This window comes from Streptomyces sp. NPDC007863 (assembly GCF_040633895.1).
In the GTDB taxonomy this organism is placed as follows: Bacteria; Actinomycetota; Actinomycetes; order Streptomycetales; family Streptomycetaceae; genus Streptomyces.
Genome location: NZ_JBEYEI010000018.1, coordinates 1 through 56,112, shown reverse-complemented (window position 1 = coordinate 56,112; position 56,112 = coordinate 1). Strand labels below are relative to the sequence as shown.

Below are 56,112 nucleotides of genomic sequence, written 5' to 3'. Positions count from 1 at the left end.
CGTCAAGGACATCGAGCAGTGGGGGGCCTGGCAGCGCGGCGAGATACCGCTCGACTGGCCGCTGATCGGCCTCGCCAACCCGGGCAGGTCGATGCTGACGGTCGACGGCGAGGAGCACCGCCGGCTGCGCACGCTGGTCGCCCAGGCGCTCACCGCGCGCCGGGTGGAGCGGCTGCGCGCCGGCATCGAGACTCTGACGACGGGGCTGCTCGACCGGCTGGCGGAGCGCCCGGCGGGCGGGACGGTGGACCTGAAGGCCGAGTTCGCCTACCCGCTGCCGATGAACGTGGTCGGCGAGCTGATGGGCGTGGACGCGGCGGACCACCCGCGGATGAAGGCGCTGTTCGAGAAGTTCTTCTCGACGCAGACGCCCCCGGAGGAGGTGCCGCAGATGATGGCGGACCTCGGGGCGCTCTTCGCCGGGATCGTGGCGGGCAAGAAGGAGTCGCCCGGCGACGACCTGACGAGCGCGCTGATCGAGGCCTCGGAGGACGGCGACCGGCTCTCGACGGAGGAGATCACCAACACCCTCCAGCTGATGGTGGCCGCCGGTCACGAGACGACCATCAGCCTCATCGTGAACGCCGTGGTCGCCCTGGAGACCCACCCGGAGCAGCGCGCCCTGGTGCTCAAGGGCGAGGTGCCGTGGGAGAACGTGATCGAGGAGGCCCTGCGCTGGTCGACGCCCACCTCGCACGTCCTCATCCGCTTCGCGAGCGAGGACATCCAGGTCGGCGACCGGATCCTGCCGAAGGGCGAGGGCCTGATCGTGTCGCACGGCGCGATCGGCCGGGACGAGCTCCAGCACGGTCCGACGGCGGGCGACTTCGACGTCACCCGCGAGTCGGTCCGGCACATCGCCTTCGGCCACGGCCCGCACGTCTGCCCGGGCGCGGCGCTGTCCCGCCTGGAGGCCTCGGTGGCGCTCCCGGCGCTGTACGCCCGCTTCCCCGAGCTGCGGCTCGCCGTGCCGCGCGAGGAGCTGAGGAACAAGCCGGTCGTCACCCAGAACGACCTCTTCGAGCTGCCGGTCGTCCTCGCCTGACGCCCGAACGCCCGTGCCGCGGTGGCCCGTTCCCCTCGGGGAGCGGGCCACCGCGCGTTTCCCCCTCTCCTCGCTGCAAGTTTCCGCAAGATCTTGCGGAGCCGGTGGCGGGGCTGGTTGACTCGCCCGGAATCCACGCGCGGGACCTGGGATCCACGAACGATGAGGGGAAGCATGAACGAGAGGGGAAGCATGAGCCACGCGTACGACGTCCTCGTCCTGGGAGGGGCGGGTGTCGACACCATCGTGTACGTCCCCGAGCTCCCGCTCCCGTACGCGGACAGCTACATGATCCGCCCCGGAATCGAGGCCCGGGCGGGCCAGACCGGTGACTTCGTGGCGCTCGGCGTCAGCTCCCTGGGGCTGCGCACCCACCACATCGACCTGCTCGGCGACGACCACGCCGGCGACCTGGTCCGCGCCTTCCACCGCGACCGCGGCATCGAGTTCACGGAGGTCCCGCAGCCCGCCGGCACCCGGCGCGCCGTCAACCTCGTGAGCCCCGACGGCCGCCGGCTCTCCCTCTACGACGACAGCCGCACCCGGGAGTCGGACCGCCTCCCGGAGGACCTGGTCCGCAAGCTCGCCGCGGCCAGCCGGCACGCCCACGTCTCGATCACGTACCCCTGCGCCTTCACCCTGCCGCTGCTGCGGGAGGCGGGGATCGGCGTCTCGACGGACCTGCACAACTGGGACGGCGAGAACCCGTACCACGAGACGCTCGCGTACGGCGCCGACGTCGTCTTCGTCTCGGCGACGGCGCTGGCCGACCCGGTGGCGACCCTGCGGCGGATCCTGGAGCGCGGCCGGGCCGAGGTGGCCGTGGCCACGGCCGGCGCGGAGGGCTCGTACCTGCTGACGCGGGCGGGCGGCGAGCCGCTGCACGTCCCCGCGGTGGCGCCGCGCGGCCCGGTCGTCGACTCCAACGGCGCGGGCGACGCCTACGCGGCCGGCTTCCTCTTCGGCCGGCTCACCGGCGAACCTCCGGAGCGCTGCGCCCTGTACGGGGCGGTGGCCGGCGCCCACGCCTGCACGGTCCCCGCCACCGCGAGCGACGCGATCGACCGGGCGACGCTGCTCGCCGAGGTCGCCGCGCTCAGCTGAGGGCGGGCAGCGCGGCGCCGACGGCCGTGTGGACGGCCCGGGCGAGCCGCGCGCCCCAGAGCGAGCGGGGTCCCGCGAAGGGTTCGGCGGGGCCGCCGGGCCGGGGCGCGCGGGCGAGGACGCAGACCGCGTCGGTCGGGGTCCCCGAGCAGTCGTGACCGGCGTCGAGCAGCGCCTGCACCTTCGCCTCGGTGGCGGTCGCCACCGCGTTGACGAGGGCGGCGTCGGTGAGCGGCGCGGGCACGGTGACGACGATGTTGACGGTGCCGGGGGCCTGGGGTCCGGGGACCCCCGCTCCGGGGGCCGCCGCCCAGCCGCGCACCTCTATGCCGGCGGTGGCGACGGCGTCGACGCCGCCGTCGGCCGCGGTCCCGCGCCGGGTGACCTCGGCGGCGGTCATCAGGCCGACGCCGGGCCCCCGGAGTCCGGCGCGGCGGGCGAGCGCGGCGAGGTGCGCCTCGGGGTCGGTGCGGGTGTAGCCGTGGGCGACCTGGACGTTCATCACCCAGGCCCGTTCCCCGATGCCGCCGCCGAGGACCGCGCTGCTGACGGCCCGCCAGCCGGGTCCGTGGCGCCAGAGCAGGGCGCCGAGCCGCTGCCCGTCCTCATCCCGTTCGAGCAGCTCCGGAAGGGCCGCACGGTTCGGTTCCACCACGACGGTCACTGCACGCGCTCCTCGCTCACCCGGACGTCCCGGTGATCCTACGGGCCCGGTTCCGGCCCGCTCTTCCGCTCGGGCACGAGGGTGGCGCCGAGGACCAGTCCCACCGCGATGGCGGTGACGACCAGGACGAGCTCCAGGAGGTCCGAGAAGCCGTCCACCACGTGCCCGCCGGCCAGCGTCGTCAGCCCGCGCATGCCGAGCGAGCCGACCGTGAGGGTGAAGAAGCCCGGCAGGACGAGGAGGAGCCGGGGCGCCCGCTCCGGGCCCCGGGAGGCCAGCGTCGCCACCGCCGCGAGCACCACCGCCGCGACGAAGGTGCCGCCGGTCTCGCCGATCAGCTTGGTGGCCGCCGACTGGACCGCGACCGTCAGGTAGACCAGGGCGAGGAGGGGCCAGAAGAAGCGGCGCGGGATCGCGAAGGCGAGCAGGGTGCCGACGGTGAAGACGGTCCAGGAGGCGAAGAGCAGCCAGCGGGGCAGGTCGGTCGTCGCGGCCGTGTCGAAGAGCGCGGTGGTGGAGGTGCCGGTGACGTACGCCCCGAGCAGGACGCCGACGCAGAGCTGGACCAGCAGGAAGACCGCGTACACCAGCCGGACGGCGCCGGTGGTGATCAGCCCCGCGCCGAGCTCGGCGGCGGCCGCGCTGAGGTAGTCGCCGGGCACGAAGAAGAACAGCGCGGGCAGCATCAGCAGGACGGGCCCGCCGTGCGCCGGATCGCCGGCGAACAGCCCGAGCGTCACGACCGACACGGCGAGCGAGGCGACCAGCGGCAGCACCCTGGCGAGCCGCGGGACACGGTCGGAGGCCACCGCGAGGACCGCGGCGAGCGTCGCCAGGACGGCGGTGGTGCCGAGCTCGTACCAGGTGGGCTGCATCAGCGGGGCGAAACCCAGCGAGAAGAGCACGATCCCGACCAGCTTCAGCCACCAGGGGTACGGCGCCGGCGCCGCCTCGATCCGGGCCAGCCGGGCGTCCGCCTCCGCCGGCCCCGCGCGTCCGGCGACCACGTCGGCCACCAGCGGCTTCACCGCCGCGATCCGGTCCAGGCGGGCCACCTCGGGGGCGGCGTGCACGATGACGGTCCTGGCCCGCCCGTCCGGGGCGGTGACGGTCAGCGTGGCGGTGTCCATGACGAGGAGGACGGACACCTCGGCGCCGAGCGCCCGGCCGGCCGCCGTGACCTCACGCGCGATCAGCTCGGAGCCCTCGCCTGAGGTCCGCAGCAGCAGCCGGGTGAGCCGGGTCAGGAACCCGGCGACCCGGTCGAACCCGGCGTCGCCGTCCGCCGCCTGCGGATCGCCCACGGGTCGCGCCACGTCCGCCTCCTCGGTCAAGGGTGACGAGCGATCAGCATCTCCCGGCGAGCGCCGCCCGGCATCCGGCGTCACCCGAACGGCGCTCCCGCGCTGCGCGGCCCGCCCGCGGGGCGCAGCCTGGGGCGGATCACGCCGATTCCCCAGGGAGGGGCCCATGGCTTCGATGGACGTCCCGGCCGATCTGCCGAAATCCCGTGCCGAGGCACGCCCGACCGCGCCGCCCACCATCACCTGGGTGACCCTGGCGCTGATGACGACCGCGTCGGTGGCCAGCCTGCGCGCCGCGCCGACGATGGCCGTGTACGGCCTCGCCTGCGTCTTCCTCTACCTGGTGCCCGCGATCGTCTTCCTGCTGCCGACGGCCCTGGTCTCGGCCGAGCTGGCCTCGGGCTGGTCCGGCGGTGTCTACCGGTGGGTGGCCGAGGGGCTGTCGAAGCCGCTCGGCTTCCTCGCCGTGTGGTGCCAGTTCGCGATGACGATCTTCTACTATCCGAGCCTGCTGGCCTTCGTGGCCTCGACGATCGCGTTCGTCATCGATCCCTCGCTCGCGTCGAACGGCGTGTACACGGCGATCGTCATCATGGTCCTGTACTGGACCGGCGTGTGGGTCTCCTCGCGCGGCACGAAGGCGCTCGCCGGGCTCTCCAGCTGGGGCCTGATCATCGGCACGCTGGTGCCCGGCACCATCCTCGTCGTGCTCGGCATGGTCTTCCTCGGCCAGGGCAACCCCTCGGCGGCGCCGATGGACGCCGACCACCTGCTCCCCCAGTGGACCGGCCTGGCCAGCCTCGTGCTGATCGTCAACAACTTCCTGTCGTACTCGGGCATGGAGATGAACGCGGTGCACGTCTCCTCGCTGAAGAACCCGGCGAAGGAGTACCCGAAGTCGATGTTCCTGGCGATGGGCCTGGTGCTGCTGATCTTCATCCTCCCGGCCCTCGCGATCAGCTGGGTCGTCCCGGCGGACCAGCTCAGCCTCACCGCCGGCGTCATGCAGGCCTTCGACGCCTTCTTCTCGTACTTCGACGTCGGCTGGATGACCCCGATCGCGGCCGTCATGCTGATCTCCGCCTCCCTCGGCGGCATGCTGACCTGGCTGGCCGGCCCCTCCAAGGGCCTCCTGGAGATCTCCCGCAGCGAGGGCTACCTGCCGCCGTTCCTGCAGAAGCTCAACAAGTTCGGCATCCAGCAGAACATCCTCGTCACCCAGGGCGTCGTCACCTCGGTCATCGCCCTCGGCTACGCGCTGATCCCGAACGTCTCCAGCGTCTACTGGATCTTCTCGACCATCACCACGCAGGTCTACCTCATCGTCTACCTGCTGATGTTCGTCGCGGCGATGCGGCTGCGGAAGCTCCGGCCGGACCATCCGCGCGGCTACCGGGCGCCCGCCCTCGGGCTGATCTGCTCGGTCGGCCTGCTGGCCTCGCTCGCGGCGATGTTCATCGGCTTCGTCCCGCCCTCGCAGTTCGGCAGCGGCAGCGTCTGGTCGTACATCCTCATCGTGGGCGGCGGCCTGGTGATCCTCGGACTGCTCATCCCCTGGGCCTTCCTGAAGCTGCGCAAGCCGAGCTGGCGGACGGCCGAGGCCGCCGCCACCGACGAGGGAGACACCGCATGAGCCCGACCCGCTTCGCCTCCGAGCACAAGGTGATCTACTGGGGCGCCATCGTGGTCCTGGTCGGCCTGCTGATCGCCGGTCTCATCCGGTACAGCAGTTTCAAGCGGACCGCCGAGACCTCGCAGAAGGCCGAACAGCTCAGCGAGGAGCTGGTGAAGGCGGGCTACCCCGCCCCCGACCAGGAGACCGCCGAGCGGCTGCTCGGCACCGACGGCGGCCCGGTCTGCGAGGACCCCGGCAACGCCCTGAAGACGGCGCTGTACCGGCTCCAACAGCTCACCACCGGGGCCCCCGGCCCCGGCAACCGCCCGGTCATCGCCGACTCCAAGGCCGTCGAGGTCGAGCGGATCGTCCTCCAGGTGTACTGCCCCGACGAGGTGGACGAGTTCGACGAGGCCGTCGAGGACCTCAAGACCGACGACACCGTCAGGCGCTGACGGGCCGTGCGGCCCCGGCCCTCACGGGGTGTCCGGGGCCGTGCGCACCGGGAAGCTGAAGGTGCGGCCCTGCTCCTTCAGCCACGGCAGCACCTGCCGCAGCGCGGTCACGCTCTGCGAGCGGTCGCCGCCGCCGTCGTGGAAGAGGATCGTCGGTCCGTTGGACAGCTCGTTCTTCACGGTCGCCACGATGGCGGCGGCGCCCGGCCGCTCGAAGTCCTTGGTGTCGACGTTCCACCCGAGCGGCCGCATGCCCGCGGCCGCGGCTATCTTCCTGCTGTCGGGCGTGAACGCCCCGCCCGGCGCCCGGTAGTACTGCACCTCCACCCCGCCGGCGGCCTCCTCGATCAGCTTCCGCGCGTCGAGGATCTGCTGCTTCTGGTACGCGACGGACTTGCGGTCCATGGCCGTGTCGTGGGTCATGGTGTGGTCGCACAGCCGGTGTCCCTCGGCCACCACCCGCTTCACCAGGTCCGGGTGGCGCTTGGCCTGCGGGCCGATCATGCAGAAGACGGCCTTGACGTCGTTCTCCTTCAGGATGTCGAGCATCTTCGGCGTCCAGCGCGGGTCGGGACCGTCGTCGATGGTGATGTTGACGGCCCGTCCGCCCGCCTCGGCGGCGTGCGCGATCCCCTCCGGCACCCGGGTCGTCGGCTTCGCGGGCTTGTCCGGCCCTCCCGTCCGCTGCGCCGGGAGCTTCGGCGCGGCGGCGCCGCCCGCCCCCGGCACGGCCGCCTCGTCCTCCCCCACCAGTGCCGTCGCCCCCCACGCGGCCAGGCTGATGCCGACCGCCGACGCCAACACGGCCACGTGCGCGGTGTACTTGCCCATCCGGCGCATGCGCCCTCCGATCCTCGCGTTCCCGATGCGACCCCGCGCCTTCCGGCGCGTTCCCGGGGGAGAGGACGTACGACACCCCGAACAGGTTTCACCCGTTCGGCGGATGTGACAGAGCTACCGTTCGACTCCGATTCCGCTGCTGTTCGGATGGTGCGCCGGACGGGGTTCCGGTGCAGACTGTGCACCACACCTGGTCGAGTTCCCCCCTGGAGGCCGGAAGAGTGAGCGGCGGCAGCGGCGGACGGCGCCTGACCGGCAGGGTCTCGGCCGTGCGCACCTCGACCGTGTACCGGTCCGCGGCGCTCCGCGCCCGACGCCGCCGCGCCGACGGCGCGATTCCGCTCGACGCGCCCGGCGCCGAGGAACGCCTCGCCTGGCTCAACGCCGCGAGCACCCGCATCGGCACCACCCTGGACCTGGAGAGCACCGCCCGGGAGCTGGCCGACTTCACCGTCCCCGGCTTCGCCGACGGGGCCGCCGTCGACATCCTGGAGAGCGTCCTGCACGGCGAGGAGGGCTCCCGCTGGACCGGCACGGGCGTCCCCCCGATGCGGGCGGTCGCGCTCTCCGCCGTCGACACCATGAGCACGCTGGAGGCCGTGCCGGTCGGCGAGACCTATGTGCGCGACCAGAAACGGCACGAGACCCTGCTCCACCGGTACTGTCTGCGGCGCGGCGAGCCCGTCCTGGTGGCGCGGATGCGCGACGAGGACTTCGCCCGCGTCGCCCCGACCGCGAGCGGCGCGGCGAAGATGCGCGCCCTGGGGGTGCACAGCTACCTCGCGGTGCCGCTGATCGCCCGGGGGCTGCTCCTCGGCAGCGCCGACTTCGTCCGCGGCGCCGGCAGCCCGCCCTTCTCCCCCACCGACCTCGCCCTCGCCGAGCAGCTGGCCTCCCGCGCCGCCGTCTTCATCGACAACGCCCGGCTGTACGGCCGCGAGCGCGAGCGGGTCGTCTCGCTCCAGCGCAGCCTCCTCCCCCGTGCCACGCCCGTCACCCCCGGCCTCCGGGTGCACGCCGAGTACACGCCGTCGGCGGCCCGCCACCCGGTGGGCGGCGACTGGTACGACGTGATGTCCCTGCCCGGCGGGCGTACGGCCCTGATGGCCGGCGACGTCATGGGCCAGGGGCTGCCGGCCGCCGCCACCATGGGCCGGCTCCGGGCCGTCGCCCGCACCCTGATGACCCTCGACATGGCGCCCGAGCGGGTCCTCGCCCGGCTCGACCTCGCCACCCGCGACCTGGAGGACGACCAGGTCGCGACCTTCCTGTGCGCGGTCTACGACCCGGCGGACTCCCGCTGCACCCTGGCCGGTGCCGGACTGCTGCCGCCGCTGCTCCTCGACGGACGCGGCGGGGCCGAGTTCGTGCCGCTGCCCGCCGGGGCGCCGCTGGGCGCCGGGGTGATCCCGTACGACCCGGTGACGGTGACGATCCCCGAGGGCGGCGGGCTCGTGCTGTACACCGACGGTCTGGTGAAGGCGCGCGGGGCCGACCTGGAGGAGCAGCTGGAGCGGCTGCGCTCGGCGGCGCTCGCCCTGTCGCCCGGCGCCCTGGAGGAGGGCGGGCTGATCGCGGTGGCCCCGGCCGGGCCCGGCCGCTTCGACGAGGCGGTGCTGCTGACGGCGCGGGCGGTGCCGCTGGAGGCGGGGACCGGGCTGCGGGTCTGGCCGCTCTCCGGCGACGGCAGGGCCGCCTCCGAGGCGCGGCGCCTGGTCACCCGGCAGCTCGCCGAGTGGGGCCTGGACGACCTCGCGGACGTCTGCGAGCTGGTCGTCTCCGAGCTGGTCGGCAACGCCCTGCGGTACGGGAACGGGCCGGGCGAGCTGCGGCTGCTGCGCGGCGAGCGGCTGGTCGTGGAGGTCTCCGACACCGGCCCCGACCTGCCGCAGATCCAGCACGCGGACCTCAGCGACGAGGGCGGCCGCGGCCTCCAGCTCGTCAACATGCTGTGCCGCCGCTGGGGCTCCTGCCGCACCTCGGGCGGCAAGGTCGTCTGGGCGGAGCAGAACCTGCCGTCCTGAGCCCTCCGGGCACGACACCGACCGGCGCCCGCCCCGCTCACCCCCCGGCGGCCGTCCAGCCCCGCAGCACCCCGCCGTCGGCAAGCCGCCCGTCGAGGACGGTGGCGCCCGACCCGGGGGCCCGGGCGGCGAACACCCGGCCCCGCGCACGGGCCCTCACGGCGCCGTCGGCGGTGATCCCGACGACGTGACGGCTGCCCGCCGCGAGCAGGTAGCGGGCGCCGGACGGCGCCGTCCACGGGCCTCCGGCCAGGACGTCCTGGCCGAAGCGCCCGCAGGCGGCGGTGTCGGGCACCGAGAGCAGGGGACGCACGGCCTCCGGGGCGCGGGCCGGGGTCTCCAGGAGGACATCGGCCCGGCCGGTGCCCTCCCAGGTCTCGGCGCGGGCGCACACCCACAACGCCCTTCCGGCCCGCTCGGGCAGCTGCTGCTCGGCGAACTCCCAGCGGTTCACGGAGCGCACCCCCGCGTCGCGGAGCGGGCCGAGGAGGCAGGCGGACCGGGCCCATGCCGCGAGCCCGAGGGGTCCGGTGGCCTCGCGGGGCTGCCGGGAGGGCACGCCGGGGGCCGGGAGCGGGGTCCAGCCGAGGTGCGCGGGGCCGAGTCCCCCGAGGTCGGCGACGAGGAAGGCGTGGTCCTCGACGATGCGGGCGGAGGAGCGCAGCTGGAGCACGGTGGTCCCGCCGCAGCCGCCCGCCCCCGCCGGCGGGGGCGCGGGCACGGGCGGGGTGACCCCGTCCGGTGCCAGGGCCAGCTCCCGGGCGGCGACGGCCGGCGCGGCCAGGTCACGTACGCCCGCCTCGGCGATCCACGGGGCGAGGAGGTAGCGGGTGCCGGCGCCGGTGCGGGCCAGGACGACCGAGGCCGCGGTGGTGACGTCGGCGTCGTCCGCGCGGGCCAGGACGAGGACGGGCGCCCCGGCGGGCGGTTCGGTGTAGCGGGCGAGCCGCCCGCCGTCGTGGAGCAGCACCACGGCCGCCCCGTCGATCCCGCCCGCGTAGAGCAGGGCGGGGGGCCCGGCCGGTGGCGCGGCGGAGGTGCGGGGGGTGGTCTCCTTGCGGACGCCGTCTCCTGCCCAGGCGGTGAGCGCGCGGCCGAGGAGCGCCGTGTCGCCGGTGCGGGCGCCTCGGGCGGGCCAGGCGGTGAAGTCCACGCGGGAGGTGTCGGCCCAGCGCTCGGGGTCGGCCCTGAGCAGGGCGGCCGGATCGGCGGCCGGGGCCGGGGCGGAGGCCGTCGCGGGCGGGGCGGACGCGTCCGGGCGCAGCGCTCCGGCGGTGGGGAGGGCGGCGAGGAGGAGGACCGCCGCGAGCGCCGCGGCCCGGCTCCGGCGCCGGCGCCGGAGGAGGTCGGTGGGGCGGAGGTGGACGGTGCAGGGGTCGAACTCGGGTCCGCGCAGCAGGACGGCCGGGTCGCCGGGGACGGTCGCGCGCAGCCGCGCGGCGGAGGCGAGGGCCCGGTCGGGGGCGGTCACCCCGGCTCCGGCCAGCAGGGCGGTGGTCTCCTCGGGGCCGAGCCCTTCGAGGACGGTGAGCCCCAGGGCGGCGCGGACCTCCGGCGCGACGGCCGCGAGGGCCCGGTCGAGGGCGAGCTCGTCGCCGCCGCCGGCAGGGGGGAAGAGCCGCAGCCCGGTGACGCGGGGCAGGGCCGGCGCCGGAAGCCGGAGCTGCCGCGCGGTGAGGGCGCCGGTGACGACCCGGGCCCGGAGCCAGGCGTGGGCCTCCTCGCGGGGGCTGCGGGGGCTGGGCAGGACGCCGGTCCGGGCGGGTCCGCCGCGGGGCAGGGCCCGCTGGACCACGGCGTGCGCGGCGAGAACGCGGCGCTGCCGGCCGAGCGAGGGCGGCAGGACGAGATGGGCGAGGCGCGCCAGCGCGGGATAGTGCTCGACGAGCGCGGCCTCGGCGGCGTCCCGGGACGGACGCGGGGCGGATATGGCGGCGGACGGGCCCTTGCGGGGGATGCGGAGCTGCTGCACGCACCGAGAACGAGCGGGGCGGGCGGGGCGTCACTCCCCGGGCTCCGGGGCGCCGGCCGGGAGCGGGCCCGCGCGTCCGGACGATCTTCGCCGTGCTAAGAAGGCCGGATGACGCTCACACAGGGCCTGCGGGTGCGCCTCGCGGTCGATCTGAGGGTGACCGGGACGGTCACGGTGGCCGGCGACCCGGCCGAGGAGCCGGCCGCGGTCGCCGGGGCGCTGCTGGTCGGGGCGGGCGCGGAGGGGGTCGTCGAGCGGGTCGACGCTCCGGAGGAGTCGCGGCCGGACCCGGAGGCGGCGGAGTACGAGCGTCTCGTCTCGCTCCTGGAGTCGTTCGGTGCCCAGATGCCGCCGGCGAGCCGGGAGCGGGCGGAGGAGCGGGTGCGCGCGCTGGAACCGGCGTGGGACGCGTACCGGAACCGGCGGCCGGTCGTCACGGCGCGGGTCCGGCTCGACGGGGGCCTGGTCCTGGAGCGGGTCCGCGAGGACGTCCTGACCGCGCCGTGAGGCACCGGGGCCGGGCACCATACCAGGACGGACCGCCTTTCCCGGCGAGCTTCGAACACTCTCCACAGTCGGACGACTCCGTCCGGTAGTCATGGGGCCAGGGAGGAAACACCTTGGTCTTCAGTCTGATCCGTCGCCGCGCGGCCGCCCCCGCCGGTGCCGCGTGCCCGTACTCGGCCGCCGTCGCGGCCCCCGCCCCCGCCCCCGCCGCGGTGCCGGCCGCCCCGCGCGAGCCGGACCGCGTGGACCGGCGGCAGGCGGAGGAGTTCGTCCGGCAGTTCCACGACGAGGTTCCCGGCAGCGGGGACGCCGAAGCCCGGGTCCGCCGGGTGCGGGCCGAGATCGCCCGTACCGGCACCTACGAGCACACCCCGGAGGAGCTGTCCTTCGGCGCCCGGGTCGCCTGGCGCAACGCGGCCCGCTGCATCGGCCGGCTCTACTGGAACAGCCTCGTGGTGCGGGACCTGCGCGGGGTGTCGTCCGCCGACGGGATCGCGGCCGCCTGCGCCGAGCACCTGCGGGCGGCGGAGAACGGCGGGCGGATCCGCCCGGTCCTCACCGTCTTCGCCCCGGACCGGCCGGGCCGCCCCGCGCCCCGGATCGTCAACGACCAGCTGGTCCGGTACGCCGGTCATCGCGCCGCCGACGGCCGCTGGGTCGGCGACCCGCGGGCGCAGGCGGCCACGGCCCTCGCCCGCGAGCTGGGCTGGAAGCGGGAGGAGGAGCCCTTCCAGGTGCTGCCGCTGATGGTGCGGGAGCGGCCCGGAGCCCGCCCGGAGTGGTACGAACTGCCGGACGGGGCCGTGCGGGAGGTGGCGCTGCGCCATCCCGAGCACGCGTGGTTCGCCGAGCTGGGGCTGCGCTGGTACGCGGTGCCCGCGATCAGCGACATGGTCCTGGAGATCGGCGGGGTGCGGTATCCGGCGGCGCCGTTCAACGGCTGGTACATGGGCACCGAGATAGGCGCCCGCAACCTCGCCGACGCCGACCGGTACGACCTGCTGCCGCTGGTCGCGGAGAGGCTGGGCCTGGACCGCTCCTCGGAGCGGACGCTGTGGCGGGACCGGGCGCTGGTGGAGCTGAACGTGGCGGTGCTGCACTCCTTCCAGGAGGACGGGGTGACGATGGCGGACCACCACACCGAGTCCGAGCGCTTCCTGCGCCACATCGCGCGGGAGCGGCGGCACGGCCGGCCGACCCCGGCGGACTGGAGCTGGATCGTCCCGCCGCTGTCGGGCGCGGCCACGCCGGTCTTCCACCGCTACTACGACCCGGTCGACCCGGCCCTGCGCCCGGCGTTCCTGCCCCGGCAGGAGTAGCCGGGCCGCCCTCGGAGCCGTACCTCCGGGGTCAGTACCGGCCGCCGCCCGCACGGTTGCCGCGGCCGCCGCCCCGGCGGGGCCGTCTGCCCTGGCGGGGGCCGGCGGAGTCGGTGGCGCCGCCGGCCGCCTCCGGGGAGGAGAACAGGACGGGGACGCCCGGGCCGCCGGCGACGGCGGGGGCGGCCGGGGCCGAGCGCGGCTCCGGGACCCGCTCCGACGGCCGGGGCTCGGCGTGGCCCGCGGCGCGGGCCACGATCCGGGCGTGGGTGATCAGCGGGGCACACGCCTCGCAGATCTCGGCGAGGGTCCACACCTCGCCGACGGCCGGGTTGTGGATGAGGACGAGGAGGGTGCGGCCCGAGCAGAGCGCCCGGGCCTGGTGGTGGCGGCAGCCGGCCCCGCCGCAGGCGCACGCGGCGTTCGGGCGCGGGGTCGCGAGGCGGGCGTGCGCCCGCACGTGCTCGGCGGCGAAGGCGCGCAGCGCGCGGACGTCCTTGGAGCGGTCGGGCATGCGGCAGCCCGCGGTGGTGCAGCTGACCCGCGCCGAGTGGTCGTGGTGGCCGGTGAGGCGAATCGTCCAGGTCCTGCCTGGCACACGGGATCCGAGTGGCATGCTCAACGCGCACAAGTCCGTTCGGGAGAGGAGGCGTTCGGTCTCTGTTTACCCCGAAGCCGGGACCTCGACGCGTCCCCCGGGGCGTGTCCGCCGGAGTCGTCGCCCTTCTTGGTGCCCGGACGGAGCACGGCGCGCCACGCTGCGCGTTCCGTGCGCCCCCGCGGACCGAGGCCGCGGGCCCGCCCCGCGCCGCGGTGTCCTGGCGCTCTGTCACCATGGGCCGGTGAGCGAGACGGCGGGCGGGAACGGCACGGGGGCGGCGCGGCGCCGGAGGCGGGACCCGGAGTGGACGTACGGGGCGCTGGTGGACGCGCTGCTCCGGCTGGTCGCCGAGACCGGGCGGGAGCCGACGCGCAAGGCGATCGCGGAGCGGGCCGGGGTCTCCGAGCGGACCGTCTTCGTGCACTTCGCCGACCGCGAGGCCCTGTACGTGGCCGCCGCCCGCCGCCAGGCGGAGCGGTGGCGCGCCCACGCGGAGGCGGTGCCACCGGAGTGGGGGACGGCCCGCAAGGTGGCGGCGCTCCTCGACCAGCACGGGCGGATGTACGAGGTGATGACCCCGATCCGCCGGATCGGCCTCGGCCTGGAGCCGGACTCCCCCGGGCTGCGCGAGGTGATGGCGGCGGGCGACGCGTGGTTCCGCGCGGACCTCGCGGCGGCCTTCGCCCCCGAGCTGGCCCCCGTCCCGGCCGCCGACGCCCCCGGCGGGCTCCTGGACGCCCTCGACGCCGCCTCCTCCTGGGCGGCCTGGGATCACCTGCGCGCCCGCCGCGGCCTCGACGAGGCGGCCGCCCGCGCCGCGCTCGCCCGCACCCTGCGGGCCCTGCTCGGCGCGCGGGAGCCCGACGCCACGGAGTGATCATCCGCCGGGACGCCGGACGCCTCTCCGGGCGCCCGGACCTTCCGCGTGCCACCGACCCCTTGACGCGTATTGCAGTCCGACTGCAATAGCGGGCGCCCCGACCAGGAAGGGTGCGTACGGCATGACTCCGATCGACCGGCGCGGCTGCGTCGCGGCGACCATGGGCGCCGCCGCTGCCGCCGTCTCCCTCAACCCCCAGACCGCCCAGGCCGTCCCGGCCGCCCACGGCTCGCCGTCCCCCGCCACGCCCACGCCCACCCGGACCGACGGGCTGCCGTACGACGACGTGGCCGACTTCGCCGACGCCGACCGCGGCTTCGTCGCCGCTTCACCGGCGGCCCCGTCACCACCGCCGACGGCCGGATCGCCTGGGACCCGGCGGCGTACGACTTCGTGCGCGAGGCCGAGGCCGAGGGCCGCACGCCCGCCACCGTGGACCCCAGCCTGTGGCGCCAGGCCCGGCTCCTGTCACGCCAGGGGCTGTACCGGGTGACCGAGCGGATCTACCCGGTCAGGGGCCTGGACCTGTCCAACATGCCCCTCGTCGAGGGCGACACCGGCGTCATCGTCATCGACCCGCTGATCTCCGCCGAGACCGCCGCCGCCGCACTCGCGCTCTACCGCGAGCACCGCGGCGACCGCCCCGTCCGCGCCCTGATCTACACCCATCCGCACGTCGACCACTTCGGCGGCTGCCGGGGCGTCCTGCCGGACGGCGCCGACGGCGTCCCCGTCCTCGCCCCCAGGGCTTCATGGAGCACGCGGTCAGCGAGAACGTGTACGTCGGCACCGCCATGGCCCGCCGCGCCGCCTTCATGTATGGCTCCACCCTCCCCAGGGGCGCCGCCGCCCAGGTCGGCTGCGGGCTCGGACCGAGCGTCTCGCTCGGCACCGTCGGACTGATCCCGCCGACCCGGTCCATCACGGCGACCGGCGAGGAGGTCACCCTCGACGGGGTGCGGATCCGCTTCCAGATGACGCCCGGGACCGAGGCCCAGGAGGAGATGAACTTCCTCTTCCCCGACCTGCGCGCGGTCTGCACGGCCGAGAACGCCACCCACACGATGCACAACGTCCTCACCCTCCGCGGCGCCCAGGTCCGCGACGCGCACGCCTGGGCCGGCTACCTCACCGAGTCCATCGGCCTCTACGACGGCAAGGCCGACGTCGCCTTCGCCTCCCACCACTGGCCCACCTGGGGCAACGACGCCATCGTCGGGCGGGACCGGCGAAACCGGGCGGGACCGGGCGGGACCGCTCAGAGCGAGGCGAGGAGCCCGTCGAGCGGAGCCGGTACGCGGGCGAGGTCGAGGCCCTCGACGAGGATCCGGCCGTAGCGGATCTTCCGGCCCGAGGTCGTACCGAGGAAGCGGCGCATCCGCAGCAGGGGGCTGCGGTCGCGCTGGGCGGGCTGGTTCAGGAAGGTGCGCAGGGCCCGCCCCTCCCCCTCGGCCACGACCAGCTCGCCGACCCGGTCCACGCCGAGGGCGCGGATCAGCTCGTCCTCCAGGTCGGCGACGCAGACGAAGAAGGCGTCCGGGTCGGCCCCGGCGGCCGCCAGGCCCCGGGTGTAGTGGGCGCGTTCGGCGTCGTCGCAGAGGCCGGTGAGGCGCAGGCCGAGGCCGGGCGGGCCGAGGAGCCGGGCGTGCCGGGCGGCGTTGGTGACGCCGTTCATGGAGAGCGCGCAGACGCCCTCGGCGGCCAGGTCGCGGCCCCGCCGGGCGGCCAGCGTCTCGACGGCCGCGACGTCGCTGCGCCCTTCGAGGAGCACCACGGTGTGCACGGGCAGGCGCGCCGCGAGTGCGCGCGCGGCGTCGCCGGTCCCACCGGCCGCCCATGCGGCGACGGCGGACCGGAAGGCGTCCATGTCGGTCATGGGAGGAGTCTGCGCACCGGACGGCCGGGGCGGTACCGGTTTTCCGCAGCAGCCCCCGGCCGGGGCCGGTCAGTACCGCAGGGCGGAGGCGACGGACGGGGTCACGGTGCCGGAGAGCTTGTGCGTGCTGCGGGCGGTGCCGTCGCCGGGCTTTCCGGCGGGGACGTCCGAGATGGTCACGACGACCGCGTCGACCAGCTTGCCGTCGCCGTCCTTGAACTGCACCTGGACCGCGAAGGACCGCGTCGCGTCGTCGGTGTTCTTCACGGTGAGCGGGACGGTGGTGCGGCCGTCGGCGTCGGTGGCGGGGTCGCCGAGCGTCACCTCGTCCTTGGCGTCGACGCCGTCCTTGATCTCCGCCATCTGCTCCTCGGCCTGCTTCACCGCCCGGGATGCGGCCTCCGAGAGGCCCTCGGCTGCGGAGGCGACGGCGGAGGCGGCCTCGCTGACCGCCCCCGAGACGGGGTTGTCGCCGTCGTCGGAGCAGCCGGCCGTGCCCATCAGGACGGCTCCCGCCAGCAGGCCGCCGGCGGCGCCCCGTACCCAGCGTGCGGTCATGTCGTGGTCTCCCTCGGGTCACACGTGCGCGTCGGCCCCAGTCAACGGCAGCGCCGGGCGCGCCGCATCCCGGGACCGGCGTTCAGCGGCGGCCGAGGGCGACGACGGCGATGTCGTCGGTGAGGTGGTGGGTCCAGTCGCGGACGTCGTCGTCGAGGTGGCTGACCAGCTCGTCGGGCGTGTGGCGGCCGACGGCGGAGAGCCGGTCGGCCACGGGGTAGAACTCGCCGGTGGAGTTCCGCGCCTCGCTGAGGCCGTCGGTGTGGGTGAGCAGGGTGGCGCCGGGGTCGAGGGCGAGCCTGTGCGGCCGTACGGCTCCGGCGGCGTCGAGGAGCCCGAGGCCCAGGGGCAGCACGGCGGGGACGTCCAGCTCGCGGGCGTGGCCGGGGCCGACCTCCAGCGGGGCGAGGTGGCCGCAGTTCACGGCGTGCAGCTCCTGGGAGGGGCCGGAGTGCTGGAGCAGCAGGGCGGTGGCGAAGAGCTCCTCGTCGCACCGGGCCAGGGCGGCCCGCCGGACCTGCCGGTCCAGGGCGGCGGCGACCTCGCCGAGGTCCTCGGTCTCGTGTGCCTGGCTGCGGAAGCAGCCCAGCAGGTCGGTGACGGTCTGCACGGCCTGGAGGCCCTTGCCGCGCACGTCGCCGATGAGGATGCGGGTGCCGTAGGGGGTGTCGAGGGCTTCCAGGAAGTCGCCGCCGATGGCGGTGCCGGCGGTGGCGGGCCGGTAGAGCCCGGCGAGCCGGAGGTCGCCGAGGCGGGGCGGGATGGGGTGGAGGACGGCGCACTGGAGGGCGGTCGCGGTCTCCCGGGTCCGGGTCAGCCGCTCGGTCTGCTCGCGGCGCGACCAGGCGACGGCTCCGGCGGCGGCGCCGACGCCGAGCGCCACGATGACGCTCATGGGCTGGCTGGTGTCGGCGTCCACCATCACGTACTGGAGGACCGAGGCGGCCGCCACGGCGAGGGCGACGACGGGCCGGCCGAGGGCGAGCGCGGCGGCCGCGACGACGATCGTGCCGACCCACAGCAGTTCGCGGGCCTCGGCCGGCAGTGGCATCGGGCCGAGGGCCGAGGTGTAGGGCAGGGCCTGGGCGGCGGCGGTGCCGACGAGGATCGCCGAGGGCAGCAGGGCCGCGTTCACGCCCAGGTGGGGGCGGGGGACGGCGGCGAGGAAGCGGGCCATCTGCGGGGCGGTGGCCAGCATGGTGCCGAAGCCGATGAGGGTGACGACGGCGAAACCGCCGGCGAGGGCGTGCGAGGCGTGGTCGACGAGGGCGTGCAGCAGGGCGAGCCCGAGGGCGGCCAGCGGCAGGCCGAGGGAGGCGCCGGCCAGCGGGGAGACGGCCCGGTACCGGATCAGCAGGCAGGCGGCCGCGCCGCCGAGCCCGAAGGAGGAGAGCACCAGGGCCGCGGTCGCCGCGGGGAAGCCGACGGAGGTGACGAGCGCCGGCACGGCCATGGTGAGGACGACCTGGGTGAAGCCGAGGGCGAGACCGGCGACGAGCGCCCCGGTCCACACGGCGCCCGGCACCTGCTCGGCGCGGCGGCGCTCGGAGGTGCGGCGCAGGCCGCGCATCCGTGCGACGGCGCAGGCGAGCGCGGCGGCGGCGAGCAGGGCGCCGACGCGGTGGTCCTGCCAGCCCCAGAGCGGGGCGAGCTGGAGGGCGGCCGCCAGGGCGACGGCGCACAGGACGCGGGAGACCGTGCGGACGGGGTCGGGCAGCGCCTCGCGGGCGAGGGCCCCCGTCTCGGGGAGCAGTCGGCGGACGAGCACCAGGGCCGCGCCGGCGGCGACGGCCATGAGGGCGGCGGTGACGCGCCAGCCGGTGAGGACGGCGGCGTGCGGGGCGAGGTTGACCGCGAGGACGAAGCCGACGGACATGGCGGCGAGCCAGCCGCCCATGATCCGGCGGATGCGGCCGGGCATGGAGACGGTGGTCATGAAGGCGAGGCAGGAGACGAAGACGGCGGCGAGCGCGGCGGCCACCAGGATCCGCCCGAGCACGTACGTGGCGGGGTCGAAGGAGAGCGCGAGGACGAGCGAGCCGAGGCAGAGGGCCGTCAGCGCGGCGGAGAGGGTGGCCCGCCGCCCCTTGAGGTCGCCGGCGCGGCCGGTGGCCACCAGGACGCCGATGGCCAGGCAGGCGCCGGCGATCTGGGCGACGGCGTCGTCCTCGGCGCTGACACCGAGATCGGTGTGCACGAGCGGGGCGACGGCCGTGTTCATGGCGGGTGCGACCACGTACAGCGCGGCGACCAGGGCAAGAACGAGCCCGATCACCCGGGGGGAGACGGCGGTGCCGCTCCCCTGTGCCGGTGCGGCACCCGCCCCGTACGGCGTGGTGGTGCCGGTCATCGACAGGACCTCCTCGTGTTTCCCCCGTGGACTTCCCCTCACGATGGTCGCAACGAAGAGGTACGCCTTTACAGGGACAAAAGACCCTTAAGTCATATCAATCACCTCGGGCTGCGGGAGGGCGGCCGGGACCGGGCCCACGACGGTGAGGGGTATGCGGACGTTCTCGCAGAAGCGGCGGACGCGGGAGAGGACGCTCAGCGAGGCGGGCGAGGGGTCGGCGGTGGAGAGCTGGACCCGGACGAGCCGGGGCCGGTGCGCGTGGGCCAGGGCCTGGGCCTCCAGGTCGGCGGCGGATCGGCTGGTGAGGGCGAGGTCGCCCGGGAGCGACAGGTGCAGGACGCCCTCTTCGAAGGCGTGGCCGATGAGCATGACCGCCTCCTTCCGTCGTACGCCGTCCCACCGCCCGGAGGCGGTGGGACGGACGGTTTCCGTCAAGGCGTTGTGCTTGGCACGCTGGCACCAGGCTGGCAGACGCGGACCGTGTCCGCACCCGCACGGCCCGCAGCCCCCGGAGCCCGGCGGAGCGGACGAACCCGCTGGTGGGAGCCGCGCGAGGCGGCTCCTGGTTCAGTGGGACACGGTGGCCTCCGGGCCGGTGCGGTCGGCCTCGGCCTCGTCGAGGAAGCCGCCCGACTGGTGCCGCCAGAGCTTCGCGTACGCGCCCTCCGCGGCGAGCAGCTCGTGGTGGCCGCCCTGCTCGACGATCCGGCCGCGGTCGAGGACGACCAGCCGGTCCATCCCGGCGACCGTGGAGAGCCGGTGGGCGACGACGAGCGCCGTCCTGCCCTCCATCAGCCGCCACAGCGCGTCCTGGACGAGGAGCTCGCTCTCGGAGTCGAGGGCGCTGGTCGCCTCGTCGAGGAGGAGGACGGGCGCGTCGCGCAGGATCGCCCGGGCGAGCGCGACCCGCTGCCGCTGGCCGCCGGACAGCTTCACGCCGCGCTCCCCGACCAGGGTGTCGAAGCCCTCGGGCAGCGCGTCGGCGAACTCCGTGACGTGGGCCGCCTCGGCGGCCGCGCGGACCTCGGCCTCGGTGGCCCCGGGCCGGGCGAAGGCGATGTTCTCCCGGAGGGTGCGGTGGAACATCGCCGGGTCCTGCGGTACGGAGGCGATGAGGCTCCGCAGGTCCGACTGGCGCATCCGGCTGATGTCCTGACCGCCGATCAGGATCCGTCCCGTGTCGACGTCGGTCATCCGCAGCAGCAGCCGGGTGAGCGTGGTCTTGCCGCCGCCGGAGCGGCCGACGAAGCCGACCTTGGTGCCGTTCGGCACGTCCAGGTCGAGCCCTTCGAAGAGCGGCCCCGCGCCCTTGTGGGCGAAGTGCACCCCCTCGAAGCGGACCGCTCCCGACCGGCCCCGGAGGGGTTCGGGCGCGGGCGGGTCGACGACGGTCGGCGGCTCCAGGAGGAGTTCGGTGAACTGGGCGGCCTCCGTCATGGAGCTCTCCAGGCGCCGGTAGATCTGGTTGAACTCGAACATGATCCGGGTGGCGTTGGCGTAGTACGTGAAGGCCACGATGATCGCCTCCACGCCCCGCTCCCCCGCGCCCAGCATCAGCGCGAGCACCAGGCCGATCACGTTGGTGACGACGGAGAGGGGCGCGACGAGGGTGTCGATGCGCAGGTTGCCGTAGTCCCAGGAGCGCAGGGTGATCCGGCGCGACTCGGCGGCCCGGGCCCGGTGCTCGGCGGCCTCCCGGTCCTCGGCGGCGAAGGAGCGGACGCTGTCCATGTTGGTGAGCACGTCGGCGACGTGCCCGGACACCCGGGCGATGGCCTGCTCGCGGTCGGCGACGATCCGCTGGCGGCGGCGGACCAGCGGGAAGACGCAGACGCCGGTGAGGGCGATCATCACCAGGAGGCCGACGACGAGCAGCGGGTCGTACTGCCAGAGCACGACCGAGGCGAACAGCAGCGGCACGAGGCTGCCCATGACCTGGAAGGTCAGGGTGTCGACGAAGTCCTCGAAGCGGCCGGCGAAGCTGATGACCCGCTTGGTGAGGGAGCCGGCGAAGTTGTCGTGGAAGAACGCCGCGTCCTTGGCGAGGAGTTCGTCCATGCCGACGCCGTAGAGGTGCTCGATGCCCCGGGCGTCGAGCCGGTTGAGGCAGTGGAAACCGACCCGCCACAGCGCCTCGCCGAGCAGCAGGACGCCGGCGAAGCCGAGGGCGTAGGGCAGGACCGAGTCGAGGGTGACCGGGCCGCCTTCGGCGACCCGGCCGACGAGCTTGGCGACCACCAGGGGGGCGAGGTACAGGATCCCGATGTTGCCGAGCGCCGGCAGCAGCAGCGCGGGCACGGCCACCTTCCGGAGCCGCGTCATCTCTCCCCCGTAATGGCGGAGCGCGAGGCGGACGGCGCCCTTGCCCGGCCCGCCGTCGCGTTGTTCTGATGTTCCCATCACGACCTTCCGTCGCTGTTCCGACACGTACGGTGACGGAGTGTGGCGGAGGGCGGGCGCGGCGGTCCACGGGTTTTTCCGGGGGCAGGGCGGCACCGGGGCCGGGGGCGTACGGCTCAGCGGCGCAGCCCGGCGGCGAAGGCGGCGAGTTCGCGCACGACCCGTTCCGGGTCCTCCCAGTACACGACGTGCCCGGCGCCCTCGTGGACCGCGAGGCGGGAGTCGGGGATCGCGTCGAGGATCAGCTGCTGGTCCGAACGGGTGAGGACCGGGTCCTGGTCGCCCCAGACGACGAGGGTGGGGACGAGGATGCCGGTGAGCGTGGCCGCGAGGTCCGTCTCCAGGAGTCCGCGCAGGGTCTCGCGCCAGACGCGGGCGGGCGCCTTCAGGCTCTCGTCGACGACGGTCTCCAGGAAGCCGGGCGCCACCCGGCCCACGCCGAGCCCCCGCACGAAGTCGGCGGCGAACGCCCGGTCCACCGGGTCTTTCAGGCTCTGGACGGTCTCCCGGACCGCGGCGACCCCGGGTTTGTCGGCGAGCAGGGCCGGGGTGCCGAGCAGGACGAGTCCGGCGACCCGGTCGGGCCGCCGGCCGGCGACGATCCTGGCCTGGACGCCGCCGCTGGAGCCGCCGACGAGCACGGCCCGTTCGATGCCGAGGTGGTCGAGGAAGGCGACGAGGTCGTCGGCGAAGTCCTCCGGGAGGTAGCCCTCGTCCGGTTTGCCGGCGTCGCCGTGGCCACGCTGGGTGGGCGCGTAGGCGTGCATGACGGCCGGCATGGCCCGCAGCATCGGCTCGAAGGTCCACCAGGAGTCGGCGTACCCGTGGACGAGGACGAGCGGCGGTCCGCTCCCGGGCCGCCCGGTCTCCGCGTACGGGAGCGTGGGGCGCCCGCCGCCGAGGACGGCGCGGTGCACGGCGACGGTGGCCATCGGCGCCCTCCTGTCTCTCTCGCACCAGCGTAGGAACGGTTCCCGGGGCCCTCAACACGGGACCGGGCCCGGTACGCCGGGTATTCGGGCCGGCCCCCGGGCTCACGGCCCGAAGCCGCTCGGCCCTTCCCCGGGGAATTCCGTTACGCCGCCTTCCGGACCGCCGCGCCCTGCGTGTTCGCGTGGCCGGAAGGACGCGGGTGCGCGACCATACGGACGCGCCGTCGTGAGAATCCCGGCCGGCGGCGGAAAGGCACACGCACAGGAAGAAGGCCGTACGTGACCGGCAGCGACAGCGAGAACCCGGCAATTTCCGCCCCCACTCCCAAGGACACCCGCCCCCGCACCAATCGGGACTGGTGGCCGAACCAGCTGGACCTCTCCGTACTCCATCGGAACGATCCGCAGGCCGACCCCCTTGACCAGGGATTCGACTACGCCACGGAGTTCGCGGGCCTCGACGTCGAGGAGCTGAGGCGGGACGTCATCGCCCTGATGACGGATTCGCAGGAATGGTGGCCGGCGGACTACGGCCATTACGGCCCGCTTTTCATCCGGATGAGCTGGCACGCGGCCGGCACGTACCGGATCGCCGACGGCCGGGGCGGCGGCGGAAGCGGCGCACAGCGATTCGCCCCACTGAACAGCTGGCCGGACAACGCCAGCCTGGACAAGGCGCGCCGCCTGCTGTGGCCGGTCAAGCAGAAGTACGGACAGAAGATCTCCTGGGCCGATCTTCTGGTTTTCACCGGAAACTGCGCGATGGAATCCATGGGATTCAAGACCTTCGGTTTCGGATTCGGCCGCGAGGACATCTGGGAGCCGGAGGAGATCTTCTGGGGGCCGGAGGACACCTGGCTCGGCGACGAGCGCTACAGCGGCGACCGGGATCTGAAGGGCCCGCTCGGCGCCGTCCAGATGGGCCTCATCTACGTCAACCCCGAGGGCCCGAACGGCAACCCCGACCCGCTGGCCGCCGCCCGCGACATCCGCGAGACCTTCGCCCGGATGGCGATGAACGACGAGGAGACGGTCGCGCTCATCGTCGGCGGCCACACCTTCGGCAAGTGCCACGGCGCCGTGAACCCCGAGTACATCGGCCCGGAGCCGGAGGCCGCCCCGGTCGAACAGCAGGGCCTCGGCTGGAGGAACACGTACGGCACCGGCTCCGGCTCCGACGCCCTCACCAGCGGTCTGGAGGGCGCCTGGACCAACCACCCGACCACCTGGGACCACGGCTTCCTCGAAAACCTCTTCCGGTACGAGTGGGAGCTCACCACCAGCCCCGCCGGCGCCCAGCAGTGGAAGCCCACCGACCCGGCCGCCCAGGGCACCGTCCCGGACGCGCACGACCGGTCGAAGTCGCACGCGCCGATGATGCTGACGACCGACCTCTCGCTGCGCATGGACCCGGTGTACGGCCCGATCGCCCGCCGCTACCACGAGAGCCCGGAACTCCTGGCGGAGGCGTACGCCAAGGCCTGGTACAAGCTCCTCCACCGTGACATGGGCCCGGTCTCGCGCTACCTCGGCCCGTGGGTGCCCGAGCCGCAGCTCTGGCAGGACCCGGTGCCGCCGGTCGAGCACGGCCTCGTCTCGGACGAGGACATCGCCGCCCTCAAGGAGCGGATCCTCTCCTCCGGCCTGACCGTGCCCCAGCTGGTCACCACCGCGTGGGCGTCGGCGGCGAGCTTCCGCGGCACCGACAAGCGCGGCGGCGCCAACGGCGCGCGGATCCGGCTCGCGCCGCAGAAGGACTGGGCGGTCAACGACCTGCCCGAGATCACCGAGGCGCTGCGGACCCTGGACACCATCCGGGAGGAGTTCGCCGCCGGACGGAGCGACGACACCCGGATCTCGCTGGCCGACCTGATCGTGCTCGGCGGCTGCGCGGCCGTCGAGAAGGCCGCGAAGGACGCCGGCCACCCGGTGACCGTGCCGTTCGCGCCCGGCCGCACGGACGCCACGCAGGAGCAGACGGACGTGGAGTCCTTCGCCGTCCTCGAACCGCGCGCCGACGGCTTCCGCAACTACCTGGCCCCCGGCGAGAAGCTCTCCCCGGAGACGCTCCTCCTCGACCGGGCGAGCATGCTGACCCTGACCGCGCCGGAGATGACGGCGCTGCTCGGCGGCATGCGGGCGCTCGACACCGGGCACGGCGGGGCCCGCCACGGCGTCCTCACCGACCGCCCCGGCACCCTGACCAACGACTTCTTCGTCAACATCCTGGACATGGGGACGGAGTGGAAGGCCTCGGAGGGCGACGAGAACGTCTACGAGGGCCGGGACCGGGCCACCGGCGAACTGAAGTGGACGGGCACGGCCGTGGACCTCGTCTTCGGCTCGCACGCCCAGCTGCGGGCCCTGTCGGAGGTGTACGCGGCGCGGGACGCGGGCGCCAAGTTCGTCCGCGACTTCACCGCCGCCTGGTCGAAGGTGATGAAGCTGGACCGCTTCGACCTGCGCTGACGGGCCGCCCCACGGGCTGTGGGCGTTCCGCGCGGGAACGCGCCGGCGCCCGGACGGTCGTACCGCGGCCGTCCGGGCGCCGGAGTCGTGCCGGGGGCCGCGAGACGGCCCCGGGGGTGGTCAGGTGGAGATCGCCGGGAGCAGACCGGCGACGGGCGCGGCCTGGTCGGTGAGCTGGTGGAGCTGGTGGAGTTCGTTGACCCGGCTCAGGCCGCCGAGCTGCTCGCCGACGCCCGGGTAGGCGGCGCGGGCGTCCTCCGGCATGCCGGTGGTCGCGAGGGAGTCGAGTTCGGCGATCGGGCTGATCGGCGGTCCGAGCGGGCCGGCGGGCGCGGCGGCGGCCTGGGCGGCGGCGCCGCCGCCCAGGCAGGTGAACGCCGCGGCGACGGCGAGGACCGAGGAGATGCGTCGGGATGAGGTCACACCCTCACAACGGAACGCTCCGCCGGGGGACACGCGACCGCCCCCGAGCGTCCTCCGAACGGGCCACGCCCGCGCCGGGACGGGGCGCTGTAGGCTGATCGCGCGCGTTCGCGGATCATGCGCGCGCACCTGGCCGGACCTGCGTGGCGGAGGGCAAGTGACAGAGCTCGTCCGCGGGACACCGGGGCTCGTGCGGGCGGTGAACGACCGTGCCGCCCTCCATCTCCTGCTGCGTCAGGGGCCGCTCACCCGCCCCGAGGTCAGCCGGCTCACCGGCCTCTCCAAGCCGACCGCCTCCCAGGTCCTCGCCCGCCTGGAGGACGCCGGACTCGTGGTCGGCAACGGCCTGCGGACCGGCCTGCCGGGCCGGGTCCCCGAGACCTACCGGGTCAACCCCGCGGCGGCCTACGCGACCGCCGTGGACGTGTCGCCGGAGCACGTCGCCGTCCGGAGCGCGGACATCACCGGCGCGGTGCTGGGCGAGACCGAGGCGCCGGTGCCCGCGCGCCCGGACCGGGAGGCCCTGGTGGAGGCGCTGCGGACGGCCCTCGGCCGGGTGCCGACGCCGCGGCCGCCGCGGAGCGTCGTGGTCGGCGTGCAGGGCGCGGTGGACCCGACGACCGGCCGCCTCGCCTACGCCAGCGAGGAGGACATGGCGGCCTGGCTCTTCCCCGACGTCGAGCGGACGCTGGGCGAGGCGCTCGGCCTCCCCGTCCGCATCGAGAACGACGTCAACCTCGCCGCCGTCGCCGAACGCGCCCACGCCGCCGCCGACTGCCCGGACTTCGTCCTCCTGTGGGCCGACGAGGGCCTGGGCGCGGCGCTGATGATCGGCGGCCGCCTCCACCGCGGCCACTTCGGCGGCGCGGGCGAGGTCGGCTACCTGCCCCTGCCCGGCGCTCCGACCGCCCGCGAGGCCGGTGACCATTACGGCCGCCACGGCTACCAGGAGCTGGCGGGCGGCGACGCGGTCCGGGACCTGCTGGGCGCCCACGGGGTGCCGGGCGCCGACTTCGCGGAGGCGGTGACGGAGGCGGCACGCCGGGCGGGCACGTCCGAGGAGGACGCGGAGGCGGCCCGGGCGGGCCTCGCCGCGGTGGCGGCGCGGCTGGCCGCCGGGCTGGCCTCGATCGTGACCGTCGTCGACCCGGGCCTGGTCGTCCTCGCGGGCCGGCTCTGCGCGGCGGGCGGCGAGCCGCTGCGCGCCCTGGTCGAGCGCGAGCTCCGCGTCCTCGCCCATTCCCGGGCCCGGGTCCGCCTGTCGGCCGTCACGGGAAACCCGGTCCTCTCGGGCGCCCTCGCCCTGGCCCTGACGGAAGCCCGCGAAGAGGCCTTCGGCGGCCCGCCGCCGCTCCCCCGGTCCCTCTGACACCCTCCGCCGCGCGCGGTGGTGGCGGACAATGGGGGGTACGGGCGGCCCAGGAGGTGGCGACGTGGTGCAGGGGACGATCACGGTCGACGCGCCGGTGCGGCGGGTCTACGACCAGTGGACGCAGTTCGAGGAGTTTCCGCGTTTCATGCACGGCGTCGTGGCGGTCGAGCAGACCGACGCGCGCCACCTGCGGTGGCGCACCGGCATCGCCGGGTTCCGGCGCGCCTTCGAGACCGAGATCGTCGACCAGCTGCCGGACGAACGGATCGCCTGGCGCACGGTCGGCGGCGAGGTCCGTCAGCGCGGCGTCGTGACCTTCACGCCGATCGACGACCGCCACACCCGCGTGCGCCTGGCGATGGAGGTCGAGCCGGAGGGCACCACGGAGCGCGCGGCCGTGGCGCTGGGCATCGTGTCGAGCCGGGTCTCCGGCGACCTCCGGCGGTTCAAGGACTTCGTGGAGGACCGCCACGCCGCGACCGGCGCCTGGCGCGGCCGTCTCCGGCCGGGGGAAGCGCACCGGCCGGCGGCATCCGCGCGCGACGGCGGCCCCACCCAGTTCGACGACCCCGAGTAGCCCGACGCCAAGTAGTTTGATTTTCAACATTCTTTCGGGGGAAGATGGCTCTCACGCGCGGGACCACCGCCCGCGCGGGACCACCCCGAAGGAGCGGACAGTGAGCGACGGCGCCGTTGCGGCCTCGACCCACCAGCGGATCTTCATCGACAAGCAGACCCCGGACGCCTACAAGGCGTTCGCGCGGGCCGCGCAGACCGTGCGGACCGCAGCCGACGAGGCCGGGCTCGACCGGATCCTGGTCGAGCTGGTCAACCTCCGCGTGTCCCAGCTCAACGGCTGCGCCTACTGCCTCGACACCCACACCCGCGCCGCCCTCCTCGCCGGCGAGACGCCCCGCCGGCTCGGCCTGCTCGCCGCGTGGCGGGACACCCAGGTCTTCACCGCACGCGAACGCGCCGCCCTCGCGCTCGCCGAGGCCACCACCCACCCGGCGGAGGCCGACGCGCAGGACAGGGCCTACGCCGAGGCCCGCCTCGTCCTGGACGACGCCGAGCTCTCCGCCGTCGTCTGGGTGGCCATCACCATCAACGCCTTCAACCGCGTCTCCATCCTCAGCAAGCACCCGGTGCGCCCGAACTGATCACCGGCCGGGCGGACGCGGCCGCCGGCCGCCGAGCACGAGGCCGAGCAGCACCATCGCCGCGCCGAGGCCCAGGTGCAGCCAGTTGTCGGCGGTGTCGACCGGGACGAAGTTCGCGTCGCCGTCGAGGTCGACGAGCACGCCGTACAGCCACAGCAGGAGGTAGACGAGCCCGCCGCCGACGAGGAAGGCGCGGGCCGTCGCCGCCGTGCGGGACAGGACGACACCCGCGACGCCGAACAGCAGGTGCACGGCGTTGTGCAGCACGGAGACCTGGAAGACGCCGAAGAGTTCCGCGCCGGAGTCGTGCCCGGCGAAGGTCATCTCGTCGACGCCGGTCGTCACGCCGGGCACGAAGCCCAGCAGGGCGACGACGAGGAAGACCAGGCCCACCAGGCCCGCGGCCGACCGCACGGACCGCGCCGACCGCACCGGACGGGAGGGGGAGTGCCGGGAAGCCATCATGACGGTTCCTCCCTCACGCGGGACGGCCGGTCGCCCCGCCCCTTCCCCGGATGACGACGGGCAAGGCACGGGTCGAACAGGCGGGCGAGTACAGGCGGGTAAAGTCGATGGGTCGCCCCTCGCGCCGGGCCGTCACACCCGTCACGCCCCGTCGCACCGTCGCCACCCGCGACCGCGCCCGCCCCCTCCCTCGTACGACAGGTCCGCCCTCCTTGCCTACCGCCGCCTCGCCCGACTCTCCCGTCGCTCCCGGCTCTCCCGCCCCTCCCTCCGTCCCCTCGCCGTCCGCGACCCGGCTCCGCGCGCTGAAGCCCGACTGGCTGCGCGACCCCCGGGTCTGGCGCACCGAAGTGCTGGCGGGGCTCGTCGTCGCCCTGGCGCTGATCCCGGAGGCCATCGCCTTCTCGGTGATCGCCGGCGTCGATCCGGCGCTCGGGCTCTTCGCCTCGTTCACGATGGCCGTGACCACGGCGATCGTCGGCGGCCGGCGGGCGATGATCTCGGCCGCCACCGGGGCCGTCGCCCTCGTCATCGCTCCGGTCAGCCGGGAACACGGCGTGCAGTTCCTCATCGCCACCGTCGTCCTCGCGGGCGTCTTCCAGATCGGGCTGGGGATCATCGGGGTGGCGAAGCTGATGCGGTACGTCCCGCGTCCGGTCCTGGTCGGCTCGGTGAACTCGCTCGCCGCCCTGGTCTTCCTCGCCCAGCTCCCCGAGACCCGGAACGTGCCGATGAGCGTGTACGGGCTGATCGCGGCCGGGATCGTCCTGCTGGTGCTCTTCCCCAGGGTGACGACGCTCGTGCCGGCGCCGCTCGTCACGATCACCGTCCTGACCCTGGTCACCGTGGCCGCCGGGATCGCCGTGCCGACCGTCGGCGACCGGGGCGCGCTGCCGTCCGCGCTGCCCGTGCCGGGTCTGCCCGACGTGCCGTTCACGCTCGGCACCCTGGCGACGATCGCGCCGTACGCCCTCGCCGTCGCCCTCGTCGGGCTCGTCGAGTCGCTGCTCACCGCGAAGCTCGTCGACGACCTCACCGACACACCGTCGAGCAAGCGGCGCGAGTCGATCGGGCAGGGCGTCGCCAACGTCGTCACCGGCCTGTTCGGCGGGATGGGCGGCTGCGCCGTGATCGGCCAGACGATGATGAACGTCAAGGTGGCGGGCGCCAGGACCCGGCTCTCGACCTTCCTCTCCGGCGTGTTCCTGATGGTCCTGTGCGTGGTCCTCGGACCGCTCGTCTCGCGGATCCCCATGGCCGCGCTGGTGGCGGTCATGGTCATCGTGTCCGTCGCCGCCTTCGACTGGGAGTCGGTCGCCCCGCGCACCCTGCGGCGCGCCCCCGTCGGGGAGACCGTCGTCATGCTGGTCACGCTGGCGTGCGTCCTGGTCTCGCACAACCTCGCCCTCGGCGTGGTCGTCGGCTCGGTCACCGCGGCCCTCGTCTTCGCCCGGCGGGTGGCCCGGCGCACGGAGGTCACCTCGGTGACCGATCCCGACGGGACGACCGTCGTCCACCGGGTCTCCGGCGAGCTGTTCTTCGCCTCGGCCGAGGCGTTCACCGAGCGCTTCGACCCCGCCGGCGACCCGGACCGGGTGGTGATCGACCTGTCCGCCGCCCGCGTCTCCGACGCCTCGGCCGTGGCGGCGCTGGAGGCCGTGGAGGCGGCCTACGCCCGCCACGGCAAGACCGTCGAGCTCACCGGCCTCGCCCCGGCCGACGCGGCACTCCGCGACCGCCTCGGCTCCGGCGCAGTCCCCGCTCCTGCCCCCGCTCCCGACTCCGGAGCCGGCGCCGTCCCCGTCTCCACCTCCGCCTCGGTCTAGGAAGGCCGGGGCTTCAGGGAGGGCCGGGGCTCCAGGAAGTCCGGGGCTCTAGGAAGTCCGGGGCTCCGCCCCTTCCCCGGTCGGCAGCGACCGCGCCGCCACCCGGTCCAGGTGGCGGGCGAAGACGGCGGACGCGTCCGGGGTCAGGGTGCGCAGCGCGACCATGGCGGTGATGACGACGTCGCAGAGCTCCGCCTCGACGTCCTCCCAGGTGTGGCTGTTCCCCTTCCGGGGGTTCTGCCCGGTGGCCCCGATCACCGCCTGCGCCGCCTCCCCGACCTCCTCGGAGAGCTTGAGGACGCGCAGCACGATCTCCTGCCCCGGGGGCAGGGTCTGGTGGGCGGTGAGCCAGTCGTGGAGGCGGGTGACGGTCGTCCAGGTGTCTTCGTCGCTCATGCCCCGCAGCCTGCCAGGTCGCCCCGGCCGCGCCGCGCGCCGCATGGGCGCCGCCGGGGTCAGGAGGCGGGCCGGTCCTCGTCCGCCGGGACGTCCTGGGGGTACCAGCGGAGCTCGACGGTGTTGCCGTCCGGGTCCTTCACGTAGACGGACTGGGCCGAGCCGCGGGCGCCCCAGCGCGGGACGGGGCCCTCGACGACGTCGAGGGTGCCGGAGGCGATGACCTCCTGCCAGTCGAGGGGGTCGACGACGAGACAGATGTGGTCCACGTTCGACTCGCCCCGGGGCCGGGAGAACAGGTCGATGACGGCGCCCTCGTCGATCCGTACGGACGGGAACGGCACCTTGCCCGCCCGCCACTCCTCGACCCGCTCCGGCGCGAGGCCGAGGGTGCCGGTGTAGAAGGCGAGGGCCCGCTCGACGTCGGTGACGTTGAGGACGAGGTGGTCGAAGGCTTTCACGCGCATGCGGTGTCTCCCGTTGTTCCGTTCGATGGTGCCGGTCGTACGGGAGCGATGCCCGGTGCCGCCGCGACGCGCGCCCGCGCCCGCCGGTCACCCGTCCGCGCGAACGCGTTCCGCGGCCGTTCCGCACCTCCCCCGTGCAGGTAGTGCCTATCACGGCCGATCAGGTGTCACCCACCCCTTTTGACGGCGGCCGCCCGTCCTTGACCTGCCGGTTTCCGGCCCGCCGGAGGGACCGGCGGCACCCCTCACCCACGGGAGCGCTCCCACACCCCCGCCGGATCCGCACATCCCGACCGTGCGCGGAGTCTTGTCAGGTACTCGACGTCACCCCTATCGTCACCCGCCAGAAAGCGCTTTCTAGCGCTTCGGCCCAGGGACGGGACTCACGACGACAACGCCCCGCGCCGCCGTCGGGCGGCGCGGGCGCCAACGAAAGGGCAGGCGAGCATGGGACGACGCTCCCCCTCCACGCGACTCCAGGCGGGCTTGGCCGCCATGGCGGTCGCGGCCGCCACCGGCGTGATCCTGACCATGCCGGAGGCCTCCGCCGCCGTCGCCGCCGGGGCGACCGGCTACGCGAGCCAGAACGGCGGGACGACCGGCGGCGCCGGCGGGCAGACCGTCCGGGCGACCACCGGCACGCAGATCCACGCGGCCCTCTGCGGGCGCGCCTCCAGCAGCACCCCGATCGTCATCCAGGTCGAGGGCACCATCAACCACGCCAACACCGCCAAGGTGTCCGGCACCAGCTGCAACACCGCCGACGGCGTCATCGAGCTGAAGCAGATCAGCAACGTCACGCTCGTCGGCGTCGGCGCGGGCGCCGTCTTCGACCAGGTCGGCATCCACATCCGCGAGTCGAGCAACATCATCATCCAGAACGTCACCGTCAAGAACGTCAAGAAGTCCGGCTCGCCCGTCTCCAACGGCGGCGACGCCATCGGCATGGAGAGCGACGTCCGCAACGTCTGGGTGGACCACAGCACCCTGGAGGCCTCCGGCGGCGAGTCCGAGGGCTTCGACGGCCTCTTCGACATGAAGGACAACACGCAGTACGTGACGCTCTCCTACAGCGTGCTGCGCAACTCCGGCCGCGGCGGCCTCGTCGGCTCCAGCGAGACCGAGCTCAGCAACGGCTACATCACCTACCACCACAACCTGTACGAGAACATCGACTCGCGCGCCCCGCTGCTGCGCGGCGGCATCGCCCACATGTACAACAACCACTACCGGCAGCTGAACGAGTCGGGCATCAACTCCCGCGCCGGCGCGCGTGCAAAGGTGGAGAACAACTACTTCGAGGACTCCAAGGACGTCCTCGGCACCTTCTACACCGACGCCGCCGGGTACTGGCAGGTCGCCGGGAACGTCTTCGACAACGTGACCTGGTCGCCCGCCGGCACCGACTACCGGCCCGCCGGTCCGAACCCGACGTCCAACACGACCGTGTCCATCCCGTACGGCTACACCCCGGACAGCGCCTCCTGCGTCCCGGACGTGGTCGCCCGCACGGCCGGCGCGAACAAGGGCCTGCTGGTCTCGGACGGCTCCTGCACCCCGCAGACCCCGAGCCCGACGCCCACCCCGACCGCCACGGCGACGGCCACCCCGACGCCGACCCCGACGGCCACCGCCACCACCGCCCCGCCGTCCGGCACCAACCTCAGCCTCGGCGCCGGTTCGGACGGCTCCAGCAAGGCCGACGGGACCAGCTACGGCAACGTCCGGGACGGCAGCCTGAGCACCTACTGGTCGCCCGTCGGCACCACCGGGTCCGTCTCGGTCAAGTGGAGCGCCCCGACGACGATCTCGTCGGTCCGCGTCCGCGAGGCCTCCGGCGCGGGCACCGTCACCGGCTGGCGGCTGCTGAACGCCGACACCGGAGCCGTACTCTCCACCGGGAGCGCGGCCGGCACGGTCTCCTTCCCGGCGACCTCGCTGAGCAAGGTCACCTTCGAGATCACCGGCGCCACCGGCACCCCGCGCGTCGCCGAGTTCGAGACGTACGCGTAACGGCTCAGAAGTCCACCGGGTCGCGGACGAGGGGGCAGGTCATGCAGTGGCCGCCGCCTCGTCCGCGGCCCAGTTCCGCGCCCACGATGGTGATGACCTCGATGCCCGCCTTCCGCAGCAGGGTGTTGGTCTGGGTGTTGCGGTCGTAGGTGAAGACCACGCCCGGCTCCAGGGCGACGGCGTTGTTGCCGCTGTCCCACTGCTGGCGCTCGGAGGCGTAGACGTCGCCGCCGGTCTCGATGACCCGGAGCCCCGGCAGGCCGAGGGCCTTGGCGACGACCTCCGTGAAGGGGGTGTCGCCCTCGTCGGTGATCTCGACCCCCGGGGCGCGGTCGGAGGGGCGCAGCGAGAAGCTGTGGATCGCGTCCACGATCCTGGGGTAGAGGGTGACGACGTCCCGGTCGGCGAAGGTGAAGACGGTGTCGAGGTGCATGGCCGAGCGGAGCTTGGGCATGCCGGCGACGACGACGTGTTCGGCGGCGCCGCGCTCGAAGAGCGCCTGGGCCACCTGGGTGACGGCCTGCCGGGAGGTGCGCTCGCTCATGCCCATGAGGACGACGCCGTTGCCGACGGGCATGATGTCGCCGCCCTCGAAGGTGGCCTGCCCCCAGTCCCGTTCGGGGTCGCCCCACCAGACGGTGGCGTCCCGGTAGCCGGGGTGGAAGGTGTAGACCGCCTTCATCAGCAGGGTCTCGCCGTGCCGGGCGGGCCAGTAGAGCGGGTTCAGGGTGACGCCGCCGTACAGCCAGCAGGTGGTGTCGCGGGTGTAGAGGGTGTTGGGGAGCGGCGGCATCAGGTACTCGCGGACACCGGTGGCCTCGCGGGCGAGCGCCACGTACGGCGAGCGGAACTCGCCCGGGAGGTCGGCGGTGGAGAGGCCGCCGATGAGGTACTCGGCGAGCTCGCGGGGCGCGATCGAGTCCAGGAAGGCCCGGGTGTCGTCGATGAGTCCGAGGCCGACCTCGTCGGCGACGATCTTCCGGTCGAGCAGCCAGGCCCTGGCCTCGGGGATCGCCATGGTCTCGGAGAGCAGGTTGTGCAGCTCGACGACCTCGACACCGCGCTGGACCAGTTTGTTGACGAAGTCGGCGTGGTCGCGCTGGGCGTTCTCCACCCACATGACGTCGTCGAAGAGGAGGTCGTCGGAGTTGGTCGGGGTCAGCCGGCGGTGGGCGAGGCCGGGCGAACAGACGAGGACCTTGTGGAGCCGGCCGACCTCGGAGTGGACGCCGAGGGGCCGGGCGGCCTGGGGGGTTTCGCGGTTCATCGCCGGCCTTTCCTGAGGGGGCGGGGTGCGGGGGTGGTCACAGTTCGATCCAGCCGACGGCGAGGGCGATGACGCCGACGACGGCTCCGGCGACCGAGACGGCGCAGATGACCGCCTCCCGGGGCGAGAAGAGGCGCCGGCCCTGCTCGCGGCGGGCCTTCACGAAGAGCAGGGTGGCGGGGGCGTAGAGGATGAGGGAGACGAGGACGAACGTGAGCCCGGCGGCGTACAGCAGGAAGGCCGTGTAGAGGGTGGCGACGGCCGCGACGACGAGTTCGCGCCGGGTGCTCGTCCCGGTCACCCGGTGCTCCCGGGGCCGCAGCGCGATCTTGAAGGCGAAGGCGGCGGCGAGGAGGAAGGGGATGAGGCTGAGGGCGCTGGTCAGGTCGAGGGCGAAGTTGAAGGCGTCGTCGGAGAAGGCGGTGACGACGAGGACGACCTGGCTGAGCGCGGTGGTCATGAGCAGGGCGGGGACGGGCACGTCGTTCGCGGTGGAGCGGCCGAGGAAGCGGGGCATGTCGTCGTCCTGGGCGGCGACGAAGAGGACCTCGGCGGCCATCAGCGTCCAGGCGAGGTAGGCGCCGAGGACGGAGACGATGAGGCCGACGCTGACGAAGACCTTGCCCCAGGTGCCGACGGCGGCCTCCAGGACGCCGGCCATGGACGGCTGGCGCAACTCGGCGATCTCGCTCATGGGCAGGATGCCGTAGGACACGATGGTGACCGAGGCGAAGACGGCGAAGACGCTGAGGAAGCCCAGGATCGTGGCCCGGCCGACGTCCTCGCGCCGTCTGGCGTGCCGGGAGTAGACGCTGGCGCCCTCGACGCCGAGGAAGACGAAGACGGTGGCGAGCATGGTGCCGCGGACCTGGTCGAAGAGGGAGCCGGCGTAGTCGGCGCCGCCGAAGTTCTCGGCGAAGACGGAGGGCTTGAGGCAGAAGAGCGCGAGGAGGACGAAGACCAGGATGGGCACGACCTTGGCAACCGTGACGATCCGGTTGATCGCCGCGGCCTCCTTGACCCCGCGCCGGACGAGCAGGAAGAAGCCCCACAGGCCGACCGAGGAGAGGACGATCGCGAGGGCGGTGTCCCCGTCGCCGAGGGCGGGCGCCACGGCGCCGACCGTCGACATGATGAGGACCCAGTAGGTGACGTTGCCGACGCAGGCGCTGGCCCAGTACCCGAAGGCGGAGAAGAAGCCGAGGTACTCGCCGAAGCCCGCCTTGGCGTACGCGTACACGCCGGCGTCGAGGTCGGGGCGGCGGACGGCGAGCGTCTGGAAGACGAACGCGAGCATGAGCATGCCGACGCCGGCGACGGCCCAGGCGATGAGCGCGCCCGCGACGCCGGTCTCCTGGGCGAAGCGCCGGGGCAGCGAGAAGACGCCCGCTCCGACCATGGAGCCGACGACCATCGCGGTCAGGGTGAGGAGGCTGAGCTTGACCGCGGGGGGCGTGCCGGAGGCGGTCGGGGCGCTGGGTTCCGCTGCGGTCATGGTCGTACCTCGCCCGCGCTCGTGCGCCGCGGTTCGGCGTGGGAGCGAGGGGCGTCGGGGCGATCAGACTCTAGCCCGGAGTGCCGGACTTTGCCCCTTTTGTACGATCTTGCCCGTACGGATGGAGGGCGGCGCGCGGACGGAAGCGCCCGGCTCCCCGTGGAGGGGTGCCGGGCGCTCGCGGGGGTGTACGGGTCAGCGGCCCGGGGTCGCGTGCGCCGACTCGAAGGCGGCGAAGGCGGCCTCCTGGCGCCATTCGAGGGACGCCTTGGGGCTGCCCTCGACGAGGCGCCGGCAGGCGGCGGAGCGGACCGGGGTGCCGGGGCGCTCGCCGCGGCAGGCCGGGACCGTTCGGTAGCCCTCGGCGGTCGGGTTGCCGCGCCACAGGCTCGGGCCGGGCAGGAAGGCGTACTCCAGGGAGGCGCGGGCGAGGTCCTTCAGCTCCGGGTACGAGAGGCCGTAGGTGCGGGCCGCGTACCGGTACTCGTGGCTGATGTCGATGCGGGACACGCCGGGGTCGTCGGTGGCGAGCACCACCGGCACGCCGTGGGCGCGGTACGTCTCGAAGGGGTGGTCGGCGCCGCGGACGCCGAGGATCTGCGCGTTGCTGGTGAAGGGCACCTCGACGGCGATCTCACGGGCGGCCATGGTCCGGGCCGTGGACCGCCAGTCGTTCTCGTGGACCAGGTCCACGCCGTGGCCGACGCGCTCGGTGCGGGCCACGTCGACGGCCTCGGCGATGTGGAACGTGAGGTCCTCGGGCTTGACCAGACCCGGCCACAGCTCGCCGGCGTGCAGGGTCACATGGGCCTCGGGGTGGACGCCGCGCAGGTGGGCGAGCATCCGCATCTGGAGCCGGTAGTTCTTGAGCGAGCTGTCCCAGTCCTCCGGCTGGACCAGGTTGACGGCGACGAAGCGCTCGTCCCGCTCGGCCAGCGCCATGCCGAGCGCCATCTGGGTGAAGACCCGCTCGGGCGTCGAGCCGCGCGAGACCTGCGAGATCCAGCGGACGGTGAGCCCGCAGGCGGGCCGCTCGCGCTCGGTGCCGCAGCGGGCCGCCGCGCGGAACTCGGCGTCGCCGGCGTCGGCCTCCTTCACCGCCTCGTCGACGAGGGCGGCGAGCCGGCCGCCCGCGGTGAGCTTCCTGTACAGGGCGGCGAGGTCCGGGTCCCAGCCGACGTCCTGCGCGAGCTTCTTCGCGCCCTCGGAGGCCGGGCTGACCATGGTCTCCAGATACCACTGGTTCTGCGCGGCGACGTCGTCGGCGAACTCCGCGAGCATCTTGCCCCGGTGCCGCCACGTCACCTCGCCGAACTTCCCGAAGGTGTCGAAGAAGTGGTCGTGGCCGTTGCCGCCGGGCGGGAAGTCCTCCATGGACCAGGCGCGCACGAGGGCGTCGTGGAAGGCGCGGTCGGTGCGGGCGTCGGCGGCCGGGCGGGTGCCGGTGCCGCAGGGCGGGACGACCGCGGTCATGGTGGCCGTGTCGACGCAGAGCCCGTCCTCGGCGGCGAGGGTGATCAGGTACTCGGTGGAGACGGCTCCGGAGAGGTGGTTGTGAAGCTCACCGCCCTTGGGCAGCGACCGGAAGAACTCCCCGAGGCGGGCGGGCTGTTCCCGTACGGCCTCCAGGTAGGCGTCGGTCAGCGCCTCGCCGGGGGTCACCACGCGGGACGCGGCGACGGGGGCCCCGGACGCGGCGAGGGGAGCGGCCGAGGGGGGAGCGGTGGGGAGGGCGGCGGCGGGGAGGGCGGCGGCGCTCAGCGGCAGCAGGCCGAGCACGGCCACGGCGGCCGGGAGGAGCCGGCGGCGCGCGGCGGATCGCCGGGGCGTCACGGATCGGTGGGGGGTAGTCACCCGGGCATGATCGTGAAGGTCGGTGGCCCGCCGCGTCCATCGAAACGCGGCGACGGGCGCGACCACCCGACCGGGTGACGCGCCCACCCCTCGAACGAGTGATCCCGGGCCCCACGTTCGAGTGTCCGGAGGGGCAGGGGGCTTGGGCCGGCGGGCAGGGGCCGGGGGTCACAAGCGGCGGAGGGCTCCCGGCTCCCGGAGGGAGTCGAGGGTCGGGTAGCCGTCCACGGCCATGATCAGGTCGGCTTCGGCGAGGAGGGAGCGCAGGACGTGGACGATGCCGTCCTCGCCGCCCGCCGCGAGCCCGTACGCGTACGGGCGGCCGACGCCCACGGCGGTGGCGCCCAGCGCCAGGGCCTTGACGACGTCCGCGCCGGTGCGGACGCCCGAGTCGAAGAGGACGGGGAGACCGTCGGCGGCCTCGACGACGTCGGGCAGGGCGTCGAGTGCGGGCAGACCGCCGTTGGCCTGCCGGCCGCCGTGGTTGGAGCAGTACACCGCGTCCACGCCGCCGTCGCGGGCGCGGCGCACGTCCTCGGGGTGGCAGAGGCCCTTGAGGATCAGCGGGAGGTCGGTGAGGGAGCGCAGCCAGGGCAGGTCGGCCCAGGTGAGGGGGTTTCCGAAGACTCCGGCCCATTCGAGGATCGCCGCGCCGGGGTCCTCCTCGGGGGCCTTGGCGAGGCGGGCCCGGAAGACGGGGTCGGAGGTGTAGTTGGCGAGGCAGTGGCCGCGGAGCTGCGGGAAGTTGCTCGCGGCGAGGTCGCGCGGGCGCCAGCCGGTGACCCAGGTGTCGAGGGTGACGACGATCCCCTTGAACCCGGCGGCCTCGGCGCGCCGCACCAGGCTCTCCGCGAGCTCCCGGTCGGTGGGGGTGTACAGCTGGAAGAAGCCGGGGGTGTCGCCGAACTCGGCGGCGACCTCCTCCATCGGGTCCACCGTCAGGGTGGAGGCGACCATCGGCACGCCGGTGCGGCGGGCCGCGCGGGCGGTGGCCAGGTCGCCGTGACCGTCCTGGGCGCAGAGCCCGACGACGCCGACCGGTGCCATGAAGAGCGGGGAGGGCAGCCGGAGGCCGAAGAGGTCGACGCCCAGGTCGCGCTGGGCGGCTCCGACCATCATGCGGGGCACCAGGCCCCACCGTTCGAAGGCGGTCACGTTCGCCCGCTGGGTGAACTCGTCGCCGGCGCCGCCCGCCACGTACGACACGACCGACGGCGGCAGCGCGGCGGTCGCCCGTTCCTCCAGTCCGGCGTAGGTCATGGGGAGGGCGGGGAGCACTCCGCCGAGACCGGCGAGGTAGATCTCGTTCTGGTAGTCGCCGTACCGCCCGCCGAACGCGCCGCTCATCGTGACCCCGCCCTTTCCTCGCCCCGGGCCGGGCCCGCCCCGGCCGCCGGTGGCGCCCACGGTGCCAGCCGCCGCGCCGAAGCGCCATGGTCAGGCCCCGTCAGGCGTGACCCGCGAGCGGTGCGGGGCCGTAGCCGGACAGGTGGAGGCACATGCGGAGTTCGTCCTCCGGCGTGGCCGTGACCGGCTGCCCCCAGTGGTCGGTCAGCCGGCGGGCGACGTCCAGGAGCCTGCGGCGGTCCTCGGGCGTGTGGGCGGGGAAGCTCGCGCGGCCCCGGGCCGCGATCTCCTCGCCGAGCTCGGCGAGGAGCACCGCCCGGAAGCGTCGTTCCTCCTCGTCCGTCAGCGGGGAGAGGACCGGTCCTCCGTCGGCCACCGATTCTCCGCCGGACACCGGCCGGACGTTGTACAGGTCGCGGGGCTCCATGCGGCCGAGCGTAGCGGCCCGGTGGCGGGCGGGCGGCGGGCGGCGGGCGGCATATTCCGGTGCGCCCGGGTGCGGGCCGGTGGTGGAATCGCCCGATGCGCGGGAACGAAGGACGGACGGGCGGCGCCGAGCGGGCCGCGGTGGTGGACCGGGGCCGGTTCGCCGGCTCGGTGACCCCCTGGGACGACGCGGGGTGGCGGCGCGAGGTGTTCGGCTGGGCCGAGCGGGTGCTGGCCTCACGCGGGCTGGTGGAGGCGGGCGTACGCGAGGTGAGGGTGCGGCCCTGGTCGGTCCTCGTCCGGTTCCGCACCGGCGGCGGCGCGCGCGACGCCGTCTGGCTGAAGGCGGGCGCCCCCTCCAACGCCTTCGAGGCCGGACTGGCCGGCGCGCTCGCCGCGTGGACGCCCGAGCACGTGATGACCCCGCTGGCGGTGGACGCCGCCCGCGGCTGGGCGCTCCTGCCCGACGGCGGCCCGCTCTTCCGCGACGTCCTCGACACGGGCGCGGCCGGCCCGGAGGCCTGGACGACGGCGCTGGGCCGGTACGGCGAGATGCAGCGGCGCCTGGTCCCGTACGCGAACGGGGACGGGGACGGGGCGCCCGGCGTGCCGGACGCGGGGGCGAAGGGCGCGGGCGCGCCCGAAGCGGGCCGCGGGCTCGGCGGGCTGGGGGTGCCGGGGGCGCGGACAAGGGAGTTGCCGGAGGCGTTCGACGCGCTCGTCGCCAAGAACCCGCTCTTCGACGCCGACGAGCGGGCCGTGCTGCTGCGGCGACGGCCCCGGCTCGTCGAGCTGTGCGCCGAGCTCGACGCGTACGGCGTGCCCGACTCGCTCGACCACTGCGACCTGCACGACGGGCAGATCCTCGCCCCGTCCCCCGGCCGCTTCACCTTCTTCGACTGGGGCGACGCCTGCGTCGCGCACCCCTTCGGCAGCCTCCTGGTCCCGGTCCGGGAGGTGCGGGAGCGGTACGGCCCCGAGCACGTGGCCCCGATGGTGGACGCGTATCTGGAGCACTGGACCGGCCTCGGCCCGTCGCGGGCGGAGCTGCGGCGGGCGGCCGTCCTGGCGGTGCGGCTCGCGGCGCTCGGCCGGGCGGGCTCCTGGTTCCGGCTCTTCCCCGGCACCCCGACCGGCGACAGCGAGGAGGCGAGCGCGTACTGGGTGCGGCAGCTCTTCGCCGCCACCGACGAAGAGCTCTGACACCACGGGCCGCGCCGCTCCCGCGGCTACAGGCCGACGTCCCGGGCCCGAAGGTCCTCCAGGGTCTCCCGCCTGACGAGCAGCCGGGCCGCGCCGTCGCGGACGGCGACGACCGGCGGGCGGCCGACGAGGTTGTACGAGGAGGCCATCGAGAGGTGGTACGCGCCGGCCACCGGCACCGCGAGCAGGTCGCCCGGCCGGAGGTCGGCGGGCAGGTCGACGTCCTCCGCGAGGAGGTCGCCCGCCTCGCAGTGGCGGCCCGCGACGGTGGTGCGGACGGCCGGGGCGGTGGACCGGCGGCCGATCAGGCGGGGCGCGTACCGGACGCCGTAGAGGGCGGGACGCGGGTTGTCGCTCATGCCGCCGTCGACGGCGACGAAGGCGCGCCCGCCGGTCGTCTTGACGGCGAGGACCCGGTAGACGGCGACGCCGGCCGGCCCGACGACGGCCCTGCCCGGTTCGACGAGCAGCCGGGGCACGGGCAGTCCGGCGGCGGCGCAGCTCTCGGCGAGGGCGGCGCGGAGCCTGCGGGCCAGGGCGGTCGGGTCGAGGACCGGGTCGCCGGGCCGGTAGGCGATGCCGTGGCCGCCGCCGAGGTCGAGCTCCGGCAGGACGACGCCGTGGGCGTCCCTGATCCGCGCCATCAGGCCGACGAGCCGCCGCAGGGCGGTGAGGTAGGGCTTGGTCTCGGTGATCTGGGAGCCGAGGTGGCAGTGCAGGCCGGTGAGTTCGAGCCGCGGCTGGTCGAGGATCCGGGCGACGGCGTGCTGGGCGTGCCCGTCGCGCAGGGAGAGCCCGAACTTCTGGTCGTCGGTCCCGGTACGGACCTTGGCGTGCCCGCCGGCGCCGACGCCGGGCGTGACGCGCAGCATCACCTTCTGGTGGCCGTGCGGACCGAGGGCGGCGGCCAGCCGGGCGATCTCGGCGGCGCTGTCGATGACGATCCGGCCGACGCCGAGGCGCAGCGCGGCGGCGAGGTCGGCCGGGGACTTGGCGTTCCCGTGGAGGAGGATCCGCTCGGGCGGGAAGCCCGCGGTGACCGCCAGTTCGAGCTCGCCCGCGGAGCAGACGTCGAGGCCGAGCCCCTCCTCGTCGACGAGACGGACGAGACCGCGGCAGAGGAACGCCTTGGCCGCGTAGTGCACTTCGGCGTCGGCCGCCTGGAAGGCGGCCCGGTAGGTGCGGCAGCGGTCGCGGATCTCGGCCTCGTCGAGCACGTACACCGGCGTGCCGTACGCGTCCGCGATGTCGGCGAGCGGCACCCCGGCGAGCAGGACGCGGCCGTGGGGCTCCTCGGTGGCGGTGGCGGGCCAGACGGAGAACGCGGGGACGGGGCCGGTACGGGTGGGCGGGACGGCGGCGGCCGTCAGGTCGGTGGTGGTCATGCGGCGGTCCCCCTCGCGGCCGGGTCGAAGCGACGGGCGCACGGGGTACCGGGGCGGGCGTGCGCGGGGGTGGGCGCGGGTGCGGGGGAAGCAGGGGCGGGAGCGGGCGCCGGGGCGGGAGCCGCGGAGGGCCGTGCACCTGGCGTGGGTTCCGGCAGCGGTACCGGAGCCCGTTCGGGTTCGGGATCGGGATCGGGTGCGGGTGCGGGTACGGGTACGGCCTCCGGCACCGAGTCCGGCGCGGGGGTGAAGGGGGCCGTGAGGACCGGGTCGACGGTGAGGGCGCGGACGCCGAGCGGGCGGGTGAGGGCGCGCAGGGCGGCCTCGGCGAGCGGGATCCAGGGCTGTGCGGTCCCGAGGGTGGCGTGGAGCCGTTCGGGGGTGGTGAAGGCGACGGCGGTGCGGGCGCCGACGGGCGTGCGGTAGAGGCGGGTCGTGACGCCGTGTCCACCCGGCCGGACGGGCACGCAGAGGCGTCCGGCCGGGGCGGGTTCGACGGGGTCCGGGTCGGAGGGCTCGGGCGCCGGGGCCGGGGCCGCGGCCGTGCGGTCGCCGGCGTGCGGGGTGCGGGGCATGGGGTCCTCCCGGGAGGGTTCGGCCCGGCGGCGGTCCGCCGGGGCGCGTCCTCGCAGCCTTGCCCGCCGGGGGTCCCGTAGTCCCCTTCCCTGACGCGGTCCTGACGCCGGACCGGGCGACTCTTGACGCGTTGGTCACGCCCGGAGCCCCGGCGCGGTACCCGGGCGGAGGCGGAGGCCGCGCCTCCGGTGGGCCGCTCACGCCGGGCCCGTACTGGCACTTGGTGTCTCCGCTCCGCGCGGTGCTGCGGCCACGCCCGCCGGGACTGCATACCCGGCCGGGGTATGAGATGCCCGCAGGCACGGGGCCTTCGCGGTCCGCCGCCGCCCGGAGGTTCGTATGGCACGGAGTGCCTGGTGGGAGGGGACCGGAACGTCGGCTGGACGGAGGGCCCGGGGAGCTGGAAACCTCGGCGATTGAGGACCCGATCACCGGTCCCGTACGTGCGCCGCCGCGAGGGGAGCGTGGCGCGGGCCCGTGATCGTCGCGTCCTCGCAGGCGCGTCCGCCGCACCCGTACGCGCCGGTACCGCGAGGAGGAGGACCACCGATGACCGCCGCCCGGGAAGAACGGCTCCGGCTCGACACCGCGAGTGTCGACAACGCGAGGACGACGCTGCTCCAGCTCCTCGCGCGGGCGGGGGTGTACTCCGGCGACGCCGAGGAACTGATCGGACTCGTCGAGGCGGGCGCGCTCGCCGTCGCCCACGAGGAACTGGCCGGCACCGGCCGGCAGGCCCCGCCCGGGAGCGGCGAACCGTACGCGGCGGGCTGGCGCGACGGTTCACGGGCCGTCACCGAGGGGCTCGCGGGCCTCGCCGACCGGGCGCTGGGCGCGGCCGTCGCCGAGGACGCCGAGGCGGAGGCGGAGGCCCGGCCCCGGGTCGGCCGGATGGAGGTCGAGCGGGCCAAGGTGGCGGTCGTCCCGCTGTACCTCACCTTCTCCGAGGAGTCCGACCTCGACCCCGAGGTCACCGAGCAGGTGCTCGCGTCGGCGCTCGCCACCATGGGCGCGCGGCAGCGGGCGGCCTATCCGGGGCGGCTGACGTCGTTCGCCGCGGACAACCGGACGCATCTGGAGCGGCTGTACGCCACCTACGGCCCGGGCAGCGCGATCGCCATCCACGGCCGCTACACCCTGGTCCACTCCCCCACGAGCCTCGCCGTCCTCGAACGGCTCGCCGCCCGGCCGGCGGAGCTGCGGGAGGAGTGGGACGCGGCCGAACTGCCGCCCGCCTGGCTGGACGGCTTGACGCGCGCGTGGGACGCGACGGTCTGAGACCGCCTCCGGGGTGAGACGGCCCGGACCGGGCCGCCCGCGCGCAGAGGGTCGTGGGGCCCGACGCGCCACTGGTGGCAGCGCGGAGTCGCGGGACGGACGCGCCGCCGAGAGGAACACCGCGCGGGATCGGGGAACCGGCGGTCGGCGGTCGGCGGTCGGCGGTCGGCGGCAGAGGGTTCCCGATGGGGTGCAATGCGTCACACGAGGGCTCGACGGGGGCCGATCCAGTGGCGCGGCGGCCGGGGGGCACGCATAGGGTGGCGGCATGCCCAGAACTTCCCCGGCCCTTGCCCTCGACGCCCTGCTCGACGGCAACCGTCGCTTCGTCTCGGGCACGCCCGAGCACCCCAACCAGGACGCCGCCCGCCGCACGGAGCTGGCGCCCGGCCAGGACCCGTTCGCCGTCATCCTCGGCTGCTCCGACTCCCGGCTCGCGGCCGAGATCATCTTCGACCGGGGGCTCGGCGACCTCTTCGTCGTCCGCACCGCCGGGCACGTCCTCGGCCCGGAGGTCCTCGGCAGCGTCGAGTACGCGACGAGCGTCCTCGGCGCGCGGCTCGTGGTCGTCCTGGGCCACGACTCCTGCGGCGCGGTCGCCGCGGCCCGCGCGGCCGTGGAGGACGGCTTCGCGGCGCGCGGCTTCGTGCGGGACGTCGTGGAGCGGGTGACGCCGAGCATCCTGGCGGCCAGGACCGCGGGTCTGACCGCCGACAGCGACATCATCGACGAGCACATCCGGCACACCGTGGACCTGCTCCTGGACCGGTCCCGGCTGCTGTCCGAGCAGGTGGCGGACGGCGAGATCGCCGTCGTCGGCCTCGGCTACGAGCTGGCCGGCGGCAGCGCCCGCCTCGTGACCACGCGCGGGGCCGTCGTGGAGGAGGGCACCCCGGCGTGACCTCCCGCTTCGACTGCTCCGATCCGGCGGCCCGCGCGGCCGGCCTCGGCGAGGCCGCGGCCGCGGTGCGCCGCGGGGACCTCGTCGTCCTGCCCACGGACACCGTGTACGGGGTCGGGGCGGACGCCTTCGACCCGAAGGCGGTCGCCTCGCTGCTCGCGGCGAAGGGCCGCGGCCGCCACAAGCCCTCCCCCGTCCTGGTCGACTCGGCCGCCGCGCTCGGCGAGCTGACCGACGAACTCCCCGACGCCGCACGGGCGTTGATCGAGGCGTTCTGGCCGGGCGGGCTGACCCTGGTGGTCCGCCACCGCGCGTCCCTCGACTGGGACCTGGGCGAGACGGGCGGCACGGTGGCGGTCCGGATGCCGGACCACCCCCTCGCCCTCGAACTGCTCGCGGCGACGGGCCCGTTGGCGGTCTCCAGCGCCAACCTCACGGACCACCCGTCCCCCCAGGACTGCGACGCCGCGCAGGCGATGCTCGGCGAGTCCGTGGCGGTGTACCTCGACGGCGGACGCACCGCCGGCGCGGTCTCCTCGTCGATCGTCGACCTCAGCGGCGGGACGCCGGTCCTCGTCCGCGACGGCGTCCTGCCGGTGGCGGAACTCCGCGCGCTCGTACCGGACCTGATCGTCCCCTGACCCCTCGCTCCGACCCCACCCGCTCGTGCCCACGGCCCCGGGCAACGGAAATCTCCGTTGCCCGGGGCCGTGGGCGGTCACTAGGGTCACGTCCCATCGACGTGTAGCTCAGCAGCAGAGCGCCGGGCTTCGGTCCCGGAGGGCGCGGGGGCGGAACCCGCCACGTCGGCTCATGAACACGCACGCTGATCAGCAGCCCCCGACGTCCGCATCTCCCACGGTGCCCGCCGCCCCCCTCGCCGCCTCTCCCGGCTACGCCCGGACGCAGTGGGCGCGGGCCTTCACCACCGCCCTCGGCCACACGGACCCCGCGACCCGGCAGCGGGCCGGGGAACGGGCGCGCGGCTGGCGGGACGTCATGGCGGGGATGGCCTCCGGCGCGCTGCGGGTCGGATCGCGTACGCCGGTGACCGGGCTGCCCGCCTGGGTGACGCCCGACGTGCTGCACGGCGGCTTCGCGACCGGTTCCGCGCGGGCCGGCGGTCCGCTCCGGGAGTTCGAGCGGGAGGCGGCGCACCACGCCGGAGTGCCCGCCGAGCGGGCGGCGATCTTCGCGTACCACCTCACCGAGCCGGGTCTCGCCGACCTGTGGGAGCTGCTCGACTCGGGCCGCTACGAGGTGAGCCTGCCGGAGGAGGCCGCCCTCCTGACGGTGGCCTGGCTGGTGCGGGCGGGCGAGACGGACGCGGCGGTCGAACTGGTCGAGGTCCTGCGGCCGTTCGCGGACCGGCTGCGCTTCCTCCCCCGGCCGACGGAGCACCGCTCGGCCAGGCGCGCGGCGAGGCGCGAGGCGGAGGACGGCGGAGAGGCTTCCGCGGGGCTTGCGGCGCCGGAAGCGGGAGCGGTGCACCGCTCCACCGTGGAGCAGGCGCGCGCCGCGCTGGCCGCCAGGAGGCCGAAGCGGGCCGTGGAGGCGCAGCGCGAGGCGCTGCGCGTCTGGCGTCCGTTCGCCGACGAACTCCTCGCCCACTGGCTGGAGTTCACCGGACCCGAGGGCGCGGTGCGGCCGGGTGCCGTGCCGGAGGAGGCGTGGCGGGTCCGGGGACGGGCCCTGCTCGACCGGTACGAACGGCTGCTCGCCGCCCATCCGCTCACCGGCCGGCACCGGAAGCCGGGGAGCAACGAGGGAATCCTGCGGGGCGCGTTGGCGGAGCTGGTGTGCGGACGTGAGCTGGACGCCCGGCGGGCCGGCCTCGTGCGGGTGGCGGTCACGGGGATGGTGCGGAAGCGGGGCCTGCCGGGTTCCGGGCGGCACGCGGCGCTGCGGGACGGGCAGGCCGCGCAGGCGGCGCTGCCCGCGCATCACGCGGTGGCGCACCTGGTCGCGGAGCGCCTCGCCCGCCTGCCGCAGGAGTCGGGCCTCGTCGACGTGGCGCCGTTCGTGGTGCCGGTGACGGCGGCCGAGGAGGGACGCACCGGGCTGGCCGAGGGAGTCGAAGTGCCGCCCTCGGTACGGCGGGTGGTCGACGGGACGCTCAGCGCGCCGCTCGGCACGCTGGTGGCGTCCGGGATCGTCCCCTCGGCGGAGGCGATGGCCGAGCTGGTGCCCCAGCTGGTCGCCGCCGAGCGGGCCGCGGTCTACCGGGACCCCGCGCTGCGCGTCCTGATGGCGGCGAACTACCGCGCCTTCCGCAACCGCCGCTCGCTCCTCCTGTTCCACCTCGCACGCCAGGTGGCTCCGGAGGAGTTGCCGTGGGTGCGGGCGGTGCGCGGACACGCGGACGGCGACGCCACCACCCGCGGCTCGGCGGTCGCCGCGGCACGCACCCTGGCGGAGACGGCGGTGGAGCACTTCCCCGGCACCCTCCTTCCGAACCCGCTGGTGCGCGAACTCGGCTCCCTGCTCGACCCGTCGGAGCCGGCCGCGCCGCTGACGGAGGAGCTGGCCGCGGACATCTTCATGGGCCGGTTCAGCGGCAAGTTCCTCGCCTCGGCGGGGATCGCGGCCGAACTCCTGGGCGGGGGCTCCCTGTACGAGCGGTACTACGGCATCGACTACGCGGCACTGGGCGCCCTCGCCGCCCGTGCGCACGGAGGCGATCGCGAGGCGCTCGCCGCATTCGCCCGGCTGTGCCACGCCCGGGCCGGCCGGACAGCGGACCATGACTCCGTCGCCGGGAACGGCATGGTGATCGAGCAGGCGCAGATCCTCACCACGCACAACCTGGCCACGCTGGTCCGTCGCGTCGGGATCGCGCCGGAACGGGGCTGGGCCGAGGCGGCACGCCGCTGCTTCGGAACGGTCTGCCGGCTGACGGAGCGCGCGGGGCGGGGCCCGTACCCCCTGACGGCCCTCAAGGACGCCGCGTACGCCTGGCGCCAGATGCTCTTCCACCTGTCTCTGTGCGAGGAGTCCGAACGGGCCGAGGTGCTCGCCTGGCTGCCCACGGAAGCGGCACGCCGCCCACTCGTGGCCTCCCGGCTCGCGCCCGCGCTGCTGGGCCTGCGGCACGTGACCGAGGGCGGCCTCTTCGACGCGGACGGAACGGCCCGGTCGGGACGGGCGCGCCGGCTGACCGGCTGGTCGGTCACGGAGCACTGGCTGCGGCCCGACCCCTGGAAGTGAGGGGACTGCGCCCCGGCGCCCCTGGGGTGGGGGTGCCGGGGCGCAGTCGGCCCGCTGGATCCAAAATCCAACATCCAAAATCCGGGATCCAGTAGGCGATATCCGGATCCGGTCCCTCGGATATCGGATCCGGGATCCAACATCTCGGATCCAATATCCGGAGATTGGATCCCGGAGGTTGGATCCGGGACATCTGATCCGGGACATCGGATCCGGGACATCGGATCCGGGACATCGGATCCGGGACATCGGATCCGGGAGAGCGCTTACGGGACGAGGCGCAGGAGGCGGTTGGGGGAGCCGGTGCCCGGGCTGGTCACCTTGTCGGGGGTGGCGCCGTTCACCAGGGCGGTGGCGACCTGGGCGGGGGCGGCGGAGGGGTGGCCGGCGAGGTAGACGGCGGCGGCTCCGGCGACGTGCGGGGTGGCCATGGAGGTGCCGGAGATGGTGTTGGTGGCGGTGTCGCTGGTGTGCCAGCCGGCCTTGATGGAGACGCCCGGGGCGAAGAGGTCGAGGACGGCACCGTAGTTGGACCAGCTCGCCTTGGCGTCGGCACTGTCGGTGGCGCCGACGGTGATGGCCTCGGTCACGCGGGCGGGCGAGGAGTTGCGGGCGTTGACGCCGGAGTTGCCGGCGGCGACGGCGTAGGTGACGCCGTCGGCGATGGAGCGCTTGACCGCGTTGTCGAGGGTGGTGGAGGCGCCGCCGCCGAGGGAGAGGTTGGCGACGGCGGGGGCTCCGGCGGGGTGGTGGGCGGTCACCCAGTCGATGCCGGCGACCACGCCGGCGGTGGTGCCGGACCCGTTGGCGTCGAGGACGCGGACGGCGACGACCTTGGCCGCCTTCGCGACGCCGTAGGTGGAGCCGGCGATGGTGGTGGCGACGTGGGTGCCGTGGCCGTTGCCGTCCTGCGCGACGGTGTCGCCCTCGACGGCGTCGTAGCCGTCGACCGCCCGGCCGGCGAGCTCGCTGTGGCTGACGCGCACGCCGGTGTCGATGACGTACGCGGTCACTCCGGCGCCGGCGCTGTCGGGGTAGGTGTAGGTGCCCGAGAGCGGCAGGGCGGCCTGGTCGATGCGGTCGAGGCCCCAGGGGGCGTTGGTCTGGGTGGCGTCGGCGTGGACGACGCGGTTCTGTTCGACGGTGGCCACGGCGGGGTCGGCGGCGAGCCGGCGGGCGGCCGCGGCGTCGAGGCTGACGGTGTAGCCGTTGAGCGCGGCGCCGAAGGTCTTGCCGACCTTGCCGCCGTAACCGGCTATGAGCCCGCGCCCCTTGGCGGACCCGGCGGCGAAGCCGGCGGCCGGCTTGAGCGTGACGAGGTAGCTGCCCTCGACGGCGTCGGGGGAGCCCGCGGCGACGACGACGCCCTCGGCGGGGACCGGTACCGGCACGGCCTGCGCGGGGGCCACGGCGAGGCCGGTGACGAGCGCGGCGACGACGGCGGCGGAGGCCGCGGTGGTGGTGGCGATCAGGTTCCGGCGCGAGGTGCGGTGCGTGGGGAGTGCCATGGTGAGGGGTTCCTCCTCTTGGCGGCGCGCCCTGGGTCAGGCGGGCACGGTACGTGGGGGTGGGTCGCGTGCGGTCGCACGCTCCGCCGGGGAGAGGTCTCCTCCGATCGGCGTGGGCAGAAGCCTGTGCCGCACCGCCCGGGAGGATCAAGGAAGTTGAGTCCTTGTCATGGATCCGACATGCGGCGGACACAAGGACTCCCCCGATCCCCGGCCGAACCCCCACGAACCGCCTCCCCCTCCACCACCGTCGCGTTCCGGCCGCCACCCACGGGTACCGGCCAGGGAGGCGACCCGACCCCGGGGCCCGGTCGCGCGCGAGCGGTCCGTCATCATCGGGGCATGCGAAGCAACACCGGTCCGACCCCCTCGGAGCACGCCGCCCAGGGCGCCCCCCGGAACACCGCCGCGGACTCGTCCATGGACTCCCCGGCGGACTCCCCCACGGCCGCCTCCACCCTGACCCCCTACCAGGAGAAGCTGCGCGAACGCCTGCTGGCCGCGCCGGTCGTCCCGGCGCCCGCGCCGTGGCGGAACGTGTTCGGCGGCCGCGCGGCCGTCGGCGGGCTCACCGGCATCGGCTTCGGGGTGGACCCCGCCACCGGCCACGACCTGGTCATGGTCGTCTCGACCCAGGGGTACGGCGTCTTCGACGCGGTGACGGGCGAGCGGATCGCGCGGGACCGGGCCCCGGAGGACGACGGGCCGGACGGCACGCCCGACCTGTCGTGTCCCTGGATCGGTCCGCTCGACGGCGGACGGGTGCGGGTCGCCGGGCTGTACGGCGGCGGGCTGCACAGCACCAGCGGCGACGGCTGGTCGGTGGACGTCGAGGCCCCCGACTGGCCGCACCACCGGATCCTGCTCTCGGCCAACGGCGGCGACTGGCACCGTCCGCCGCACACCGAGGGCTGGTGGCACGTCCTCCACTCCACCTGGTCGACGCTGCGCGCCGCCGGTTTCTCCCCGTCCGGGCAGACCCTCGCCGTCGCCACGTCCAGCGATCTGACGCTGTGGACGCGCCGCCCCGCGTGAGGGGCGGTCAGGCGTCGACCACGGCGGCGACGGCCTCGATCTCGACGAGCTGGTCGGCGTATCCCAGCACGGTGACGCCCATCAGGGTGCTGGGCACGTCGTGGTCGCCGAAGGCGTCCCGTACGACCTGCCAGGCGGCCACCAGGTCCTTCTGGTGTGTCGTCGCGACGAGCACCCGGGTGCTGATGACGTCCTCGATCGCGGCGCCGGCGCCCTTCAGGGCCGTCCGCAGGTTCGCGACGCAGGCGGCGGCCTGCCCGGGGACGTCCCCGACGGCGACGGTGGCCCCGTCGGCGTCGAGCGGGCAGGCACCGGCGAGGAAGATCAGCCGGGCCTCGGCGGGCGCGGTGGCCGCGTACGCGTACTCGGCGACGTCGGACAGGGAGGCGGAACGGATGAGGCGGACGGCGCGGGGCACGGAGGTTCCTCTCGGCGACTGCGGCTGACCCGCGCCACTCTCGCAGGCGTTCCCCGTCGGCTCGACCGGATTTCCCTCACCCCACGGCGGTGGGCCAGTGGCGGTGGAGGGCGTCGATGCGGAAGGCGTGGACGTGCACGCGTACGGGTCCGGCGCCGGCCGCGTCGGCCATGTGGGGGTGCCCGGCGGGGAGTTCGGGATGGGTGTGCGCGAGCTCCTCGGGGTCGCGGCGCGGCCAGAGGCGGGCGGCGGCGAGCGCGGCGGTCAGGGCCACGGCACCGAGGGCGGCGGCGGAGGCGGCGAGTCCCGCGCGGGCGGCGAGCCAGCCGGCCAGCGGATAGGTGAGCAGCCAGCAGCCGTGCGAGAGGGAGAAGTGGGCGGCGAAGAGCCCGGGCAGGTCGGCAGCGGCGGCGGACCTGCGCAGCAGCCGCCCGCCGGGGGTGAGAACGGCGGAGGTGGCGGCGCCCAGCCAGAGCCAGAGGAGCAGCAGCGCGGGCCAGGCGGCCGCCGGGTGGGCGTCGGCCCAGCCGGAGGCGAGTCCGGCGGTCAGCAGGCCGAGGGCGGCGGCGAGGGCGCCGGCGGCGGGGAGCATGAGGGCGCGGTCGCCGGTACGGCCCAGGACGCGCGGGAGCAGCAGGGCGACGGTCATCGAGCCGGCGCCGTACGCGGCGAGGGCGAGGGACACGTCTCCGGCCGGCCGCCCGAGGCCGTCCTGGACGAGGACGACCGTGTCGACGAGCACCAGCGCTCCGGCGGCGGCGACCGCCAGGTCGAGCGCGAGCAGGGCCCGCAGCCGGGGGGTCGCGAGGAAGACCCGCGCGCCGAGGACCCGGGAGGACCCCGGACCACGCGCCTTCCCGCGACCGGTGCCGGAGCCGGCGCCGGCACCAGTGTCGGTGCCGGAGCCGGTTCCGGCGCCGGGGGTGCGGTCGTGCCCGGAAGCGTCCGCGTCCGCGGGGAGTCGCAGGGGCAGGACGAGGAGTGCGGAGAGGAGGAACCCGGCGGCGGTGCCGGCGAACAGCCACCCGTACGGCACGAGCGCGAGGAGGGCGGCGGCGAGGACCGGGCTGACGAGGCTCTCCAGGTCGTAGGCGAGCCGGGAGAGTGTGAGTGCCCGGGTGTAGTCGCCCTCCTGGGGCAGGACGCGCGGGATCGTGGCCTGGAAGGCGGGGGTGAAGACCGCCGAGGCGGCCTGGAGCAGGAGCACGAGCGCGTACACCTGCCACACCCGGTCCACGAACGGCAGGACCAGCGCGGCGAGCAGCCGTACGAGGTCGGCCCCGACGAGCAGCGTCCGGCGCGGCACCCGGCGGGCCAGGGCCCCGGCGAGCGGCGCCAGACCGACGTACGCCGTCATCTTGAGGGCGAGCGCGGTGCCGAGCACGGCGGCGGCCTGTCCCCCGGCGAGGTCGTACGCGAGGAGCGCGAGCGCGACGGTGGCCAGGCCGGTGCCGGTGAGGGCGACGACCTGGGCGAGGAAGAGGTGCAGGTAGGTGCGGTCGCGCAGGACGGACAGCATGGGGTCGCCCTCGTTCGGCAGCGGGTGCGGTCCCCTTCACGGTAGCCGACGCGTGCATGAGTGCGCACATGTATGCGGGATGAGAGGACGCAATGCGCGAGGGGGCGGCGGTTTCAGCCGCGCCCGGTCGCACCCGGTCGCGCTTAGTCGTGCTCAGTCGTGCCAGGGTTCGCCCGTCACCACGTGATCGGCCCGGTTCAGCGCCTCGACGACCAGCCGCTTCAGATGCCCGTCCGGCAGCGCGTACACCACCCGCCGCCCGTCCTTCCGCGCCTGTACGAGGCCGCCGAGCCGCAGCTTCGCGAGATGCTGACTGACCGCGGGCCGCGCCGCCCCGCACGCCTCGGTCAGCGCGGTGACGTCGGCTTCCCCGCGCGTCAGCACCCACAGCAACTGCAGCCGCGTCGGGTCGCTGAGCAGCCCGAAGACCTCCGCCGCCGCCGCGAGCTCCGGTGCCCCCGGGGTCCGTGGATGGACGGGGGACACGGCCTCTGCGCGCCCTTCCCGCACCTCGCGTCCTTCACGCGCTTCACGCGCGTCACGTGCGTCACGTGCATCACGGAGTGGATCCACCATGCACCCATCGTAGGGAGCGGGGAGCAGGGGCGTGGCAGGGCGTTCCAGGACGGGTGACCGATCCGTGGACCGTCGTGCGGGCGAACGGACCTTCGGGTGAGGATGCTGCGGACGGCCGGGACCTGGCCGGGAGCGAGGAGAGACGACGATGACCATCGAGTGGCGCTACACCATCCACCCCGGCCTCGGTGTGCTCTCCCTGGCGGGATTCCTGGGTCAGGAGGCCGTGGGACGGTTCCAGGGAGCCGTCGGCTGGGCGCTCGCCCGGGGCACCGGGCCGGTCGTGCTGGACCTGACCGGGCTGCGCGGCTGGTCCGACGGAGGCCGTCTGGCCGTGTCGGAGGCCGCGCTGCGGCTCGCCGCGGAGGGCCGCGGACTCGAACTCGCCGCCGTGCCGGAGAGCGGGGCGCCCGGGGACGGGGGCGACTTCGGCGACGGGAAGGTGGCCGTCACGGTCCACGGAGACCTCGCCGCCGCGCTCTCCGCGCACCGGGACCGGGGCGTGGAGGAACGCGAATGGCGCAGCGACGCCTGGCCGGAAGACGCCTGAGACCGGTACGGGTACTACGTACGGGTACTGGTTATGGGCGTGACCGCTTTACGGGCCCTGAGCCCCGCCCCGTCCGTCCTCAGAACCAGCTCGGGCAGTGCGGCGGGCGCTCCGGGTGGAAGAGCGCGTCCGCCTGGCGGGTCGCGGCGGGATGGTGGGCGCGGATGTGGCCGGCTCGGACCAGGGTGCTCGGGGTCGTACCGCCGAGGTAGAGGGAGCCGAGGTCGCTCACGTCCAGGGAGAGGTCGGGGCGGCGGTCCGTGGTGGTGCAGTCGGCCTTGCCGTCCCGGACGGTGAGGAGGTAGCCGGTCCGCTCGCCGAGGAAGGGGTCGTCGACGTCCAGGACGAGCTCACCGTCCGTGGCCCACGCGCGCGTGGCCAGGGCGCGCGGGACGTCGAGGAGACGCACCCAGAGCCAGTCGGTGTCGTGGCTCACGTCCCCCGCGCGGAAGTCCGCGAGCCGGTAGCGCAGCGGATGGTCGCGCGGGATCTGCTTGAAGACGACCTGGGTCACGAGGTCGTGGCCGAGGGCGTACCGCGCCAGGTCCGCGAAGACCGCGTCGTCGGTGGTGATGATCTCGTCGACGGTGAGGGTTCCGGCGTCGACGGAGTACGAGGCGTAGCCGTCCGGGGCCCCGTCGGCGTCCCGGTGCAGCGCCACGTACCGCGGCGCCTTCGCGACCGGCGGCTGCCCGGCGCCCAGCGCCCACCAGCGGTGCGGGCGCGTGAGCGCGCCGGGCTGGGCGAGGCGGTACCGGTCGTAGACCTCTTCGAGGATCGCGCCGCAGTCGGCGCGGCGCAGCAGCTCGACCGAGCCCGGCCGGTTGCCGTCGGCGGCGCCGGCGCCGAGCGGCCGGGGCGGCGCGAAGGCGGACCGGTGCCGCTGCACGGTCATCCGGGTCGTGTAGGTCGCGGGTCCGTAGCCGAACCTTCGGTAGATGAGCGCCTCGGAGGCGAGCAGCACGGAGAGGATCTCGCCGCGCTCGCGCAGGTCGGCGAGTTGACGGCGCATCAGGGCGCTGAGGACGCCTTGCCGTCGGTGCGTGGGCAGGACGCCGACGGCCGTCACGCCGGAGACCGGGACGACGGCCTCGCCGGGCAGGGTGAGCTCGAAGGAGTACGCGCCGGCGGTGCCGACCGGCCGTCCGTCCGCGGTCAGCGCGAGCAGGTTCCTGTCCATCTCGATCGCCGACCACCACAGGCCGCCGCCGTCCTCGCCCGGTGTCTCGCGGGGCAGTCCGAAGGCGGCGTGCAAGGTGTCGACGAAGACGTCGAGGTCCTCGCCTGTCGTTGAACGGATCTCCATCGCTTCCGCAGCCTCCCCGTATCCCCGCACCACGCCTCGTGGTGTCCAGGCCCCAGTGGAGCGCCGACCCCGAACCCCGGTCAAACGGATTTACGCTGCCCGCTCCCCCGTCCTCCCGCCGGAGCGGGTAGCGTCGTGATCATGGAACTGTCGACATCCCAGGCCCTCACCCGGCCCTCCACCGACCAGGCGCCGGCCGATCCCGCCGCCGGCGACGAGGCGCTCGCCACGCAGCCGATCGGCTACTGGAGCGGGCTCGTCCACGCGGCCGTCACCCGGCGGCTGCGGGACGAGATGGCGCGGATCGATGTGACACAGCCTCAGTACTGGGTGCTCAACCACCTCAAGTACGGTCCGGGCAACCCCAGTCGGCAGGAGGTGGCGGACGCGCTCACGCCGCTCGCCGACGGGCCGCACGACATCCCCCGGGTCGTCGACCAGTTGCTCCACCGCGCGTGGCTGCGAGCGGACGCCGACGACCTCCTCCACCTCACCGAAGCGGGCGAGGCGGCGCGGGTCCGCCTGCGCGAACTGGCCACCGGGCTGCGCGCCGTGGTCCACGAGGGCGTCAGCGACGAGGAGTACGTCGCGGCGCTGAAGGTGCTGCGCCGGATGGCCGCCAATGCCGGGACCGACGCGGGCACTCCCCGCACCACCTGACGAGAGGCTCACCGATGTCGGAGAAGACCACGCGATCCGGCGGCACCGCAGCCGGGGGCCCCGTCGACGACGCGCTCGTCGAGGCGGCGGCGCGGGTCGCCCGCACCCGCTGCCGGGGCGACAACCACACCATGGCGGCGGCCGGGCGCGCGCGGGACGGCCGGATCGTCACGGCCGTGAACGCCTACCACTTCACGGGCGGCCCCTGTGCCGAGCTGGTCCTCCTCGGCGCGGCTGCCGCCCAGGGCGTGTACGACCTGACGACGATCGTCGCGGTGGGCGACCGGGACCGTGGGGTGGTGCCCCCGTGTGGCCGGTGCCGCCAGGTCCTCCTCGACTACTTCCCCGCCGTCGACGTCATCGTCGGCGGGGGGGACCGTCTGCGCACCGTCCCCATCACCGACCTGCTGCCGGAGAGTTACGTGTGGGCCGACCACCAGCTCGACTCCGAGTGAACCGTTCCTCATCAGTGAGCAGGAGTGGGTCCTGGGCCCGTGCCTGTTCACTGCGGACATCCCGAACGGTTTTGGGTGTCCTGGTCGCCCGTGTTCTCTCCGCGTC

At 74.8% G+C, this 56,112-nt stretch carries 50 protein-coding genes, 1 tRNA gene and 1 pseudogene (1 of these 52 only partly in view); 25 read left to right on the top strand and 27 right to left on the bottom strand.

Annotation, left to right across the window (positions count from 1 at the left end; genetic code table 11):
• Both ABZ621_RS26430 and ABZ621_RS26425 read left to right on the top strand, forming a co-directional pair.
• Window positions 1–1,045, top strand: partial view of a cytochrome P450 gene (locus tag ABZ621_RS26430; RefSeq protein WP_360608670.1) — the 3' portion only. 194 nt of this gene lie to the left of the window's left edge; the window shows 1,045 of its 1,239 coding nt (coding positions 195–1,239); its start codon lies off the left edge, out of view; the stop codon is at window positions 1,043–1,045.
• A 192-nt stretch (window positions 1,046–1,237) separates the two neighbouring features.
• A complete protein-coding gene (locus tag ABZ621_RS26425; protein WP_360608973.1) occupies window positions 1,238–2,149 on the top strand; it encodes an adenosine kinase in 912 nt (303 codons plus the stop codon).
• Here ABZ621_RS26425 and ABZ621_RS26420 read toward each other — a convergent pair.
• Together ABZ621_RS26420 and ABZ621_RS26415 are read right to left on the bottom strand one after the other, a co-directional pair.
• Complete coding sequence (locus ABZ621_RS26420) at window positions 2,142–2,813, bottom strand: adenosylcobinamide amidohydrolase (protein ID WP_360608668.1); 672 nt, start codon at window positions 2,811–2,813, stop codon at window positions 2,142–2,144. The genes ABZ621_RS26425 and ABZ621_RS26420 overlap by 8 nt on opposite strands.
• Window positions 2,814–2,851: 38 nt before the next feature.
• On the bottom strand, window positions 2,852–4,129 hold the full coding sequence (locus tag ABZ621_RS26415; RefSeq protein WP_360608666.1) for a threonine/serine exporter family protein: 1,278 nt from the start codon (window positions 4,127–4,129) through the stop codon (window positions 2,852–2,854).
• A gap of 154 nt (window positions 4,130–4,283) precedes the next feature.
• On the opposite strand from ABZ621_RS26415, the gene ABZ621_RS26410 reads away from it, so the two are divergent.
• Window positions 4,284–5,750: an APC family permease gene (locus ABZ621_RS26410; protein ID WP_360608664.1), complete on the top strand. Its 1,467-nt coding sequence runs from the start codon at window positions 4,284–4,286 to the stop codon at window positions 5,748–5,750.
• Complete coding sequence (locus tag ABZ621_RS26405) at window positions 5,747–6,187, top strand: hypothetical protein (protein ID WP_360608662.1); 441 nt, start codon at window positions 5,747–5,749, stop codon at window positions 6,185–6,187. The genes ABZ621_RS26410 and ABZ621_RS26405 overlap by 4 nt, the downstream gene beginning before the upstream one ends.
• A gap of 21 nt (window positions 6,188–6,208) precedes the next feature.
• Here ABZ621_RS26405 and ABZ621_RS26400 read toward each other — a convergent pair whose 3' ends face one another.
• Complete coding sequence (locus tag ABZ621_RS26400; protein ID WP_360608660.1) at window positions 6,209–7,027, bottom strand: polysaccharide deacetylase family protein; 819 nt, start codon at window positions 7,025–7,027, stop codon at window positions 6,209–6,211.
• Window positions 7,028–7,248: 221 nt separating this feature from the next.
• Between ABZ621_RS26400 and ABZ621_RS26395 the strand changes: the two genes are divergently transcribed.
• Window positions 7,249–9,051, top strand: a complete 1,803-nt coding sequence (locus ABZ621_RS26395; RefSeq protein WP_360608971.1) for a SpoIIE family protein phosphatase — start codon at window positions 7,249–7,251, stop codon at window positions 9,049–9,051.
• Between the two features lie 37 nt (window positions 9,052–9,088).
• Here ABZ621_RS26395 and ABZ621_RS26390 read toward each other — a convergent pair whose 3' ends face one another.
• Window positions 9,089–11,023 (bottom strand): hypothetical protein, encoded by a 1,935-nt coding sequence (locus ABZ621_RS26390; RefSeq protein WP_360608658.1) that lies wholly within the window; start codon window positions 11,021–11,023, stop codon window positions 9,089–9,091.
• Window positions 11,024–11,131: 108 nt separating this feature from the next.
• Between ABZ621_RS26390 and ABZ621_RS26385 the strand changes: the two genes are divergently transcribed.
• A complete protein-coding gene (locus tag ABZ621_RS26385) occupies window positions 11,132–11,530 on the top strand; it encodes a hypothetical protein (RefSeq protein ID WP_360608657.1) in 399 nt (132 codons plus the stop codon).
• Window positions 11,531–11,772: 242 nt separating this feature from the next.
• A complete protein-coding gene (locus ABZ621_RS26380; RefSeq protein ID WP_360608969.1) occupies window positions 11,773–12,849 on the top strand; it encodes a nitric oxide synthase oxygenase in 1,077 nt (358 codons plus the stop codon).
• Window positions 12,850–12,880: 31 nt separating this feature from the next.
• Here the strand turns inward: ABZ621_RS26380 and ABZ621_RS26375 are convergent, their stop codons facing one another.
• A complete protein-coding gene (locus tag ABZ621_RS26375) occupies window positions 12,881–13,447 on the bottom strand; it encodes a hypothetical protein (RefSeq protein ID WP_360608655.1) in 567 nt (188 codons plus the stop codon).
• A 244-nt stretch (window positions 13,448–13,691) separates the two neighbouring features.
• On the opposite strand from ABZ621_RS26375, the gene ABZ621_RS26370 reads away from it, so the two are divergent.
• Together ABZ621_RS26370 and ABZ621_RS26365 are read left to right on the top strand one after the other, a co-directional pair.
• A complete protein-coding gene (locus ABZ621_RS26370) occupies window positions 13,692–14,327 on the top strand; it encodes a TetR/AcrR family transcriptional regulator (RefSeq protein WP_360608653.1) in 636 nt (211 codons plus the stop codon).
• A gap of 124 nt (window positions 14,328–14,451) precedes the next feature.
• A pseudogene (locus ABZ621_RS26365) lies at window positions 14,452–15,547 on the top strand (MBL fold metallo-hydrolase); the annotation flags it as partial.
• A gap of 41 nt (window positions 15,548–15,588) precedes the next feature.
• Here the strand turns inward: ABZ621_RS26365 and ABZ621_RS26360 are convergent.
• The 6 genes from ABZ621_RS26360 to ABZ621_RS26335 all read right to left on the bottom strand — a co-directional run bounded on the left by ABZ621_RS26360 (window position 15,589) and on the right by ABZ621_RS26335 (window position 22,449).
• A complete protein-coding gene (locus ABZ621_RS26360) occupies window positions 15,589–16,206 on the bottom strand; it encodes a TOPRIM nucleotidyl transferase/hydrolase domain-containing protein (protein ID WP_360608651.1) in 618 nt (205 codons plus the stop codon).
• Between the two features lie 69 nt (window positions 16,207–16,275).
• A complete protein-coding gene (locus ABZ621_RS26355; protein WP_360608649.1) occupies window positions 16,276–16,764 on the bottom strand; it encodes a hypothetical protein in 489 nt (162 codons plus the stop codon).
• Between the two features lie 82 nt (window positions 16,765–16,846).
• On the bottom strand, window positions 16,847–19,114 hold the full coding sequence (locus tag ABZ621_RS26350; RefSeq protein ID WP_360608647.1) for a SpoIIE family protein phosphatase: 2,268 nt from the start codon (window positions 19,112–19,114) through the stop codon (window positions 16,847–16,849).
• An 87-nt stretch (window positions 19,115–19,201) separates the two neighbouring features.
• Window positions 19,202–19,486 carry a hypothetical protein gene (locus ABZ621_RS26345; protein WP_360608645.1) on the bottom strand — a complete coding sequence of 95 codons (285 nt, stop codon included), beginning with the start codon at window positions 19,484–19,486 and terminating at the stop codon, window positions 19,202–19,204.
• A gap of 198 nt (window positions 19,487–19,684) precedes the next feature.
• A complete protein-coding gene (locus ABZ621_RS26340; protein ID WP_360608643.1) occupies window positions 19,685–21,517 on the bottom strand; it encodes an ABC transporter ATP-binding protein in 1,833 nt (610 codons plus the stop codon).
• A gap of 116 nt (window positions 21,518–21,633) precedes the next feature.
• The gene (locus ABZ621_RS26335) at window positions 21,634–22,449 is read right to left on the bottom strand and encodes an alpha/beta fold hydrolase (RefSeq protein ID WP_360608641.1); all 816 of its coding nucleotides are present in this window, start codon (window positions 22,447–22,449) and stop codon (window positions 21,634–21,636) included.
• 279 nt (window positions 22,450–22,728) lie between these two features.
• Between ABZ621_RS26335 and katG the strand changes: the two genes are divergently transcribed.
• Window positions 22,729–24,918, top strand: a complete 2,190-nt coding sequence (katG, locus tag ABZ621_RS26330; RefSeq protein ID WP_360608639.1) for a catalase/peroxidase HPI — start codon at window positions 22,729–22,731, stop codon at window positions 24,916–24,918.
• Window positions 24,919–25,038: 120 nt separating this feature from the next.
• Here the strand turns inward: katG and ABZ621_RS26325 are convergent, their stop codons facing one another.
• A complete protein-coding gene (locus tag ABZ621_RS26325) occupies window positions 25,039–25,341 on the bottom strand; it encodes a hypothetical protein (RefSeq protein WP_360608637.1) in 303 nt (100 codons plus the stop codon).
• A 157-nt stretch (window positions 25,342–25,498) separates the two neighbouring features.
• Here ABZ621_RS26325 and ABZ621_RS26320 point away from each other — a divergent pair, with 157 nt between their 5' ends.
• The 3 genes from ABZ621_RS26320 to ABZ621_RS26310 all read left to right on the top strand — a co-directional run bounded on the left by ABZ621_RS26320 (window position 25,499) and on the right by ABZ621_RS26310 (window position 27,873).
• Complete coding sequence (locus ABZ621_RS26320) at window positions 25,499–26,710, top strand: ROK family transcriptional regulator (RefSeq protein ID WP_360608635.1); 1,212 nt, start codon at window positions 25,499–25,501, stop codon at window positions 26,708–26,710.
• A gap of 64 nt (window positions 26,711–26,774) precedes the next feature.
• On the top strand, window positions 26,775–27,290 hold the full coding sequence (locus ABZ621_RS26315) for an SRPBCC family protein (protein WP_360608633.1): 516 nt from the start codon (window positions 26,775–26,777) through the stop codon (window positions 27,288–27,290).
• Between the two features lie 100 nt (window positions 27,291–27,390).
• Window positions 27,391–27,873, top strand: a complete 483-nt coding sequence (locus ABZ621_RS26310) for a carboxymuconolactone decarboxylase family protein (protein ID WP_360608631.1) — start codon at window positions 27,391–27,393, stop codon at window positions 27,871–27,873.
• On the opposite strand, the gene ABZ621_RS26305 is transcribed toward ABZ621_RS26310, so the two are convergent.
• Window positions 27,874–28,338 carry a DUF4383 domain-containing protein gene (locus ABZ621_RS26305; protein WP_360608629.1) on the bottom strand — a complete coding sequence of 155 codons (465 nt, stop codon included), beginning with the start codon at window positions 28,336–28,338 and terminating at the stop codon, window positions 27,874–27,876.
• A gap of 305 nt (window positions 28,339–28,643) precedes the next feature.
• On the opposite strand from ABZ621_RS26305, the gene ABZ621_RS26300 reads away from it, so the two are divergent.
• On the top strand, window positions 28,644–30,164 hold the full coding sequence (locus tag ABZ621_RS26300) for a SulP family inorganic anion transporter (RefSeq protein WP_360608967.1): 1,521 nt from the start codon (window positions 28,644–28,646) through the stop codon (window positions 30,162–30,164).
• Window positions 30,165–30,212: 48 nt separating this feature from the next.
• Here the strand turns inward: ABZ621_RS26300 and ABZ621_RS26295 are convergent, their stop codons facing one another.
• Together ABZ621_RS26295 and ABZ621_RS26290 are read right to left on the bottom strand one after the other, a co-directional pair.
• Entirely contained in the window at window positions 30,213–30,560 is a 348-nt protein-coding gene (locus ABZ621_RS26295; RefSeq protein WP_360608627.1) for a MazG-like family protein, read from the bottom strand.
• A 59-nt stretch (window positions 30,561–30,619) separates the two neighbouring features.
• Window positions 30,620–31,027, bottom strand: a complete 408-nt coding sequence (locus tag ABZ621_RS26290) for a VOC family protein (RefSeq protein WP_360608625.1) — start codon at window positions 31,025–31,027, stop codon at window positions 30,620–30,622.
• A gap of 447 nt (window positions 31,028–31,474) precedes the next feature.
• On the opposite strand from ABZ621_RS26290, the gene ABZ621_RS26285 reads away from it, so the two are divergent.
• Complete coding sequence (locus ABZ621_RS26285) at window positions 31,475–33,040, top strand: pectate lyase (RefSeq protein WP_360608623.1); 1,566 nt, start codon at window positions 31,475–31,477, stop codon at window positions 33,038–33,040.
• Between the two features lie 4 nt (window positions 33,041–33,044).
• On the opposite strand, the gene ABZ621_RS26280 is transcribed toward ABZ621_RS26285, so the two are convergent.
• The 5 genes from ABZ621_RS26280 to ABZ621_RS26260 form a co-directional block, all read right to left on the bottom strand.
• Complete coding sequence (locus tag ABZ621_RS26280) at window positions 33,045–34,307, bottom strand: arginine deiminase (RefSeq protein ID WP_360608621.1); 1,263 nt, start codon at window positions 34,305–34,307, stop codon at window positions 33,045–33,047.
• A gap of 37 nt (window positions 34,308–34,344) precedes the next feature.
• Entirely contained in the window at window positions 34,345–35,802 is a 1,458-nt protein-coding gene (locus tag ABZ621_RS26275; protein WP_360608619.1) for a basic amino acid/polyamine antiporter, read from the bottom strand.
• Window positions 35,803–35,997: 195 nt separating this feature from the next.
• On the bottom strand, window positions 35,998–37,635 hold the full coding sequence (locus tag ABZ621_RS26270; protein ID WP_360608617.1) for an adenosine deaminase: 1,638 nt from the start codon (window positions 37,633–37,635) through the stop codon (window positions 35,998–36,000).
• A gap of 189 nt (window positions 37,636–37,824) precedes the next feature.
• Entirely contained in the window at window positions 37,825–39,003 is a 1,179-nt protein-coding gene (locus ABZ621_RS26265) for a lactate 2-monooxygenase (RefSeq protein WP_360608615.1), read from the bottom strand.
• Between the two features lie 100 nt (window positions 39,004–39,103).
• Window positions 39,104–39,430, bottom strand: coding sequence for a hypothetical protein (locus ABZ621_RS26260; RefSeq protein ID WP_360608613.1), 327 nt, complete (start codon window positions 39,428–39,430; stop codon window positions 39,104–39,106).
• A gap of 95 nt (window positions 39,431–39,525) precedes the next feature.
• Between ABZ621_RS26260 and ABZ621_RS26255 the strand changes: the two genes are divergently transcribed.
• Window positions 39,526–40,632: a phosphotransferase gene (locus ABZ621_RS26255; protein WP_360608611.1), complete on the top strand. Its 1,107-nt coding sequence runs from the start codon at window positions 39,526–39,528 to the stop codon at window positions 40,630–40,632.
• Window positions 40,633–40,658: 26 nt separating this feature from the next.
• Here ABZ621_RS26255 and lysA read toward each other — a convergent pair whose 3' ends face one another.
• Window positions 40,659–42,017 (bottom strand): diaminopimelate decarboxylase, encoded by a 1,359-nt coding sequence (lysA, locus tag ABZ621_RS26250; RefSeq protein ID WP_360608609.1) that lies wholly within the window; start codon window positions 42,015–42,017, stop codon window positions 40,659–40,661.
• A complete protein-coding gene (locus ABZ621_RS26245; protein WP_360608607.1) occupies window positions 42,014–42,592 on the bottom strand; it encodes an SAV_915 family protein in 579 nt (192 codons plus the stop codon). Before ABZ621_RS26245 ends, lysA begins: the two co-directional genes overlap by 4 nt.
• Before the next feature lie 550 nt (window positions 42,593–43,142).
• On the opposite strand from ABZ621_RS26245, the gene ABZ621_RS26240 reads away from it, so the two are divergent.
• From ABZ621_RS26240 to ABZ621_RS26220, 5 genes are all read left to right on the top strand, one after another.
• A complete protein-coding gene (locus ABZ621_RS26240; protein ID WP_360608605.1) occupies window positions 43,143–43,871 on the top strand; it encodes a hypothetical protein in 729 nt (242 codons plus the stop codon).
• Window positions 43,872–44,139: 268 nt separating this feature from the next.
• On the top strand, window positions 44,140–44,772 hold the full coding sequence (locus ABZ621_RS26235) for a carbonic anhydrase (protein WP_360608603.1): 633 nt from the start codon (window positions 44,140–44,142) through the stop codon (window positions 44,770–44,772).
• Window positions 44,769–45,413, top strand: coding sequence for an L-threonylcarbamoyladenylate synthase (locus ABZ621_RS26230; protein ID WP_360608601.1), 645 nt, complete (start codon window positions 44,769–44,771; stop codon window positions 45,411–45,413). Before ABZ621_RS26235 ends, ABZ621_RS26230 begins: the two co-directional genes overlap by 4 nt.
• Window positions 45,414–45,510: 97 nt before the next feature.
• A tRNA-Arg gene (locus ABZ621_RS26225) sits at window positions 45,511–45,582 on the top strand.
• A gap of 189 nt (window positions 45,583–45,771) precedes the next feature.
• A complete protein-coding gene (locus ABZ621_RS26220) occupies window positions 45,772–47,979 on the top strand; it encodes a hypothetical protein (RefSeq protein ID WP_360608965.1) in 2,208 nt (735 codons plus the stop codon).
• Between the two features lie 266 nt (window positions 47,980–48,245).
• Here the strand turns inward: ABZ621_RS26220 and ABZ621_RS26215 are convergent, their stop codons facing one another.
• Complete coding sequence (locus tag ABZ621_RS26215; RefSeq protein WP_360608599.1) at window positions 48,246–49,487, bottom strand: S8 family peptidase; 1,242 nt, start codon at window positions 49,485–49,487, stop codon at window positions 48,246–48,248.
• 420 nt (window positions 49,488–49,907) lie between these two features.
• Between ABZ621_RS26215 and ABZ621_RS26210 the strand changes: the two genes are divergently transcribed.
• Window positions 49,908–50,522, top strand: coding sequence for a hypothetical protein (locus tag ABZ621_RS26210; RefSeq protein ID WP_360608963.1), 615 nt, complete (start codon window positions 49,908–49,910; stop codon window positions 50,520–50,522).
• A gap of 7 nt (window positions 50,523–50,529) precedes the next feature.
• On the opposite strand, the gene ABZ621_RS26205 is transcribed toward ABZ621_RS26210, so the two are convergent.
• The 3 genes from ABZ621_RS26205 to ABZ621_RS26195 all read right to left on the bottom strand — a co-directional run bounded on the left by ABZ621_RS26205 (window position 50,530) and on the right by ABZ621_RS26195 (window position 53,035).
• Entirely contained in the window at window positions 50,530–50,940 is a 411-nt protein-coding gene (locus ABZ621_RS26205) for a Rid family hydrolase (protein WP_360608597.1), read from the bottom strand.
• 76 nt (window positions 50,941–51,016) lie between these two features.
• Window positions 51,017–52,459 (bottom strand): MFS transporter, encoded by a 1,443-nt coding sequence (locus tag ABZ621_RS26200; protein WP_360608595.1) that lies wholly within the window; start codon window positions 52,457–52,459, stop codon window positions 51,017–51,019.
• A 153-nt stretch (window positions 52,460–52,612) separates the two neighbouring features.
• The gene (locus tag ABZ621_RS26195; RefSeq protein WP_360608593.1) at window positions 52,613–53,035 is read right to left on the bottom strand and encodes a metalloregulator ArsR/SmtB family transcription factor; all 423 of its coding nucleotides are present in this window, start codon (window positions 53,033–53,035) and stop codon (window positions 52,613–52,615) included.
• A gap of 148 nt (window positions 53,036–53,183) precedes the next feature.
• Between ABZ621_RS26195 and ABZ621_RS26190 the strand changes: the two genes are divergently transcribed.
• Window positions 53,184–53,585 carry an anti-sigma factor antagonist gene (locus ABZ621_RS26190; RefSeq protein ID WP_360608591.1) on the top strand — a complete coding sequence of 134 codons (402 nt, stop codon included), beginning with the start codon at window positions 53,184–53,186 and terminating at the stop codon, window positions 53,583–53,585.
• A 79-nt stretch (window positions 53,586–53,664) separates the two neighbouring features.
• Here the strand turns inward: ABZ621_RS26190 and ABZ621_RS26185 are convergent, their stop codons facing one another.
• Entirely contained in the window at window positions 53,665–54,891 is a 1,227-nt protein-coding gene (locus ABZ621_RS26185) for a GNAT family N-acetyltransferase (RefSeq protein ID WP_360608589.1), read from the bottom strand.
• A 141-nt stretch (window positions 54,892–55,032) separates the two neighbouring features.
• Here ABZ621_RS26185 and ABZ621_RS26180 point away from each other — a divergent pair, with 141 nt between their 5' ends.
• Together ABZ621_RS26180 and ABZ621_RS26175 are read left to right on the top strand one after the other, a co-directional pair.
• Entirely contained in the window at window positions 55,033–55,551 is a 519-nt protein-coding gene (locus ABZ621_RS26180) for a MarR family winged helix-turn-helix transcriptional regulator (RefSeq protein ID WP_360608587.1), read from the top strand.
• 14 nt (window positions 55,552–55,565) lie between these two features.
• On the top strand, window positions 55,566–56,006 hold the full coding sequence (locus ABZ621_RS26175) for a cytidine deaminase (RefSeq protein WP_360608585.1): 441 nt from the start codon (window positions 55,566–55,568) through the stop codon (window positions 56,004–56,006).
• The last annotated feature ends 106 nt before the right edge of the window (window positions 56,007–56,112 follow it).

Coding starts and splice junctions, on each gene's coding strand:
- ABZ621_RS26425 (WP_360608973.1), top strand. CDS start 1,238: ATGAGCCACGCGTACGACGTCCTCGTCCTGGGAGGGGCGGGTGTCGAC.
- ABZ621_RS26410 (WP_360608664.1), top strand. CDS start 4,284: ATGGCTTCGATGGACGTCCCGGCCGATCTGCCGAAATCCCGTGCCGAG.
- ABZ621_RS26405 (WP_360608662.1), top strand. CDS start 5,747: ATGAGCCCGACCCGCTTCGCCTCCGAGCACAAGGTGATCTACTGGGGC.
- ABZ621_RS26400 (WP_360608660.1), bottom strand. CDS start 7,027: ATGCGCCGGATGGGCAAGTACACCGCGCACGTGGCCGTGTTGGCGTCG.
- ABZ621_RS26385 (WP_360608657.1), top strand. CDS start 11,132: ATGACGCTCACACAGGGCCTGCGGGTGCGCCTCGCGGTCGATCTGAGG.
- ABZ621_RS26360 (WP_360608651.1), bottom strand. CDS start 16,206: ATGACCGACATGGACGCCTTCCGGTCCGCCGTCGCCGCATGGGCGGCC.
- ABZ621_RS26355 (WP_360608649.1), bottom strand. CDS start 16,764: ATGACCGCACGCTGGGTACGGGGCGCCGCCGGCGGCCTGCTGGCGGGA.
- ABZ621_RS26350 (WP_360608647.1), bottom strand. CDS start 19,114: ATGACCGGCACCACCACGCCGTACGGGGCGGGTGCCGCACCGGCACAG.
- ABZ621_RS26345 (WP_360608645.1), bottom strand. CDS start 19,486: ATGCTCATCGGCCACGCCTTCGAAGAGGGCGTCCTGCACCTGTCGCTC.
- ABZ621_RS26340 (WP_360608643.1), bottom strand. CDS start 21,517: ATGGGAACATCAGAACAACGCGACGGCGGGCCGGGCAAGGGCGCCGTC.
- ABZ621_RS26335 (WP_360608641.1), bottom strand. CDS start 22,449: ATGGCCACCGTCGCCGTGCACCGCGCCGTCCTCGGCGGCGGGCGCCCC.
- ABZ621_RS26305 (WP_360608629.1), bottom strand. CDS start 28,338: ATGATGGCTTCCCGGCACTCCCCCTCCCGTCCGGTGCGGTCGGCGCGG.
- ABZ621_RS26295 (WP_360608627.1), bottom strand. CDS start 30,560: ATGAGCGACGAAGACACCTGGACGACCGTCACCCGCCTCCACGACTGG.
- ABZ621_RS26290 (WP_360608625.1), bottom strand. CDS start 31,027: ATGCGCGTGAAAGCCTTCGACCACCTCGTCCTCAACGTCACCGACGTC.
- ABZ621_RS26285 (WP_360608623.1), top strand. CDS start 31,475: ATGGGACGACGCTCCCCCTCCACGCGACTCCAGGCGGGCTTGGCCGCC.
- ABZ621_RS26280 (WP_360608621.1), bottom strand. CDS start 34,307: ATGAACCGCGAAACCCCCCAGGCCGCCCGGCCCCTCGGCGTCCACTCC.
- ABZ621_RS26275 (WP_360608619.1), bottom strand. CDS start 35,802: ATGACCGCAGCGGAACCCAGCGCCCCGACCGCCTCCGGCACGCCCCCC.
- ABZ621_RS26265 (WP_360608615.1), bottom strand. CDS start 39,003: ATGAGCGGCGCGTTCGGCGGGCGGTACGGCGACTACCAGAACGAGATC.
- ABZ621_RS26260 (WP_360608613.1), bottom strand. CDS start 39,430: ATGGAGCCCCGCGACCTGTACAACGTCCGGCCGGTGTCCGGCGGAGAA.
- ABZ621_RS26255 (WP_360608611.1), top strand. CDS start 39,526: ATGCGCGGGAACGAAGGACGGACGGGCGGCGCCGAGCGGGCCGCGGTG.
- lysA (WP_360608609.1), bottom strand. CDS start 42,017: ATGACCACCACCGACCTGACGGCCGCCGCCGTCCCGCCCACCCGTACC.
- ABZ621_RS26245 (WP_360608607.1), bottom strand. CDS start 42,592: ATGCCCCGCACCCCGCACGCCGGCGACCGCACGGCCGCGGCCCCGGCC.
- ABZ621_RS26240 (WP_360608605.1), top strand. CDS start 43,143: ATGACCGCCGCCCGGGAAGAACGGCTCCGGCTCGACACCGCGAGTGTC.
- ABZ621_RS26235 (WP_360608603.1), top strand. CDS start 44,140: ATGCCCAGAACTTCCCCGGCCCTTGCCCTCGACGCCCTGCTCGACGGC.
- ABZ621_RS26220 (WP_360608965.1), top strand. CDS start 45,772: ATGGCGGGGATGGCCTCCGGCGCGCTGCGGGTCGGATCGCGTACGCCG.
- ABZ621_RS26215 (WP_360608599.1), bottom strand. CDS start 49,487: ATGGCACTCCCCACGCACCGCACCTCGCGCCGGAACCTGATCGCCACC.
- ABZ621_RS26210 (WP_360608963.1), top strand. CDS start 49,908: ATGGACTCCCCGGCGGACTCCCCCACGGCCGCCTCCACCCTGACCCCC.
- ABZ621_RS26200 (WP_360608595.1), bottom strand. CDS start 52,459: ATGCTGTCCGTCCTGCGCGACCGCACCTACCTGCACCTCTTCCTCGCC.
- ABZ621_RS26195 (WP_360608593.1), bottom strand. CDS start 53,035: ATGGTGGATCCACTCCGTGATGCACGTGACGCACGTGACGCGCGTGAA.
- ABZ621_RS26190 (WP_360608591.1), top strand. CDS start 53,184: ATGACCATCGAGTGGCGCTACACCATCCACCCCGGCCTCGGTGTGCTC.
- ABZ621_RS26185 (WP_360608589.1), bottom strand. CDS start 54,891: ATGGAGATCCGTTCAACGACAGGCGAGGACCTCGACGTCTTCGTCGAC.
- ABZ621_RS26180 (WP_360608587.1), top strand. CDS start 55,033: ATGGAACTGTCGACATCCCAGGCCCTCACCCGGCCCTCCACCGACCAG.
- ABZ621_RS26175 (WP_360608585.1), top strand. CDS start 55,566: ATGTCGGAGAAGACCACGCGATCCGGCGGCACCGCAGCCGGGGGCCCC.